54 protein-coding genes, 1 tRNA gene and 2 pseudogenes (1 of these 57 cut by a window edge) are annotated in these 56,296 nt (G+C 68.2%); 30 read left to right on the top strand and 27 right to left on the bottom strand.

All coding sequences use genetic code 11. From position 1 onward, the window contains the following. The first annotated feature begins 48 nt into the window (after positions 1-48). The 17 genes from MHO01S_RS16560 (at position 49) to der (ending at position 16,612) form a co-directional block, all read left to right on the top strand. Entirely contained in the window at positions 49-213 is a 165-nt protein-coding gene (locus tag MHO01S_RS16560; protein ID WP_157553804.1) for a hypothetical protein, read from the top strand. Next, complete coding sequence (locus tag MHO01S_RS14505; RefSeq protein WP_060960709.1) at positions 210-1,037, top strand: TlyA family RNA methyltransferase; 828 nt, start codon at positions 210-212, stop codon at positions 1,035-1,037. Before MHO01S_RS16560 ends, MHO01S_RS14505 begins: the two co-directional genes overlap by 4 nt. Continuing rightward, entirely contained in the window at positions 1,034-1,987 is a 954-nt protein-coding gene (locus MHO01S_RS14510; RefSeq protein ID WP_060960708.1) for an NAD kinase, read from the top strand. Before MHO01S_RS14505 ends, MHO01S_RS14510 begins: the two co-directional genes overlap by 4 nt. Then, a complete protein-coding gene (gene recN / locus MHO01S_RS14515) occupies positions 1,984-3,687 on the top strand; it encodes a DNA repair protein RecN (protein ID WP_061782521.1) in 1,704 nt (567 codons plus the stop codon). Before MHO01S_RS14510 ends, recN begins: the two co-directional genes overlap by 4 nt. 6 nt (positions 3,688-3,693) lie before the next feature. Further along, entirely contained in the window at positions 3,694-5,403 is a 1,710-nt protein-coding gene (gene pyrG / locus MHO01S_RS14520; protein ID WP_060960706.1) for a CTP synthase, read from the top strand. Continuing rightward, complete coding sequence (locus MHO01S_RS14525; protein WP_060960705.1) at positions 5,396-6,052, top strand: NUDIX domain-containing protein; 657 nt, start codon at positions 5,396-5,398, stop codon at positions 6,050-6,052. The genes pyrG and MHO01S_RS14525 overlap by 8 nt, the downstream gene beginning before the upstream one ends. Beyond that, the gene (gene xerD, locus MHO01S_RS14530) at positions 6,049-6,978 is read left to right on the top strand and encodes a site-specific tyrosine recombinase XerD (protein WP_061782530.1); all 930 of its coding nucleotides are present in this window, start codon (positions 6,049-6,051) and stop codon (positions 6,976-6,978) included. The genes MHO01S_RS14525 and xerD overlap by 4 nt, the downstream gene beginning before the upstream one ends. 55 nt (positions 6,979-7,033) lie before the next feature. Next, positions 7,034-7,648, top strand: a complete 615-nt coding sequence (locus tag MHO01S_RS14535) for a vitamin K epoxide reductase family protein (RefSeq protein ID WP_060960704.1) — start codon at positions 7,034-7,036, stop codon at positions 7,646-7,648. Positions 7,649-7,728: 80 nt separating this feature from the next. Further along, on the top strand, positions 7,729-8,988 hold the full coding sequence (locus tag MHO01S_RS14540) for an aminotransferase class V-fold PLP-dependent enzyme (protein ID WP_060960719.1): 1,260 nt from the start codon (positions 7,729-7,731) through the stop codon (positions 8,986-8,988). A gap of 1 nt (position 8,989) precedes the next feature. After that, positions 8,990-10,090, top strand: a complete 1,101-nt coding sequence (locus MHO01S_RS14545; protein WP_060960703.1) for a hypothetical protein — start codon at positions 8,990-8,992, stop codon at positions 10,088-10,090. A gap of 138 nt (positions 10,091-10,228) precedes the next feature. Beyond that, on the top strand, positions 10,229-11,062 hold the full coding sequence (locus MHO01S_RS14550) for a ParA family protein (protein ID WP_061782522.1): 834 nt from the start codon (positions 10,229-10,231) through the stop codon (positions 11,060-11,062). Continuing rightward, on the top strand, positions 11,046-11,900 hold the full coding sequence (locus MHO01S_RS14555) for a segregation and condensation protein A (RefSeq protein ID WP_060960701.1): 855 nt from the start codon (positions 11,046-11,048) through the stop codon (positions 11,898-11,900). Before MHO01S_RS14550 ends, MHO01S_RS14555 begins: the two co-directional genes overlap by 17 nt. Then, a complete protein-coding gene (scpB, locus tag MHO01S_RS14560; RefSeq protein WP_061782523.1) occupies positions 11,890-12,498 on the top strand; it encodes an SMC-Scp complex subunit ScpB in 609 nt (202 codons plus the stop codon). The genes MHO01S_RS14555 and scpB overlap by 11 nt, the downstream gene beginning before the upstream one ends. Beyond that, a complete protein-coding gene (locus tag MHO01S_RS14565; protein ID WP_060960699.1) occupies positions 12,495-13,268 on the top strand; it encodes a pseudouridine synthase in 774 nt (257 codons plus the stop codon). Before scpB ends, MHO01S_RS14565 begins: the two co-directional genes overlap by 4 nt. An 11-nt stretch (positions 13,269-13,279) precedes the next feature. After that, the gene (locus tag MHO01S_RS14570) at positions 13,280-14,401 is read left to right on the top strand and encodes a prephenate dehydrogenase (RefSeq protein WP_061782524.1); all 1,122 of its coding nucleotides are present in this window, start codon (positions 13,280-13,282) and stop codon (positions 14,399-14,401) included. Further along, positions 14,398-15,099, top strand: a complete 702-nt coding sequence (gene cmk / locus MHO01S_RS14575) for a (d)CMP kinase (RefSeq protein ID WP_061782525.1) — start codon at positions 14,398-14,400, stop codon at positions 15,097-15,099. The genes MHO01S_RS14570 and cmk overlap by 4 nt, the downstream gene beginning before the upstream one ends. Further along, on the top strand, positions 15,089-16,612 hold the full coding sequence (gene der / locus MHO01S_RS14580) for a ribosome biogenesis GTPase Der (RefSeq protein ID WP_060960696.1): 1,524 nt from the start codon (positions 15,089-15,091) through the stop codon (positions 16,610-16,612). Before cmk ends, der begins: the two co-directional genes overlap by 11 nt. Before the next feature lie 650 nt (positions 16,613-17,262). Here the strand turns inward: der and MHO01S_RS14585 are convergent. Together MHO01S_RS14585 and MHO01S_RS14590 are read right to left on the bottom strand one after the other, a co-directional pair. Then, positions 17,263-17,997, bottom strand: a complete 735-nt coding sequence (locus MHO01S_RS14585; RefSeq protein WP_060960695.1) for an anaerobic ribonucleoside-triphosphate reductase activating protein — start codon at positions 17,995-17,997, stop codon at positions 17,263-17,265. Next, a complete protein-coding gene (locus tag MHO01S_RS14590; RefSeq protein ID WP_060960694.1) occupies positions 17,967-19,880 on the bottom strand; it encodes a ribonucleoside triphosphate reductase in 1,914 nt (637 codons plus the stop codon). The genes MHO01S_RS14585 and MHO01S_RS14590 overlap by 31 nt, the downstream gene beginning before the upstream one ends. Before the next feature lie 167 nt (positions 19,881-20,047). Here MHO01S_RS14590 and MHO01S_RS14595 point away from each other — a divergent pair, with 167 nt between their 5' ends. Further along, positions 20,048-20,941 carry an NUDIX domain-containing protein gene (locus MHO01S_RS14595; RefSeq protein WP_060960693.1) on the top strand — a complete coding sequence of 298 codons (894 nt, stop codon included), beginning with the start codon at positions 20,048-20,050 and terminating at the stop codon, positions 20,939-20,941. Positions 20,942-20,968: 27 nt separating this feature from the next. Here MHO01S_RS14595 and MHO01S_RS14600 read toward each other — a convergent pair whose 3' ends face one another. Both MHO01S_RS14600 and MHO01S_RS14605 read right to left on the bottom strand, forming a co-directional pair. Continuing rightward, the gene (locus MHO01S_RS14600; RefSeq protein WP_061782526.1) at positions 20,969-21,364 is read right to left on the bottom strand and encodes an RNA-binding S4 domain-containing protein; all 396 of its coding nucleotides are present in this window, start codon (positions 21,362-21,364) and stop codon (positions 20,969-20,971) included. A 31-nt stretch (positions 21,365-21,395) separates the two neighbouring features. Next, the gene (locus tag MHO01S_RS14605; RefSeq protein WP_061782527.1) at positions 21,396-21,974 is read right to left on the bottom strand and encodes a GNAT family N-acetyltransferase; all 579 of its coding nucleotides are present in this window, start codon (positions 21,972-21,974) and stop codon (positions 21,396-21,398) included. A gap of 180 nt (positions 21,975-22,154) precedes the next feature. Between MHO01S_RS14605 and MHO01S_RS14610 the strand changes: the two genes are divergently transcribed. Further along, positions 22,155-22,228 (top strand) — tRNA-Pro (locus MHO01S_RS14610). Positions 22,229-22,426: 198 nt separating this feature from the next. Here the strand turns inward: MHO01S_RS14610 and MHO01S_RS16965 are convergent. After that, positions 22,427-23,086 carry a tyrosine-type recombinase/integrase gene (locus tag MHO01S_RS16965; protein WP_231735178.1) on the bottom strand — a complete coding sequence of 220 codons (660 nt, stop codon included), beginning with the start codon at positions 23,084-23,086 and terminating at the stop codon, positions 22,427-22,429. Here MHO01S_RS16965 and MHO01S_RS17035 point away from each other — a divergent pair. Both MHO01S_RS17035 and MHO01S_RS14620 read left to right on the top strand, forming a co-directional pair. Further along, positions 22,979-23,212 (top strand): hypothetical protein, encoded by a 234-nt coding sequence (locus MHO01S_RS17035; RefSeq protein ID WP_371836327.1) that lies wholly within the window; start codon positions 22,979-22,981, stop codon positions 23,210-23,212. The genes MHO01S_RS16965 and MHO01S_RS17035 overlap by 108 nt on opposite strands. After that, positions 23,194-23,625 carry an SRPBCC family protein gene (locus MHO01S_RS14620; RefSeq protein WP_231735177.1) on the top strand — a complete coding sequence of 144 codons (432 nt, stop codon included), beginning with the start codon at positions 23,194-23,196 and terminating at the stop codon, positions 23,623-23,625. The genes MHO01S_RS17035 and MHO01S_RS14620 overlap by 19 nt, the downstream gene beginning before the upstream one ends. Here MHO01S_RS14620 and MHO01S_RS17040 read toward each other — a convergent pair. The 3 genes and pseudogenes from MHO01S_RS17040 to MHO01S_RS14640 all read right to left on the bottom strand — a co-directional run bounded on the left by MHO01S_RS17040 (position 23,619) and on the right by MHO01S_RS14640 (position 27,952). Next, positions 23,619-24,499, bottom strand: a pseudogene (locus MHO01S_RS17040) (IS5 family transposase). The gene MHO01S_RS14620 and the pseudogene MHO01S_RS17040 overlap by 7 nt on opposite strands. Positions 24,500-24,571: 72 nt before the next feature. Then, on the bottom strand, positions 24,572-26,335 hold the full coding sequence (locus MHO01S_RS14635) for a hypothetical protein (RefSeq protein WP_060960688.1): 1,764 nt from the start codon (positions 26,333-26,335) through the stop codon (positions 24,572-24,574). 144 nt (positions 26,336-26,479) lie between these two features. Next, on the bottom strand, positions 26,480-27,952 hold the full coding sequence (locus MHO01S_RS14640) for an AlbA family DNA-binding domain-containing protein (RefSeq protein ID WP_167626540.1): 1,473 nt from the start codon (positions 27,950-27,952) through the stop codon (positions 26,480-26,482). A gap of 654 nt (positions 27,953-28,606) precedes the next feature. On the opposite strand from MHO01S_RS14640, the pseudogene MHO01S_RS17045 reads away from it, so the two are divergent. From MHO01S_RS17045 to MHO01S_RS14675, 8 genes and pseudogenes are all read left to right on the top strand, one after another. Beyond that, positions 28,607-28,966 (top strand): annotated as a pseudogene (locus tag MHO01S_RS17045) (dsDNA nuclease domain-containing protein); the annotation flags it as partial. A 165-nt stretch (positions 28,967-29,131) separates the two neighbouring features. Then, a complete protein-coding gene (locus MHO01S_RS14645; RefSeq protein WP_231735176.1) occupies positions 29,132-32,725 on the top strand; it encodes a hypothetical protein in 3,594 nt (1,197 codons plus the stop codon). Between the two features lie 383 nt (positions 32,726-33,108). Then, entirely contained in the window at positions 33,109-33,453 is a 345-nt protein-coding gene (locus MHO01S_RS14650) for a hypothetical protein (RefSeq protein ID WP_061782528.1), read from the top strand. Positions 33,454-33,651: 198 nt separating this feature from the next. Beyond that, positions 33,652-35,160, top strand: a complete 1,509-nt coding sequence (locus MHO01S_RS14655; RefSeq protein WP_060960684.1) for a CHAT domain-containing protein — start codon at positions 33,652-33,654, stop codon at positions 35,158-35,160. Positions 35,161-35,840: 680 nt separating this feature from the next. Then, positions 35,841-36,080 carry a helix-turn-helix transcriptional regulator gene (locus tag MHO01S_RS14660; RefSeq protein ID WP_167626542.1) on the top strand — a complete coding sequence of 80 codons (240 nt, stop codon included), beginning with the start codon at positions 35,841-35,843 and terminating at the stop codon, positions 36,078-36,080. A 4-nt stretch (positions 36,081-36,084) separates the two neighbouring features. Then, positions 36,085-37,266, top strand: a complete 1,182-nt coding sequence (locus tag MHO01S_RS14665; RefSeq protein ID WP_060960683.1) for a tyrosine-type recombinase/integrase — start codon at positions 36,085-36,087, stop codon at positions 37,264-37,266. A gap of 37 nt (positions 37,267-37,303) precedes the next feature. Then, the gene (locus MHO01S_RS14670) at positions 37,304-37,579 is read left to right on the top strand and encodes a hypothetical protein (RefSeq protein ID WP_060960682.1); all 276 of its coding nucleotides are present in this window, start codon (positions 37,304-37,306) and stop codon (positions 37,577-37,579) included. Continuing rightward, the gene (locus tag MHO01S_RS14675) at positions 37,572-38,537 is read left to right on the top strand and encodes a hypothetical protein (RefSeq protein WP_060960681.1); all 966 of its coding nucleotides are present in this window, start codon (positions 37,572-37,574) and stop codon (positions 38,535-38,537) included. The genes MHO01S_RS14670 and MHO01S_RS14675 overlap by 8 nt, the downstream gene beginning before the upstream one ends. Positions 38,538-38,546: 9 nt before the next feature. On the opposite strand, the gene MHO01S_RS14680 is transcribed toward MHO01S_RS14675, so the two are convergent. The 19 genes from MHO01S_RS14680 to MHO01S_RS16760 all read right to left on the bottom strand — a co-directional run bounded on the left by MHO01S_RS14680 (position 38,547) and on the right by MHO01S_RS16760 (position 55,722). Further along, on the bottom strand, positions 38,547-39,800 hold the full coding sequence (locus tag MHO01S_RS14680) for an AlbA family DNA-binding domain-containing protein (RefSeq protein ID WP_060960680.1): 1,254 nt from the start codon (positions 39,798-39,800) through the stop codon (positions 38,547-38,549). A 147-nt stretch (positions 39,801-39,947) separates the two neighbouring features. After that, entirely contained in the window at positions 39,948-40,517 is a 570-nt protein-coding gene (locus MHO01S_RS14685; protein ID WP_174524690.1) for a hypothetical protein, read from the bottom strand. 8 nt (positions 40,518-40,525) lie between these two features. Further along, a complete protein-coding gene (locus tag MHO01S_RS14690) occupies positions 40,526-40,954 on the bottom strand; it encodes a single-stranded DNA-binding protein (protein WP_060960679.1) in 429 nt (142 codons plus the stop codon). Positions 40,955-41,007: 53 nt separating this feature from the next. Further along, positions 41,008-42,780 carry a type IV secretory system conjugative DNA transfer family protein gene (locus MHO01S_RS14695; RefSeq protein ID WP_060960678.1) on the bottom strand — a complete coding sequence of 591 codons (1,773 nt, stop codon included), beginning with the start codon at positions 42,778-42,780 and terminating at the stop codon, positions 41,008-41,010. Then, positions 42,777-43,295, bottom strand: coding sequence for a hypothetical protein (locus tag MHO01S_RS14700; RefSeq protein ID WP_060960677.1), 519 nt, complete (start codon positions 43,293-43,295; stop codon positions 42,777-42,779). Before MHO01S_RS14700 ends, MHO01S_RS14695 begins: the two co-directional genes overlap by 4 nt. A gap of 68 nt (positions 43,296-43,363) precedes the next feature. Next, the gene (locus MHO01S_RS14705) at positions 43,364-44,857 is read right to left on the bottom strand and encodes a putative type IV secretion/conjugal transfer ATPase (protein WP_060960676.1); all 1,494 of its coding nucleotides are present in this window, start codon (positions 44,855-44,857) and stop codon (positions 43,364-43,366) included. Beyond that, positions 44,854-45,333: a hypothetical protein gene (locus tag MHO01S_RS14710; protein ID WP_060960675.1), complete on the bottom strand. Its 480-nt coding sequence runs from the start codon at positions 45,331-45,333 to the stop codon at positions 44,854-44,856. The genes MHO01S_RS14705 and MHO01S_RS14710 overlap by 4 nt, the downstream gene beginning before the upstream one ends. 53 nt (positions 45,334-45,386) lie before the next feature. Continuing rightward, a complete protein-coding gene (locus tag MHO01S_RS14715; RefSeq protein ID WP_060960674.1) occupies positions 45,387-46,850 on the bottom strand; it encodes an SCO6880 family protein in 1,464 nt (487 codons plus the stop codon). Beyond that, positions 46,847-48,238, bottom strand: a complete 1,392-nt coding sequence (locus MHO01S_RS14720; protein ID WP_082808095.1) for a conjugal transfer protein TrbL — start codon at positions 48,236-48,238, stop codon at positions 46,847-46,849. Before MHO01S_RS14720 ends, MHO01S_RS14715 begins: the two co-directional genes overlap by 4 nt. Positions 48,239-48,271: 33 nt before the next feature. Next, a complete protein-coding gene (locus MHO01S_RS14725) occupies positions 48,272-48,541 on the bottom strand; it encodes a DUF6112 family protein (RefSeq protein ID WP_060960673.1) in 270 nt (89 codons plus the stop codon). 95 nt (positions 48,542-48,636) lie between these two features. Then, the gene (locus tag MHO01S_RS14730; RefSeq protein WP_060960713.1) at positions 48,637-48,903 is read right to left on the bottom strand and encodes a DUF6112 family protein; all 267 of its coding nucleotides are present in this window, start codon (positions 48,901-48,903) and stop codon (positions 48,637-48,639) included. 10 nt (positions 48,904-48,913) lie between these two features. Beyond that, on the bottom strand, positions 48,914-50,074 hold the full coding sequence (locus MHO01S_RS14735) for a M23 family metallopeptidase (RefSeq protein ID WP_060960712.1): 1,161 nt from the start codon (positions 50,072-50,074) through the stop codon (positions 48,914-48,916). 12 nt (positions 50,075-50,086) lie between these two features. Further along, complete coding sequence (locus tag MHO01S_RS14740; protein ID WP_231735175.1) at positions 50,087-50,767, bottom strand: hypothetical protein; 681 nt, start codon at positions 50,765-50,767, stop codon at positions 50,087-50,089. Beyond that, positions 50,764-51,771 (bottom strand): ParB/RepB/Spo0J family partition protein, encoded by a 1,008-nt coding sequence (locus MHO01S_RS14745; protein WP_060960671.1) that lies wholly within the window; start codon positions 51,769-51,771, stop codon positions 50,764-50,766. The genes MHO01S_RS14740 and MHO01S_RS14745 overlap by 4 nt, the downstream gene beginning before the upstream one ends. A gap of 2 nt (positions 51,772-51,773) precedes the next feature. Further along, positions 51,774-52,673: a hypothetical protein gene (locus MHO01S_RS14750; protein ID WP_231735174.1), complete on the bottom strand. Its 900-nt coding sequence runs from the start codon at positions 52,671-52,673 to the stop codon at positions 51,774-51,776. A gap of 10 nt (positions 52,674-52,683) precedes the next feature. After that, a complete protein-coding gene (locus tag MHO01S_RS16565; protein ID WP_157553806.1) occupies positions 52,684-53,094 on the bottom strand; it encodes a hypothetical protein in 411 nt (136 codons plus the stop codon). Beyond that, on the bottom strand, positions 53,091-53,747 hold the full coding sequence (locus tag MHO01S_RS14755) for a DUF2637 domain-containing protein (RefSeq protein WP_060960670.1): 657 nt from the start codon (positions 53,745-53,747) through the stop codon (positions 53,091-53,093). The genes MHO01S_RS16565 and MHO01S_RS14755 overlap by 4 nt, the downstream gene beginning before the upstream one ends. Further along, positions 53,744-54,634 carry a bifunctional DNA primase/polymerase gene (locus MHO01S_RS14760; RefSeq protein ID WP_060960669.1) on the bottom strand — a complete coding sequence of 297 codons (891 nt, stop codon included), beginning with the start codon at positions 54,632-54,634 and terminating at the stop codon, positions 53,744-53,746. Before MHO01S_RS14760 ends, MHO01S_RS14755 begins: the two co-directional genes overlap by 4 nt. Then, on the bottom strand, positions 54,634-55,722 hold the full coding sequence (locus tag MHO01S_RS16760; protein ID WP_060960668.1) for an ArdC-like ssDNA-binding domain-containing protein: 1,089 nt from the start codon (positions 55,720-55,722) through the stop codon (positions 54,634-54,636). Before MHO01S_RS16760 ends, MHO01S_RS14760 begins: the two co-directional genes overlap by 1 nt. A 230-nt stretch (positions 55,723-55,952) precedes the next feature. Here MHO01S_RS16760 and MHO01S_RS14770 point away from each other — a divergent pair, with 230 nt between their 5' ends. Continuing rightward, on the top strand, positions 55,953-56,296 hold the 5' portion of the coding sequence (locus MHO01S_RS14770) for a helix-turn-helix domain-containing protein (protein WP_082734260.1). It continues 292 nt past the right edge of the window; 344 of the gene's 636 nt are visible here — the first part of the coding sequence; it begins with the start codon at positions 55,953-55,955; the stop codon falls past the right edge of the window.

Raw genomic sequence — 56,296 nt, forward strand, 5'->3', positions numbered from 1 at the left:
CGCGTCGCGTGACGCGGCCGTCGTCGTCGCGGCGACTATCGTGGAGGTATGTCGATGGATGGCGACGACCAGCAGCTGCGCCGCGAGGATCTGCTCTCCGCCCTCGAGGTGATCGAGGAGCAGCCCCTTCGCGAGCGCGCCGCCGCCTACGCCGCCCTGCACGACGAGCTGGCGCGCCGTCTCGAATCCGGCTCGCGCGACGGCGGCCAGTGACGGTGCGGTTGGATGCGGCCCTCGCCGCGCGAGGGCTGTCGCGTTCTCGCACCCAGGCCGCGCGGGACATCGAGGCCGGTCTGGTCACCGTCGACGGTGTGCCGGTCGTGAAGCCGTCGACGCCGGTCGCGGACGATGCGGTCCTGGCGGTGGCCGGTGCGGACCACTACGTGAGTCGTGCCGCGCACAAGCTCGTCGCGGCCCTCGACGCCTTCCCGATCCGCGTCGACGGACGGCGGTGCCTCGACCTGGGGGCGTCCACGGGCGGCTTCACGCAGGTGCTCCGCGAGCGCGGGGCGGCGCACGTCCTCGCCGTCGACGTCGGACACGGGCAGCTCGCGGCCTCCGTCGCGGCCGACCCCGGCGTGACGGTCGTCGAGGGCTTCAACGTCCGGTACATGACGCCGGCAGCGCTGGCCGCCGCATCCGGCGACGATCGTGTGCCCGAGGTGGTCGTGGCCGATCTCTCGTTCATCTCGCTGGGGCTCGTCCTCCCGGCGATCGCGACGCTGGTCAGCGCCGCCACCGACATCGTGCTGTTGATCAAGCCGCAGTTCGAGGTCGGTCGGACGGGGGTGCGTGAGGGACTGGTCACCGACCCGGCCGCCCGCGCCGACGCCGTCGCGGGCGTGCTGTGGGCGGCGTGGGACCTGGGGCTCGGCACCGCCGGCCTCATCGCCTCGCCGCTGGCGGGCACGCACGGCAACCGGGAGTACCTCGTGCACCTCCGGCCGATCGCCGCCGACTCTGTCGACCGCCCGGCGACGGCCGGCAATCCGACAGAATGGCTGAGGACGATCGATGAGCTGACGGGAGCGGTATGACCGACGCGACACGTACGCGCGACATCCTGGTGGTCGCCCACGCCCGGCGAGACGACACCGTCGCGGCCGCTCGTCGCGTCATCGCCGCGCTGACCTCGGCCGGTGCGCGGCCGGTGCTCGCCGTGGACGATCCCGAGCTGGTCGCGGCCCTGACCGATCTCGGTCCGCTGGCGGCCCTGGGCACGGATGTGCACGTCGCCGACGTCGAGCTCGCCATCGTGCTGGGCGGTGACGGCACCATCCTGCGCGCGGCCGAACTGGTGCGCGACGGCACGGCGCCGATCCTCGGCATCAACATGGGCCATGTCGGCTTCCTCGCCGAGATCGAGCCGGACGACATCGACGACGCCATGCGCCGCATCATCGCGCGCGACTATCAGGTCGAGGAGCGGATGACCCTCGCCGTGCGCGTGAAGGATGCCGACGGCGCCGTGATCTACGACACGTGGGCGCTCAACGAGGCCACCGTCGAGAAGGCCGCGCGCGAGCGCATGATGGAGGTCGTCATCGAGATCGACCGCCGCCCGCTGTCGAGCTTCGGCTGCGACGGCGTGGTCATCGCGACTCCCACGGGCTCGACGGCGTACAACTTCTCCGCCGGAGGGCCGGTGATCTGGCCCACCGTCGAGGCGATCGCGGTGGTCCCGCTCTCGGCGCACGCTCTGTTCGCGCGCCCCCTGGTCGTCGGCCCCGAAGCGACGGTGGCGATCGAGGTCCTCGCTCGCACCGACGGCACCGGCATCCTCTGGTGCGACGGACGGCGGTCCCACGACCTGCCGCCGGGCGCACGCGTGGTGGTGAGCCGATCCGCTCAGCCGGTGCGGCTGGCGCGTCTGCACCCGGCACCGTTCACCGATCGGCTGGTGCGCAAGTTCCAGCTCCCCGTGACCGGCTGGCGGGGCCCCACCGAAGGGTCGGCGGTCGTTGCGGCGGGGGAGGGCTCGACGTGATCGAGCAGATGACGTTGCGCGATCTGGGCGTGATCGCTCAGGCGACCCTCCCGATGGGGCCGGGGTTCACCGCGATCACCGGTGAGACCGGTGCGGGCAAGACCATGGTGGTGACCGGACTCGGGCTGCTCCTCGGCGCCCGCTCGGACTCGGGCGTCGTGCGCGCGGGGGCCGCTCAGGCGGCCGTGGAGGGCGTGTGGGTCGTGCCGGATGCCGGTGCGGTGGCCGACCGCGTCGCGGAGGCCGGCGGCGAGGTGGAGCCGATCGGCGACGGCCTCGCCGAGCTCTACCTGGCGCGCACCGTGACGGCGGAGGGTCGCAGCCGCGCCAGCGTCGGCGGGCGTACGGCGCCGGCGGGCGTGCTCGCCGACCTCGCCGAGCAGCTCGTCGTGGTGCACGGCCAATCCGATCAGCTGCGTCTGCGCTCCGGCGCCGCCCAGCGCGACGCCCTCGACCGCTTCGGCGCCGCGGAGATCCTCCCCGCGTGGGAGGCATACCGCGAGGCATACACCGCGTTGCGCGAGCTGTCGGCGCAGATCGCGGACATCACCGGCCACGCGGCGGAGCGCGCCGCGGAGGCCGAACGGTTGCGCGCGGAACTCACGGAGATCGAGCAGGTCGATCCGCAGCCCGGCGAAGACCTCGAGCTGGCGCAGCGCGCCGAGAGACTGGCCAACGTCGAAGAGTTGCGACAGGCGGCCGCGATCGCCCACGATGCCCTCTCCGGCGGCGGTGAGGCGCCGGATGTCACGCTGCTCGTCACGGAGGCGCGGCGCGCACTCGACCGGGCCGCGCGCAGCGACACGATCCTCGCGGGTCACGCGGCGAGCCTCGACGACATCTCGTACCGCGTGGCCGACCTCGCCACCGAGCTGAGCGCGTACCTCGCCGACCTCGACGACTCGGGGCCGCACGAGCTCGCCGCGGTCGAGGAGCGCCGGGCCGCCGTCACCGCCCTGGTGCGCGCGCACGGCACCCTCGACGCCGCGCTCGAGCTGGCGCGCACCGGTGCGTTCCGTCTCGCCGAGCTCGACGACGACGGTGAGCGCATCGCCCGCCTGCGGGAGGAGGAGGCCGAGGCCGCCGCCGCCCTCGATGCCCTCGCGTCCCGCCTCACCGCCGCGCGCCGCGCCGCGGCCGTGCGCCTGGCCGACGCGGTCACGGAGGAGCTGCACGCGCTCGCCCTTCCCGACGCGCGCGTCGTCGTCGCCGTCGAGGAAGCGGCACCCACGGCATCCGGCCGCGACGACGTCACGATCCTGCTCGCGCCGCATCCGGGCGCGGAGCCCCGTCCCGTCGCCAAGACCGCCTCGGGCGGCGAGCTCAGTCGCGTCATGCTGGCGATCGAGGTCGTCATCGCGGGCTCCGGCGGGGTTCCGACGTTCGTGTTCGACGAGATCGATGCGGGCATCGGCGGCGCGGCGGCGATCGAGGTCGGTCGACGCCTCGCGCGGCTCGCCGAGACGAGCCAGGTGATCGTCGTGACCCACCTCGCGCAGGTCGCCGCGTTCGCCTCCAACCACCTGAGCGTCGTGAAGTCCGGCGACGGCTCGGTGACGGCGTCGAGCGTGCGTGCGCTCGTGGGCGCCGATCGGGAGGCCGAGATGGCGCGCCTGCTGTCCGGCCTGTCGGATTCGACCACCGCTCTCGACCACGCCCGGGAGCTTCTGAGCCTCGCCCACTCCGGGCTGATAGGATGAAAGCCCGTGACGGACACTCATTCAGCAGGTAAGACGGCGGGCAAGACTTCGAACGACACCACCAAGCACATCTTCGTGACGGGCGGTGTCGTTTCGTCGTTGGGGAAGGGCCTGACCGCCGCCTCCCTCGGGAATCTGCTGACGGCGCGCGGACTGCGCGTGGTGATGCAGAAGCTCGACCCGTATCTCAACGTCGATCCCGGGACGATGAACCCGTTCCAGCACGGTGAGGTCTTCGTCACCGACGACGGCGCGGAGACCGACCTCGACATCGGCCACTACGAGCGCTTCCTCGACATCGAGCTGAGCCAGGCGGCCAACGTCACGACGGGCCAGATCTACTCCCAGGTCATCGCGCGCGAGCGCCGCGGCGAGTACCTGGGCGACACGGTTCAGGTCATTCCCCACATCACCGATGAGATCAAGCGTCGGATGCGCCTGCAGGCCGACGAGACGCCGAAGCCCGACGTGATCATCACCGAGATCGGCGGCACCGTGGGCGACATCGAGTCGCAGCCGTTCATCGAGTCGGCGCGCCAGATCCGCCACGAGCTCGGACGCAAGAACGTCTTCTTCGTGCACGTCTCCCTCGTGCCGTTCATGGGCGCCTCGGGCGAGCAGAAGACCAAGCCCACGCAGCACTCCGTGGCGGCCCTGCGCTCCATCGGCATCCAGCCGGACGCCCTCGTGCTGCGCAGCGACCGTCCCGTCACCGAGTCGAACAAGCGCAAGATCGCGCTCATGTGCGACGTCGACGAGGATGCCGTCGTCAACGCGGTCGACGTGCCCTCGATCTACGACATCCCCACCATGCTCAACGAGCAGGGACTCGACAGTTACATCGTCGACGCGCTGGGGCTGTCGGGCAAGGCCGCCGAGGTGGACTGGACGCGCTGGAGCAAGGTGCTCGACGCCGTCCACAACCCCAAGCACGAGGTGACGATCGGCCTCGTCGGCAAGTACATCGACCTGCCCGACGCCTACCTGTCGGTCACGGAGGCGCTCAAGGCCGGAGGCTTCGCACAGGAGACGAAGGTCCAGGTGAAGTGGATCGCGTCCGACCTCTGCGAGACGCCGGAGGGCGCCGAGAAGGCGCTGGGCGCCCTCGACGGCATCGTCGTGCCCGGCGGTTTCGGCATCCGCGGCATCGAGGGCAAGCTCGGTGCGCTGCGTTTCGCGCGCGAGCAGGGCATCCCCACGCTCGGCATCTGCCTGGGCCTGCAGTGCATGGTGATCGAGTACGCGCGCCACGTCGCCGGCATCGAGGGCGCCTCCTCGAGCGAGTTCGACCCCGACACCACGCACCCCGTCATCGCCACGATGGCCGAACAGGTCGACATCATCGACCGGGGCGACCTGGGCGGCACGATGCGGCTCGGCCTGTACGAGGCCGAGCTCGCCGAGGGGTCGCTGGCCGCCGAGGTCTACGGCGCGGGCCGCGCGAGCGAGCGCCACCGGCACCGCTACGAGGTCAACAACCGCTACCGCGACCAGATCGCCGAGGCGGGCATGTGGTTCTCGGGGCTGTCGCCCGACCACGGGCTCGTCGAGTACGTCGAGCTGCCGCGCGACGTGCACCCGTACTACATCGCGACCCAGGCCCACCCGGAGCTGCGCTCGCGCCCGACCGAGGCCAACCCGCTGTTCCGCGGCCTCATCGCCGCGGCGCTGGAGCGGCACCGCGCCAGTGAGCTGTTCGAGGTCGAGCGTGACTGACGCCTCACCGCTCGCGGACGACCCGGTCGAGGCCGCGGTCGTCCGCACCGAGACGCCGTTCGTCGGACGGGTGTGGAACATCCGCCGCGACGAGGTCTCCTACAACGGCGAGTCCATCGTGCGCGAGTACATGGACCACACCGGGGCCGTCGCGGTGCTCGCGCTGGACGATGAGGACCGCGTGCTGCTGATCAAGCAGTACCGGCATCCGGTACGCCTGCGCGACTGGGAGATCCCGGCGGGCCTGCTCGACATCGCGGAGGAGTCGCCGCTCGTCGCGGCGCAGCGTGAGCTGGCCGAGGAGGCGGACCTCGTGGCGGCATCCTGGCACGTGCTCGGGGAGTTCATGACCTCGCCCGGCGGCAGCGACGAGGCCATCCGCATCTACCTCGCACGCGACCTGCGCGCGGCCGACGAGACGTTCGCCCGGGAGGCCGAGGAGGCCGACATCGAGGTGCGCTGGGTCGCCCTCGACGAGGTCGTGGACGCCGTCCTCGACCGGCGCGTGCAGAACCCGTCGCTCATCGTGGCTGCCCTCGCGGCGCAGGCGTCGCGCGCGCGGGCGTGGTCGACGCTGGCGGCGGGAGACGCTCCGTGGCCGCGGCGCCCGCGGGCCATCGGCGAGAGCGGACCCGCGGTCTCGCGGTGAAGGTCGACCGCGCGATCGACGCCTACCTGAGGCACATCACGATCGAGCGCGGCCTGTCGGAGCATACCGTCGCGGCGTACCGCCGCGACCTGTCCGGCTACCGCGCGTGGCTGTCCGCGCAGGGCGTCGAGGAGACGGCGGAGGTGACGCCGGCGCTCGTGGCGGCCTTCGCCGCGGAGCGCGCGTCGGCCGTGCCCCCGCCCGCGGCGACGTCGCTGGCGAGGCTGCAGTCGTCGGTGCGTGGGCTGCACCGCTTCCTGGTGCGCGAGGGGATCGAGCAGGCCGACCCGAGCGATCGGCTGCGGCCGCCGAAGACGCCGCAGCGACTGCCGAAGGCACTGTCCATCGACCAGATCGAGGCGCTGCTGGATGCCGCGGGCCCCGCGCCCGGAGCCACCGGCGACACCGACATCATCCGACTGCGCGACCGGGCCTTGCTGGAGCTGCTGTACGCGACCGGCGCGCGCGTCTCGGAGGTCATGCAGCTCGACGTCGACGACGTCGCGGGCTCGGGCGGCGAGGTGATCCGTGTGCGCGGCAAGGGGCGCAAGGAGCGGATCGTGCCGGTCGGCTCGTACGCGCGGGCGGCCCTCGACGCGTATCTCGCCCGCGCCCGCCCGGAGCTGTCGCGGCGGGGTCGCGCGACCGCGCGCCTGTTCCTCGGTGCGCGCGGCGCGCCGCTGTCGCGGCAGGGGGCGTGGCTGATCATCCAGGACGCGGCGGGGCGCGCCGGTCTCACGGCGCACGTGTCGCCGCACACCTTCCGGCACTCGTTCGCGACGCACCTGCTGCAGGGCGGTGCCGACGTGCGGGTCGTCCAGGAACTCCTCGGCCATGCGTCGGTCGCCACGACCCAGATCTACACCCACGTCACGGTCGACGCACTGCGCGACGAGTATCTCACCTCCCACCCCCGCGCCCGCTGATTTTCTCCGGCGCATCGGGCGGTTCCCGCCGCGGACGGCGAGGGACGATGGCGGGATGAACCGCGAGAGCATCCCCGCCGTGCACCGTCCCGGACGCGCGCTGTCCGTCTGGTGGATCGTGGCCGGTGCGACCGGCGGCATCGTGGCGTTCCTGCTCTACCTGGAGTACATCGGCCAGCTGACGGGGGCCACGCCCCTGATCAGCTGCAGCATCAGCCCGATCGTCACGTGCGGCCCCAACCTGCTCTCGCCCGGCGGCAACCTGCTGGGGTTCAGCAACTCGATCATCGGCATCATGCTCTTCTTCGGCCCCATCTACGCGGGTGCCGCAGCGTTCGCCGCTCCGGCGGGTCTGCGGTCGTGGTTCTGGCGCGTGTACGGGCTGTTCGTGGCGGGCGCCTTCGTGTTCGTGCACGTCCTGGCGTACCGGAGCGTCTTCGAGTACGGCTCGCTGTGCCCCTGGTGCATGGTGATCTGGCTCGTCACGATCCCGCTCTTCTGGACCGTCGCCGGCTGGACGCTCCGCGACGGGGTGTGGGGGAGCGGGCCCGGTGTGCGACGCGTCGGGGCGGCGGTGCTGTCGTGGCTGCCGCTGATCGTGGTGGCGGACTACCTGGTGATCGCCGTCGCCGCCCAGCTGCGGCTGGACGTCATCGGCAGCCTCTTCTGAGGCCGGAGCCGGGTCGGCGCTCGATCTTTCACGGCGGAAGAGGCGGCGCACGGCCGGGTGGTCCGACCACAATGGGCCGCATGGATGCCGCCGGTCGCCCCGAACGCAAGGGCCTGTTCGGCAGACGCGGTCGCGGCGCCGACGCGCAGCGAGACGCCGCCGCCGAGGCCCGACCCGGGTTCGCCTATCTTCCCGAGGGCGAGGTCTACCTCGATTCCGCGTGTCAGACGCTGCGGCCGCAACCGGTCATCGACGCCGTGCAGGACTACTACCTGCACAGCAACGCGTGCGGCGGGCGCGTGCGGTACGACGCCGGCCGGCGGGTGGATGCCGAGGTGGCGCGCACGCGCGAGCGGACCCTGGCCGCCCTCGGGCTCACGTCGCGGCGGCACGCCTGCGCCTTCACGCTCAACACGACGTACGGTCTCGGGCTGCTCCTGGCGAGTCTGCCCGCGGGAGGGCACGCCCGGATCGTCACGACGGCCACCGAGCACAACGCCGTGTTCCTGTCGACCATCGCGGCCGCGCGTCGCCGCGGCATCCCGCGCATCGTCCTGGAGCGCGACGACGAGGGCCGCGTGCTCACCGACGAGGAGGGCCTTCGGGACGCGATCGTCGTCGTGTCGGCGATGGATAACGTCGCGGGCGTCGTCACCCCGGACCTGCCGGAGCTGATCGCGTCGGCGCATCGCGTCGGCGGCATCGTCATCGTCGACGCCGCCCAGGCGGCCGCCCATGCCCTCGAGACCCTCCGCGGTCTCGACGCCGACGCGGTCTGCTTCTCGGCGCACAAGATGTACGGTCCCTCGCTCGGCGTCGTCGTCGCCACGCGGGAGCTGCTCACCGCGTTGGATCCCGTCATCGTCGGCGGCGGCCAGGTGAGCGCCGTCTCGGCCGACGACTTCACCCTGCTGCCCGATCCGCACACCCGCCTCGAGCCCGGCCTGCAGGCGTGGGCCGAGATCATCGGTTTCGGCGCCGCCCTCGATTGGCTGGCCGGGTTCCGCAGCGCCGCCGGCGAGTCGCTCGAGGTGCACGAGCAGCGTCTCGCGACGCGCCTGTACGACGGGCTCGCCGCCCTGCCGCGGCTGCGCATGATCGGCGACGCGCCGACGCCGGTGATCTCGATCCTGCCGGAGCGGGTCGACGGACACCGGCTGGCCGCGTTCCTGGCGCACGCCGGCATCTCCGTGCGCAGCGGGTCGTTCTGCGCCCACCACTGGTTGATCGAGCGGCGGGGGTTCGGACCCCTCGTGCGCTTCAGCCTCGGGGCGCACAACACCGACGCCGACGTCGATCGCACGCTCGAGGTCATGACCGCGATGATGGCGGGGTTGTGACGTGGTCTGCATCGTCGCCTTCATCGTCGTCCTGGTGCTGTCCGCGGTCTCCGCGAAGTACCGCCGGCTGCTCGGTAAGGCATGGGGGTGCGCGTGGCGCCGGGTGACGCTGCGCCCCTGCGACACCACGTTCCGCGATGACGTCAAGAACTCGCTGCTGGCTCCTCTGGCGGTGCGCGCGCCGCGGCTCGTGCGCCCGGCGAGCATCACCATCGAGGTCGTCGCCTGGATCATGGTCCTGAGCCTCATCGTCAGCCTCTATCTGCTCGGCCGCAGCGGTCTCAACCTCTTCGTCTACGGGACGTGCGACAAGCAGAACGCCCAGGCGTGCACGCTCGCCGCGCAGGCCTGCTCGATCGACGCCGTCGAGCCGGGCTTCTGGGAGTCGATCGGCACCGGCGACGTCCTCGGCGCGTTCGGCCGCGAGTTCGCCTCGGTCGGCGACACGATCGCCACCGTCCCGAGCCGGCTGCGGACGTGGGATGCCGAGGACTTCGCGTCGCCCGACGCCACCTACCTCGGTGGTCGCGTCGACGGACGGCCGACGGCGCTCGACGTCCTCGACCCCGGATGCCGCTTCTGCGCCGAGCTCTTCCGCAACATGCGGGAGGCGGGCTTCGACGAGACGCACAACGTGACCTACCTCGTCTATCCGATCCGCGGCGGCTTCGGTGACAAGTTCGCCAACTCGCACCTCATCGCGACCTACCTCACGGCCGTGCGCGCCTTCGAGGCGCAGCGGACGGCGGCGGACGCCGCGGCCGACACGGCGGGGGCGGAGACGGGCGACTGGTTCATCCTCGAGCAGCTGTTCACGACCGAGACCGCCGACGGTCAGCCGACGCAGGAGTGGATGAACGCCGCGTCCGCGGAGGCGGCGACCGCCCGCCTGCACGAATGGCTCGGCCTCGACGGCTACACCCCGGCACAGATCGAGCAGATCACGGAGCTCACCACCTCGCCCGAGGTCGCGGCATCCCTCGCGCACACCCGCGCCGTCGTCGAGGATCAGATCCGCACCGTCTCGATCCCGTCGCTGATCGCGGGAGGCGGCTTGCACGCGGGCCTCATGGACGTCGACACCCTGCGGGGCCTCGGCTGAGCCGACCCCACCCTGTGCGAGAATCGAGGAGCACGGCGGCGCACGTCCGCCAGGCCCTGGGAAGGGCATCACGGAGCAGGAGTGTCGGTGGCGGATAAGACGCGGGGGACGAAGAAGGCCCTCTCGGAGGACGTTCCGATGGGACCGACCGGTCGGCCGTACCACGGCTTCCCGACCCCGCCCGCGCTCACCGGTCACGGCCCCGCCCGCATCATCGCGCTGTGCAACCAGAAGGGCGGCGTCGGCAAGACGACGACGACCATCAACCTGGCCGCCTCCCTCGCGCAGTATGGGCGCAAGGTGCTCGCGATCGACTTCGACCCGCAGGGTGCGCTGTCGGCCGGTCTCGGCATCGCCACCCACGACATCCCGACGATCTACGACCTGCTGCTGGACACCAAGCGCGACCCGCACGAGACGATCGTGCACACGTCGGTGGACGGTCTCGACGTCATCCCCGCCAACATCGACCTGTCGGCCGCCGAGGTGCACCTCGTCAACGAGGTCGCCCGCGAGACGATCCTGGCGCGCGTGCTGCGCAAGGTCGCGGGGGAGTACGACGTCATCCTCATCGACTGCCAGCCCTCGCTCGGCCTGCTCACGGTCAACGCCCTGACGGCGAGCCACGGCGTGCTCATCCCGCTGGAGTGCGAGTTCTTCGCGCTGCGCGGAGTGGCGCTGCTCATCGAGACGATCGACAAGGTGCGCGACCGCCTCAACCCCTCGATCGAGCTGGACGGCGTGCTCGCCACGATGTACGACCCGCGCACGCTCCACTCGCGCGAGGTGCTCGAGCGTGTCGTCGAGGCGTTCGGCGACGACGTCCTGGAGACGGTGATCGGGCGCACGGTGAAGTTCCCCGACGCGTCGGTGTCGGGCGTTCCGATCACGACGTTCGCCCCCGAGCACGCCGCCGCCCAGGCCTACCTGCGCCTCGCGCGGGAGCTGGTGGCTCGTGGCGCCGTCGCCTGACGAGCCGGACGTCGCGGCGGCCGCGCCGGTCGCAGACGCGGCCGCGGAGGCCGACGACACCGGATTCCGCGTCTCGCTCAGCAACTTCGACGGTCCGTTCGACCTGCTGCTGACGCTGCTCGGCAAGCACGAGCTCGACATCACGGAGATCTCGCTCAGCAAGGTCACCGACGAGTTCATCGCGTACCTGAAGGGCCTCGACTCCGACGACGATCTCGATCAGGCCTCCGAGTTCCTGGTCGTCGCCGCGACGCTGCTGGACATGAAGGTCGCGGGGCTCCTCCCGCAGGGCGAGCTGGTGGATGCCGAGTCGGTCGCGCTCCTCGAGGCACGCGATCTGCTGTTCGCCCGTCTGCTGCAGTACCGCGCGTTCAAAGAGGTCTCGGCCTGGTTCGAGCGCAGCCTCCGGCGCGAGGACCGGCGCCACGTGCGCGCCGTGCGCCTCGACGAGAAGTACCGCCGCGCGGTGCCGGAACTGGTCTGGACGCTGTCGAAGGAGGACTTCGCGGCGCTCGCGATGCTCGCCTTCGCGCCCAAGGAGATCCCGCACGTCGGGCTCGACCATCTGCATGCGCCGCTGGTGTCCATCCGCGAGCAGGCCGCGATCGTCGTCACCCTGCTGCGCGACGCGGGAACCCTCAACTTCCGGGAGCTCGTCGCCGGGGTCGCCCAGACCGGCGTCGTCGTCGCCCGCTTCCTCGCGGTGCTGGAGCTGTACCGCCACGCCGCCCTCTCGTTCGAGCAGCTGGAACCGCTCGGCGAGCTCACCCTGCGCTGGACCGCCGAACGCTGGTCCGAAGAGAACCTCGCCACCCTGGGAGCCGATTATGACCGCTGACACCGAGACCGACACGAACGCGCCGCCGCGCTCGCAGGAGCCCGCCGACGTCGCGCGCCGGATCGAGGCGATCCTGCTGATCGTCGACGAGCCGCAGAGCCTCGTCGCGCTCGCCGCCGCCGTGGGAGCGCCCGTGCCCGCCGTCCGGCAGGCGGTGGCGGGCCTGGTCGCCGACTACGACGGCGAGACCGGCGGTCCGCGTCGCGGCTTCGAGCTGCGCGAGGTCGGCGGCGGCTGGCGCCTGTACGTGCGCGACGAGCACGACGACCTGATCGCGGACTTCGTCGGCGGACAGGCCCCGTCGCGCCTGTCGCAGGCGGCGCTGGAGACCCTCGCGGTCATCGCCTACAAGCAGCCGGTCACCCGCAGCCAGGTCGCCTCGATCCGCGCGGTGAACGTCGACTCGGTCGTGCGCACCCTGCTGGCACGAGGGCTGATCACCGAGCTGTTCACCGATCCGGAGACCGGTGCCATCAATTACGGGACGACCGAGGCGTTCCTCGTGAACCTCGGCATCAACGGGCTCGACGAGCTGCCGCACATCTCGCCGCTGCTCGACGACGGATCCGACGGCTTCGACGCGGAGGTGCTCCGATGACGACGAACACCCCGGATGCCGAGGGCGTGCGGCTGCAGAAGGTGCTCGCGAACGCGGGCGTGGCCTCCCGCCGCGTCTGCGAGCAGTACATCGTCGAGGGGCGCATCCGCGTCAACGGCGAAGTGGTCACCGAGCTCGGGCGGCGCATCGACCCGGCATCCGATCTGGTCGACGTCGACGGCACCGCCATCCAGCTCGACACCACGAAGCGCTACGTGATGCTCAACAAGCCCACCGGTGTCGTGTCGTCGATGAAGGACGAGCAGGGCCGCCCCGACCTCCGCCGCTTCACGAAGGACTGGGACGAGCGGCTCTACAACGTCGGGCGACTGGATGCCGAGACGTCGGGGCTGCTGGTGCTGACCAACGACGGCGAGCTCGCGCACGTGCTCGCCCACCCGTCGTTCGGCGTCACCAAGGTGTACATCGCCAAGGTGACCGGTCGCGTGACCCCGCAGACCATCGCGCGGCTGACGAAGGGCGTCGAGCTCGACGACGGCCCGATCGCCGCCGACAAGGCGCGTCTGCTCGACACCTCGGGCGACACGTCGCTGGTCGAGCTGACGCTGCACTCGGGCCGCAACCGCATCGTGCGGCGCATGATGGCCGCCGTCGGTCACCCCGTCGTCGAGCTCGTGCGCCGACAGTTCGGACCGCTCCACCTGGGAACCCTCCCGGCGGGGCGGGCGCGGGAGTTGACTACAGTGGAACGCGGCGCGCTGCTCACGGTGGCGCGTCAGGCGGCGCCCACGCCGTCCGGGGACAGCTGAGGCGGAGAACAGTGACCGAACAGGCCGTTGCCGATGCACGCGCGCGTGCGGCTCGCACCTCCGGCACGGTCCGGATCGTCGGTGCCGGGCTGCTCGGCGCCAGCATCGGCCATGCGTTGCGCGCGCTCGGCGTAGACGTCGCGCTCGCCGATGCGTCGCCGGCGCAGCTGCGGCTCGCCGTCGACTACGGCGCGGGTCGCGCGGCCGCCGACGGTGACCGCCCGCTGCTCGTGGTGGTCGCGGTTCCGCCCGACGTCGTCGCCGACGTCGTCGAGCGCGAGCTCGCCGCGTTCCCGGATGCCGTCGTCACCGATGTCGCGAGCGTGAAGCTCGACCCGCTCCGCGAACTGCGTCGACGCGGCGTCGACCTCACGCACTACATCGGCTCGCATCCGATGGCCGGGCGCGAGCGGGGCGGCGCCATCTCGGCGCGCGCCGACATCTTCGTAGGCCGCCCCTGGGTCGTGTGCCGTGACGAGGAGACCCCGGCATCCGATCTCGCGCTCGTCGAAGGGCTCGCGCTCGACCTCGGCGCGACGCCCATCGAGATGACTCCCGACGAGCACGACCGCGCGGTCGCGCTCGTGTCGCACGTGCCCCAGCTGGTGGCGTCGCTGCTCGCGGGCCGGTTCGTCGACGCGCCCGACGGCTCGCTGCGGCTGGCCGGACAGGGCGTGCGCGACACGACCCGCATCGCGGCCTCGGCACCGGAGCTGTGGGTGCAGATCCTCGGTGCGAACTCCGCACCCGTCGTCGACGTGCTCGACGCTCTCTCCGACGACCTGCGCGCCGTCGCGGACGCCCTGCGCGCCCCCGAGGCCCCCGGCGCGCGGCGTGCCCTCGCCGACACCATCCGCCGCGGCAACGACGGCGTGGAGCGCCTGCCCGGCAAGCACGGCCAGAACCGGCGTTTCGAGAGCCTCGTCGTCATGGTCGACGACACCCCGGGCCAGCTCGGCCGCCTGTTCGGAGAGCTAGGGGAGCTCGGCGTCAACGTCGAGGACCTGCGGCTGGAGCACTCGCCGGGCGCCCAGTTCGGTCTCGCCGAGATCAGTGTCGACCCGACGATCGTGCGCCAGGCCGAGGAGGGCCTCGTGGCGCGCGGCTGGAAGATTGCGAGCCTGCCCTCATGACCGTCACGATCGCCATCGACGGGCCCGCCGGCTCCGGCAAGTCGAGCGTCTCCAAGCAGGCCGCGCGCGCGCTCGGCTACGGCTACCTCGACACCGGGGCGGCCTACCGCGCCCTCGCGTGGCACGTGCTGGCGCGCGGCACCGGGGCGGCCCAGGACACCGCCGACGAGACGGCCGTCGTGGCCGCCGCATCCGACTTCCCCTACGCGATCTCGCTCGACCCCGACGACTACTGGGTGCGTGTGGGCGACGCCGACGTGACCGCCGCGATCCGCGAGCCGCGGGTGACCGACGCCGTGAGCGGCGTCGCGCGCGTGCCCGCCGTGCGGGAACAGGTCAACGCGCTGTTCCGCCGCCTCGTGCGCGAGTCGGGTCGGCCGGGCGTCGTGGTCGAGGGCCGCGACATCACCACGGTCGTCGCGCCCGACGCTCCGGTGCGCATCCTCCTCACCGCCGCGCCCGAGGTGCGCGCCGCGCGCCGCAGCGCGGAGCTGAGCGCGCACGACGCCGACGCGGTCGCCGCGGCGCTGCACCGACGGGATGCCGCCGACAGCACCGTGGTCGACTTCCTCACCGCCGCAGACGGGGTGACGGTCGTCGACTCCACCGAACTCGATTTCACGCAGACCGTGGAGGCCGTCCTCGACGTGATCTCCGCGGTCGCCCTCACTGCACAGGAGAATCCCGATGGCCGCTGAAGACGACTACGAGGCCGGACCCGACCAGATCGAGGAGAAGCTCGCGAACCTCGATGAGGAGCTCGCCGAGCAGCGGGCCGCGGCGCTGCGCGCCTCCCTGTCCGACTACGAGCTCGACGACGAGGACGATGAGCTGCTCGCGGGCTTCACCGCCGGCGGCGAGGTCGTCGAGATGCTGCCGGCGCTGCCGGTCGTCGCGATCGTAGGACGGCCCAACGTCGGCAAGTCCGCGCTGGTCAACCGCATCCTGGGCCGTCGCGAGGCCGTCGTGGAGGACACCCCCGGTGTCACGCGCGACCGCGTGACGTACAAGGCCGAGTGGATGGACCGCCGCTTCAGCCTCGTCGACACCGGCGGGTGGGAGCCCGACGCGCGCGGCATCGACCGCTCCGTCGCGGCGCAGGCCGAGGTCGCGATCGAGCTGTGCGACGTCGTGCTGTTCGTCGTCGACGCGATGGTCGGCGCGACCGCGACCGACGAGGCCGTCGTCAAGCTCCTGCGCACGACGAAGAAGCCGGTCTTCCTCGTCGCGAACAAGATCGACGACGCCCGGCAGGAGCCTGAGGCCGCGGCCCTGTGGAACCTCGGTCTCGGCGAGCCGCACCCCGTCTCCGCGATCCACGGCCGCGGTGTCGCCGACCTGCTCGACGAGGTCATGAAGGTGCTGCCGGAGGTCTCGGCGGTCGCCAAGGGCGAGCTCGGCGGGCCGCGTCGCGTCGCGATCCTCGGTCGCCCCAACGTCGGCAAGTCGTCGCTGCTGAACAAGGCCGCCGGCGAGGAGCGCGTGGTCGTCAACGAGCTCGCGGGCACGACCCGCGACCCCGTCGACGAGATCGTCGAGCTCGGCGGCAAGCTGTGGCGCTTCGTCGACACCGCCGGCATCCGTCGCCGCGTGCACCTGCAGCAGGGCGCCGACTTCTACGCGTCGCTGCGCACCTCCGCCGCGCTGGAGAAAGCGGAGGTCGCCGTCGTCGTGCTCGACGTGTCGCAGTCGATCAGCGTGCAGGACCTCAACATCATCGACCTGGTGCTCGAGTCGGGCCGTGCGCTCGTGCTGGCGTTCAACAAGTGGGATCGTCTCAACGACGACGACATGGAGAACGCCGACCGTCGCCGTTACCTCGAGCGTGAGATCGAGCAGGACCTCGCCCACGTCACGTGGGCGCCGCGCGTCAACATCTCGGCGCGCACCGGTCGTCACCTCGACAAGCTCGTGCCGGCGCTGGAGACGGCGCTCGAGTCGTGGGATCAGCGCATCCCGACCGGCAAGTTCAACGCGTTCCTGGCCGAGCTGGTGGCCGAGCACCCGCATCCGCTGCGCGGCGGCAAGCAGCCGCGCATCCTGTTCGGCACGCAGGCCGGCACCCGGCCGCCGACGTTCGTGCTGTTCACGACCGGCTTCCTCGACCCTGGGTACCGGCGCTTCATCCAGCGCCGTCTGCGCGAGATCTTCGGCTTCGAGGGCACGCCGATCGTCACCAACATGCGGGTGCGCGAGCGTCGCCAGCGCTGAGCCGCGGCGCGGCTGCGAGCCCGGGCCGCTGACCGAACTGCAAGGCCTCTGCGCCGACACGCGGTGTGGGGTGCGGATGCCACGGCGTGTCGCCCCGCATCCCTTGCAGTTCGGGAGGGTGGGCGGACGAGCCGCGCCCCGAGCGGGCTCGGCCCAGCCGGCTGGCCTGTCGGCGGTGGTGGCGGCGTGTGCTGCTGACCGAACTGCAAGGCCTCTGCGCCGACACGCGGTGTGCGGCGCGGATGCCGCGGCGTGTCGCCCCGCATCCCTTGCATTTCGGGCGGGTGGGCGGGCGGACGAGCCGCGCGCCGAGCGGACTCGGCCGAGCCGGCTCGGCCTGTCTGCGGTCGGGCGGGCTGCTGACCGAACTGCAAGGCCTCTGTGTCGACACGCGGTGTGCGGCGCGGATGCCGCGGCGTGTCGCCCCGCATCCCTTGCAGTTCGGGAGGGTGGGCGGACAGGCGCGCGGGAGGACAGGCAGCCGGGCGGAGGTCAGGCAGTTCGGGCGGGCGGCGCTGACCCGGTACGCCGGCCCGCGCCCGCGCCCCCGCCCCGGCCCGCGCCCGGCCAGCGCGACGGCGCCACGCGCGCTCGACCCCGGTCCCGGTCGTTGAGCGAGCGGCGCAGCCGCGAGTCGAAACGCGGCCCCGTCAGCGGATGACCAGCGAGCGGAACCGCTCCGTCGGCAGGTCGTCGAGCCGGAGCGCCGGTGCCTCGGCATCCGCCACGCGGGGGAGCGGCTGTCGGGCCCCCGTCTCGCGGAACCGCTGCACGGCCCAGTGGTCGACGCCCGCGTCGGCGAGCCGGCATCCGAGCTCGCGCAGCCCCGCGTCGTCGATCGCCGCGGGGTGCACCGTGGTGCGCACCTCGTAGTCGAGCGGGTGGTCGGAGCCGGCCCGCAGCAGCCGATTGCCCAGCACCAGCTCGAGCGAACGCCACGCGTGGCCGCCGCTGGGGCCGCGACCGGTGACGGCGGCGTAGTCCTCTCGCGAAGCCTTGATGTCCAGGCCCACCCAGTCCACGAACGGCAGCGCCTGCGCGAGCAGCCCGGGATACGCCCCCGCCGTGTGCAGCCCCACCCGGAATCCGAGCGCGCGCACCATCCGCATCGCCGGGACGAGGGCGCGCTGCAGCGTCGGCTCGCCGCCGGAGAACACGACGCCGTCGAGCAGCCCGATGCGTTCGCATAGCAGGTCGGTGACGTCGGCCCAGGTGACGGCGCCCTCGGCGCGCGGGTCGATGAGGGCGGGGTTGTGGCAGTAGAAGCAGTTCCACGGGCAGCCCTGCAGGAACACGGTCGCGGTCATCGTGTCGGGCCAGTCGACGGTGGAGAACGCCGTGACCCCGGCGATGTTCAGCTCATTGGCTGCAGCGGTGCGGACCATGACTCCTCCTGCGGTGTCGCGGATGCCGTCGCCGGGCCGTCGTGGGGCGCGACGAAGTACGTCCTCTCCTGAGCTTCGCCCTTCTTGCCGATGTTGAACCCGGCGATCGGCCGGAAGTAACCCATGACGCGCGTCCACACCTCGCACACGGCGCCGCAGTCGGGGCAGGTCTCGTGCTCGCCGGAGCGGTAGCCGTGGCGCGGGCAGATCGAAAAGGTCGGGGTGATCGTCAGATACGGCAGGCGGAAGCGCTCCAGCGAGCGGCGCACCAGGTCACGGCAGGCGGATGCCGAGGGCAGCGCCTCGCCGAGGTAGAGGTGCTGCACCGTGCCGCCGGTGTATTTCTGCTGCAGCGGCTCCTGCATCGCCATCGCGAGGAACGGGTCGCTCGTGTAGCCGACGGGCAGCTGCGAGGAGTTCGTGTAGTACGGGTTCGCCCGGGTCCCGGCGTGCCGGATGCCGGGGTCGGTGCCGTCCGCGCTCGTCGCGGCATCCTGGGCGGAGCCGAAGCGGGCGATGTCCTCCTTGGCGAAGCGGTACGTGGCACCCTCGGCGGGGCTCGCCTCCAGGTTGTACATGTGGCCGGTCTCCTGCTGGAACGCGGTGATGCGCGCGCGCACGTGGTCGAGCAGACGCGTGGCGAGGGCGGCCCCGGCATCCGTCGTGATGTCGTGCGCATCGCGCGTGAGGTTGCGGACGTACTCGTTCACGCCGTTGACGCCGATGGTGGAGAAGTGATTCTCGAGTGTGCCGAGGTAGCGCTGCGTGTAGGGGAAGAGTCCGCCGGCGAGGTGATGGCCGATCACCTCGCGCTTGGCCTCGAGGCTGTCGCGGGCGATGTCGAGCAGTTCGTCGAGGCGGGCGAGCGCCGCGGTGTCGTCGCCGGTGCCGGTGGAGTGCAGGAAGCCGAGGCGTGCGCAGTTGATCGTGACGACGCCGATGGAGCCGGTCTGCTCCGCCGAGCCGAAGAGGCCGTTGCCGCGCTTGAGGAGCTCGGTGAGGTCGAGCTGCAGGCGGCAGCACATGGAACGGATCATGTGCGGGTCGAGGTCGGAGTTGAGGAAGTTCTGGAAGTAGGGGAGGCCGTACTTCGCGGTCATCGCGAACAGGGCCTCGACGTTCTCACCCTCCCAGTCGAAGTCGCGGGTGATGTTGTAGGTGGGGATGGGGAAGGTGAAGGCGCGGCCGTCGGCGTCGCCCGTGGTCATGACGTCGATGAACGCGCGATTGATCATCGCCATCTCCGGCGCCAGCTCGCCGTACGTGAACTCCTGCACGCGGCCGCCGAGGAGAGGATGCTGCTCGCGCAGGTCGTCGGGGCACACCCAGTCGAACGTGAGGTTGGTGAAGGGGGTCTGGGTGCCCCAGCGAGAGGGGACGTTGAGGTTGAAGACGAACTCCTGCATCGCCTGGTGCACATCGTCGTAGCTCAGCGCGTCGACGCGCACGTACGGGGCGAGGTAGGTGTCGAACGAGCTGAACGCCTGCGCGCCGGCCCACTCGTTCTGGAGCGTGCCGAGGAAGTTGACGAGCTGGCCGAGCGCGCTGGAGAAGTGCTTCGGCGGGGTGCTGGAGATCTTGCCCGCGACACCGTTGAAGCCCTGTTCCAGCACCATCCGCAGCGACCAGCCGGCGCAGTAGCCGGCGAAGACGTCGAGGTCGTGGATGTGCAGGTCGCCCTCGCGGTGGGCCGTGCCGGCGGCGGGGTCGTAGACCTCGTCGAGCCAGTAGTTCGCGACGAGCTTTCCGGCGGAGTTGAGGATCATGCCGCCCAGCGAGTAGCCCTGGTTGGCGTTCGCGTTGATGCGCCAGTCGGAGCGGGCGAGATACTCGTCGATCGTGGCGCGGGCCGAGACGACGGTGTCGCTGGGGGAGGAGGACATGGTGATCCTGCTTTCGATATCTCGTGGGGTGGGCTTGGTCTGACCACAATATGTGGGGTCTGCGGGGCCTGTCGCGCCCAGATGTGGGCGTGTCGGAGAGTGATGCACCGTGCAAAATCTCGTCACGCGGAGGCGGCGGGATGCCGGGGGTGTGACAGGCTGAACGGGTGACGATCGTGCCCCCTGCTCCCGGCGAGCCGCGCCGACCCGACGGGCCGCGCGATCCCGGCGACGCCTGGGTCGTCGCCGACGACGGCGCCCGGTACTGGGGCCGGTTCGGGGCCGCGGGTCTGCTCGCGGTCGACGCCGAGCGAGGGGTGTTGCTGCAGCACCGGGTCGCCTGGAGCCACTTCGGCGACACCTGGGGGCTACCGGGAGGGGCGCGGCACGAGGGCGAGTCGGCGTGCGACGGGGCGTTGCGGGAGTCGGCGGAGGAAGCCGGGGTTCCCGCGTCGGCCGTGCGGCCGCGGTTGATCAGCGTGTACGACGTGGGCGTGTGGACGTACGCGACGGTGGTCGCCGACGTCGTCGAGCCGTTCACGCCGGTGATCAGCGATCCCGAGAGCCGCGAGCTCGCGTGGGTGCCGGTGCAGGCCGTGGACTCGTATCCGCTGCACCCCGGCTTCGCCGCGTCGTGGCCGATGCTGCGCGGACTGCTCGACGTGCGTCCGGCTGTGGTGGTGGATGCCGCGAACGTGGTGGGATCCGTGCCCGACGGCTGGTGGAAGGATCGTGCGGCGGCGACGGGGCGACTGCTCGAACGGTTGCGTCCGCTGGTCGTGGAGGGCATGGCTGCCGCTCGGCTGGAGCTGCCCGGGGATGTCTGGTTCCCCGAGGTGCGCGTCGTGGTCGAGGGGCAGGCGCGGGCCGTCGACGACGTTCCCGGCATCGCGGTCGTGCGCGCGGTCGGAGAGGGCGACGACGCGATCGTCGCCGAGGCGGCGGCGCTCGCCGCGGCGGGGCGGTCGGTCGTCGTGGTCACGAGCGACCGTGAGCTGCGCGAGCGTGTCGCCGTCCACGGCGCGATCAGTCGGGGAACGTCGTGGCTGGACGCCGTCTGACCGGGCTCCGTCTGACGCGCGCTGCGGTCAGGAGTCGCTCTCGTCGCCGGGGCCGCTGAGCGCATCGCGCCCGCGGAGGCGATCGATCTCGCGCCGTTCGCGCTTGGTGGGACGGCCGGCACCGCGATCGCGGACGGCGAGCTGGGCGACGGGCTCGCGCGGCGGTGTGCGGTCTTCGGCGGCGAGTGCCGCGACGGGCGCGCCGACGCGCTTGGTGAGCAGCTGGCGCACCACGAGGATGCGGTCGAATCCCGCGATCCGCACCCGCAGCTCGTCTCCGACGCGCACGGCTTGCGCGGCTTTGGCCTTCTCGCCGCCGATGCGGACGTGGCCGGCGCGGCAGGCGGTCGTCGCGGCGGAGCGGGTCTTGTAGACGCGGACCGCCCAGAGCCACGAGTCCACGCGGACGGACGGTTCGCTCACCTCTCGATTCTGCCCTGCCGAAGCCGCGAGGTCACGCCACCGTCAGCGAGACGATCGGGCGCGCCGGTTTCGGGCGGGCGACCTCGACGAATCCGGCATCCACGAAGCTCGAGAGGGCGCCGTGGAAGAGGTTGTTCGACGACGTCTTGCCGGCATCGGTGTCGACGGGGTAGCCCTCGATGACGCGCGCGCCGTGTGCGCGGGCGTGGTCGACGGCCGCGTCGAGCAGGCGGTTCGCGAGGCCGTCGCCGCGGAACTCCCGGCGGACGACGAAGCAGGTCACCGCCCACACCGACGCATCGTCGAAGGGCTCCGGCGACTGCTGGAACGCGCGCGTCGTGGCGAGGCGGGGCTGCGCCGGCCGCGGCGACACCTTGACCCAGCCGGCCGCCTCGCCGTCGACGTAGGCGATGAGCGCGGAGACGGGCGTGGCGGCGAGGTCGCCGCGGAGCAGCTCGCGCCGCTCGGCGGGCGTCGCGGACTGGAAGTCCTTGTTGCGCAGCATCCACCACTGGCACCAGCAGGAGGCGCCGTCGCCTCCGCCGGTGAGGGCGTGCTCCACATCGGCGAAGCGATCGGCGGATGCCGGGACGATCTCGATCTGGCTCATGACCAGACCGTACTCCCGGTCACGGACACGCGTTCGCGAGCACTCCCGGAAACCGGTAGGATAGGGGAGTTGTCCGCGAGCGGACGGTAGACCGGGATGTGGCGCAGCTTGGTAGCGCACTTGACTGGGGGATAAGGGGTTTACCTCCTGTCGGCCCGAAATAACTGAAAATCGATGCCACGGGATGTGGCGCAGCTTGGTAGCGCACCTGACTGGGGGTCAGGGGGTCGCAGGTTCAAATCCTGTCATCCCGACAGAAAAACCCTGATGAAAAGCCATTTTCATCAGGGTTTTGTCATGTCCGTCGACGGGTTTTTGTTGGTCCCCTCGTGGTCCCCCTGGTCGATCAGCAGGAGCGGCCGATCGCCCACCGGCATCCCTTCGGCGGCCCAAGCTGTGGATAAGGGGACCAAAAGGGGACCAGAACGCTCTGCGAGCTGTGCGGCGCATCGCTACAAGGTCCTCGATGCGCCTCGGCGAGACGGCCCGGTGGCCTTGGCTGAGCGGGCGAGGAAGGCGTTGGCCTGCTCGGCAGCGGAGGCCAGGTGCCGGTCGTCGGGGTGGAGGTAGCCGCGGGTGGTCTCGACCGAGGCGCGGCCGAGGATGTTCTGGAGCACGTGCAGCGGGATGCCGGCGTCAGCGAGCCAGGTCGCGCCGGTGTGGCGCAGGCCGTGGCGGGTGAGGTCGGGCAGGCCGATGTCTTTGACGATCTGGTCCCAGTTCGTCGCGTCCCGCACCGTCGCGGTCGTGAGCGCACCGCCTTTCGGCCCGACCAGCAGTCGATCCTCAGGCTTGTGGTCGGAACATGGACCGCGACCGGATCGGCGGTGCTGGGAGCCCTCCTGCAACTTGCTGCGATCGTCATCGGTGCTGTGGTCCTGTTGCTGATGCGTATCCGCGTGCTCGCCGTCCGGGCCCGTCTCGCGGACCTTCAGGCGGCGACAGCGCGGGGGCGGGCGCGGATCGCCGAGGGGATGCACGATGCGATCGGGCATCAGCTCGCCCTGGTTTCGCTCCGTGTCGCCGCGCTGGAAGTGCAAACCCAGGGAGAGGCACGTGTGACTGCTGCTCTGATCCGGTCCGACGTTGCCGCATCTGTCGAGCGCTTGCACGACGTGCTGGATGTACTCCGACGCCCGGATGTCGACGCCATAACCCGAGTCGAAGCAGCCCTAGGCCGTGTTGCTAAAGGCTTCGGTCCGAGCGATAGCTTGGTCATGTGCTTCGTGACTCGGTGACGGTGGTGGCGGACATTGATGCCTCCGTCGAGGTTGTCTGGCGATACCTAACGGCGGGGCGAGGCGCATGGTGGCCTGAGATGCGCTTCGAGGCCGCCGTCGGCTCGCCGCTCGTTGAAACCTGGGTCGAGGGAGACCGTCAGGTAAGCGCGGCGGGGAGTGTCACACGATGCGACGCGCCGCATGTTCTCGGATTCAGTTGGACCGAGCAGAGCTGGGATCATCCTCTCGAGGTCGTGATCGAGCTCGAAGCGCGCCTGCAGGGGACCTTGGTCACGCTCACCGAGTCAGGATTCTCCCGCGCTCGGACTCCGTCTTCGTTGCCTGCGGAACACGACGAGGGGTGGCGATACCACTTGGCGCGCTTGAAGCGTACGAGCGAGGGCGAAGCAGTCGACGTCGATGTTCAGTGAACGCTGCTGGCGAGCCAGTGGAGTGTGGCAGCGAGGCAGAGACCGGAGTGGTAGTTCCGTGCGGTCTTGTCTGAGCGCATCGCGATACCACGCCATTGCTTGAGCTTGTTGAAGCACCGCTCGACGACGTTGCGGCCGCGGTAGCGGACCCGCTGCTGGTGCCCGAAGTCGATCGGTCGCCCTCGGCGCTTGCGGCGGTGAGCGATCTGATCGTCACGCTCGGGGATCGTCGCGGCGATCCCGCGCTCGCGCAGCCAGGCACGGTTCGCTCTTGACGGGTAGCCCTTGTCCGCGAGCACCCGGTCCGGTCGCGACCGTGGCCTGCCTCTCGCGCCCGGGACGCGGATCTCGCTCAGCGTCGCGGTCAGCATGCTGGTGTCTGCCGCTTGTCCGGGTGTGAGGATGAACGCGAGGGCACGTCCCTTCCCGTCGCAGACCAGGTGACTCTTCGTTGTCAGCCCGCCGCGAGCGGCCGATCGCATGATCAGGCGGCTCGTCACCGAACTTCTTGTAGTTCGACAAAGCCCCCTGTGGTGCGCGGAAGCGTCGCACCGTGCTGGTGTACACGCACGATCGTGGAGTCGATCGATGCGACCCAGTCCAGATCGGCAGACTGCTGCGCAAGCGACTGCGTCTTCTCCAGCACCCGCGCCCACACGCCCTCTTCGGACCAACGGTTGAAGTTCTTATAGATCGTGTTCCAGGTCCCGAAACGCTCCGGCACATCCCGCCAAGGAGCGCCCGTGCGGAACCGCCACGCCGTCGCTTCGACCACCGTACGTCGGTCGACAGGGGGCCGCCCCGTCGACTTGACAGTCGGGAACAGCGGACCGATCACAGCCCACGCTTCATCCGAGATCACGTCACGAGACACGCATCAAGACTCACCCACGAGGCACCCGAACGTGTTTAGCAACACGGCCTAGGAGAGAACGATGTCGCAGGCCTACGAAGGAAAATCTTGGCGCAGACGTCCGCGGGTCGTCGCGGCGGGAATGAGACGAGCGGCCTTCCGAGTTTGCGCGTGGACGCCGCTCGGTTCGTCAGGCACGAGTTCAATGTCACCGGTGATCTCGAGACTGAACGCGAACTCGAAATCGTTGCCGAGCAGGGGAAAGGGAATCGCCCAGGGAACCATGAGCTTGCCGGCTTCGGCGCGTGCCATCAGATTGTCGAGCGCTGCGGGGTCATCTTCGTACCAGAGAACGAGCTCGCCGATGCCAACCTCGGGCTCTAGCCCGGCGACCGTGTCAGCGATGATGCGTAGGCCTACGCCCTTCTGATCTGCCAGAGCCTCCATGTTTTCGGGCAGCGCGATGGGCCGCTTAGTTGCGGTGCTGATGCGGGCCAGGTCCTCGACGGCTGCGACCAGGTCAGGTGGGATCGGTGCTTCACCACTGAGCGCGAGGGTGTGCTCGGCGACTCGGAGACCGAACTCGTCTTGTGGGCGCAGCCTGTTGTCGTTGCCCCAGGCTGCGCAGAAGCGTAGCGCGGGCAGGACACGTTGCACGGGCTCGCCCACCCAGAGGTCGCCGCGCATATCGAGCTTCACCTTCATGGATATCCCGTTCGGGGTGTTGAGCATCACGAAAAGATCGACGCCGATGTATTCCTCGGCGTCGGTGCCGTGGAGATGTTCGCCGCCTGCAATGCCGCGTCCTGTGCGGCGCAGCGAGAAGAGCCGCTCGGCCAGGCGTTTGCCGTCGGTGTCCTCGATGACCCAGAGGGACCGGGCCGTTGGTTCGTCGTCGAACTCACCGACAGCCGGGCCGATTCGCAGCAGGTTGTCACTGGCGGGCAGGTCACCGCCCAGCCCTCCGGGGAGGTCAATAGTGAGTTTGTCGACGACATCACCATCGAGGGTGACGGGCGTGCCGTAGTCCCGCCATTGCTCCCATGCCTCGCGCTGCTCGGGGGTCATCCGCTCGGGATACACGGTGTAGCTGCCCGGGATGGGACGGTCTTCCAGGGCGCTGTCGTACTTGGTGGAGACATGCCAGGTCACGTGTGGCGCCTCGGGGCTCGTCCGTGCGATCACGCTGGCGACGAGTCCGACCCAGGGCGTGATGACGGGCAGGTCCGCCGTTACCTGGAAGTCGTAGTTGAAGTGCGGGTCCGCCGCGTTTATCTGCCGGTGAAGTTCCGCCAAGGGGGCCGACGCGTCACCAGGTTCGATCTTTGTCGGATCCATCGTGAGGTTGTGGAGCCCGGCGAGGCTGCTCATCTGGTTCAGGATCTCGCGAACCTTCTCCATGCCGTCGCCGAGGTAGTACTCGCGGATGTTAGGCGATTCGAGCAGCAGATCCTCGATCTGCGTGAGTCCGAAGACTTCAACGGGGAACGGTGCGTTGAGCTCTGTAGCAAGGTTTGCGAGCCATGTCTCCTGCTCGCGGGTGAGATCCATCGGTAGCGTCAGATACCACCTTGCGATGGTGTAGCGAGAAGTCGTGTCTTGGTGGGACGCGATCGCGGTCTTCAGAGACTTCTTGATCTGGCTCTTCCGCGAGTCGTCGAGTCCGTCCGCGAACTTCTTGACCTGGTAGTCCTCGACGTGGAACTGCGACTGCCCTGCGGGTACCAGGACGTCTAATCCACCGTCGCCCTGGGAGGGTCTGATGCGTCGCGCATGCTGGTGTCGGCGACACAGTCCGACCGCGATCATCCGCTCGATCGTGTCAGGGTCTACGACGGTCCACGGAATCGCGGTCATCGGGGCGCCTCCTTCCTGCTCCTGGGGATCACTCGAATGTCATCCTCGCATCGGAGGTCATGGGAGGTGAGCGGTCTGCCACGACGTTTGTGGTGCTTGGGTTGCTCGGCTCAGGTTCATTGGCCCCTGGGGTCGGGCGACGTACTAGTCTTCGGCTGTCCCCGCGAAGGATACAAGACGTGGATTCTCGAAGCCGTCCCAGCCGTTGTAGGCGAAGGCTTCACGTGCTGCCGCACTGTTCATGTGCCGGTACACGGCCGCCAGCTGCGCGTCGGTACCGTCAAAGAGTGCGGCGCGCGCGACGGGGTCGTCGAGCAGGGTGAGGAACGCAGGCTCGGCCCTTGCCGAGTAGTAGAGAGCGAAGTTGGTGTATGCGCCGAGCTTGTCGTTTTCGTCTTTGCCGGCGTTCGCGACGCCTCGGTAGACGTCGAACTCAACCAGCAGATTTGTGAGATCTCGCGGTTGACCGTCGCCGAGCAAGTCGAAGAGGTGAGCGGCTACGGGTTTGGCGGCCTCGATGACGCCGCTTCGCGTGCCTTCTTCGTCCTTCAGTAGCTCGGCTCGGGCGACCATGACTTCGGCCTTTCGGAGCAGCGATTTCCAGTAGCCACCGTGCGTACTGATGGGAGTGAGGCGGACCAGGGCCGCCAGGCTCTCCCACTGCTTCTCCTGCACGAGAACGACGCCGAGGGCATAGAGATGCATGAGCACTTCCTTGTGGCCGAGCGGGAACCGGCGCGGCTGGCTGACGAAGTCTTCATCGACCGATTCGTAGATGGCTCGGTAACCCTCGATTGCTCGGGAGAAGGCCGTGCCTGCTGAGTAGCGCGCGGAGAGCGCAGCGATGATGTCGAGCCGGTCGAGCTGATCACCTAGTTCAGCCGCGACAGCCCTCGCGTCCTTGCCCGTGGCGGCATCGACGACGGTGACGGCGTCGCTGATCGTCTTCCGCAGGAGGAGATCGAGGCCGACTTCGTCGCCGCGGCGGATCAGCTCGGTGACTGCTGCGCCGAACGACTCAGCTGGCATTTCGACGTTCACGTTCACGAACCCGCCCGGCTCGAAGGCTGGGGTTGCGACGCGGATCGTCTCGAAGATGTCTCGTCGCCATTCTTCCTTGCGGGCCGCGATGACTCGCTCGATGATGCCGCGTGCTTCGTGCTGATTCCATCGAACGCTAGAGGTGCCGCGACGCACGAACACATCTCCGGCGCGCCAGACTGTCTTGTTCTCGTACTCGCCGTCTTTCGACATGATCCGCATACCGTCCCGGTTCGGGCCGACGCCGATCAAGAGGAAGTCGTTGGACTCGATGCGATGGAGGGCGGCGCTGAGGTCGATGGGCTCGCCGAGTACCGCGGCGACCCTGGATCGGATTTTCTGCTCATCGAAATCGCGGGCGGCTTCAGGCGCAAACAAGCCGCTCGGTGACCCGTGATCGTCAGCACCTACGACGATGTAACCACCGTCAGGGAGGGACTCCATCGCGGCGATGTCTTTGCACAGCTCGATGAGGTCAGGCTTCTGGCGAGGGTTCCATGTCGCCTTGAAATCGAGATCATCCGACTCGGCGCCGCGCGCGAGCAGCCCGCGCAGGCGATCCAGGTCGACGCTCATCGGCATAACGGGAGACTACAACGGCGAATCGGTCGTCGGATTGGCTGCGAGCCAGGATTACGACCTGCGGCGACGCTGCTGGCGCCGCCACGTACCTTGGTTGAGTGAGCGGGGCAAGCTGCGGATTTCGGCATTCGGGTTGTCGACTCGAGCCCGGTGTGCCCGCCAAGCGCCGGGACCTGCTCGGGACCATATGCATGCAATTCATGTAAGTCATGACGTGAAATGGTGCCGTCTGAGGGGCAGAGATGCCCGGAAAATCAAGGAATCGGGTCGAACCGGGTACCTGGGGGTCAGGGGGTCGCAGGTTAAAATCCTGTCATCCCGACGGAAAAGCCCTGATGAGAAGCTATTCTCATCGGGGCTTGGTCCTACTTGGCTACGGGTTTAGGCGTCCTGCGTGGTTGCTCCAACAGGTTCTAGCGTCATCGCCTCCGCGCGAGCGAACCGTTGCTGCCCTTGCGAATCAAATTCAAGTGACGTGGAGGCTCGCTTCGCTCCATCCAAAATGCTGATTCGTTCGTTCCGTGGCGAGCGTGAGATCGGTGGTGTCGGTTTGCAAGTACGCCCACCGTCAGAGATGCAAGCAGGGACACAAGCTAGTACCATGCACGCAGCGGTCATGCGTCGCTGATCGTCGATACCATCAAATACATGACCCGTCGAAGCTCCGAGCGCGCGATAGCCGAAGCGCGCCGACGAGGTGCCGCGCAGGAGCGCCGCGGTCAGAAACGAGAGATCTTGTCTCCTGCTAGGCCAGCGTCAACTAGCGTGCCAAGCGACTCACAGGCTGCATTGTGGGTCGCTTCCCGAGCCGGTGCGCGTGCCGGGCGCGGCTTTCGTTTTCAGGATCTGGTCGCGACGCTCGTCGTATTGCGTCTGTGGAGCGAAGGCGACGCGACCGCGTTAGTGACGCCGGAAGGGTACGACGACATTTCGGTGCAGTCGTCCAGCGGGGCATTCTTCATCCAGGTCAAGTCGCGACGCGATAGTGCGGGCGATTTCGCGGCGACGGACCTACGCAAGGACTTGCGTTCCGTCGCAAAGGCTTGGGTGAAGCGTAGGGACGCCGGACTCCCAGCCACGACGACCCTCTTGCTCGAGCGCCCGGTCGCTCGAATCCCAGTACCCGAGTGGGGGAGTGAGGCTGCACAACCTGGCTCGAGTCCCCCGAGTGAATTGGCCAAGGAACTTGACGCTCTGTCGTTCGAAAACGATCAGGATTCGGTTGCCTTTGCGGCCTCCGCCTCAGTTGTAGTCTGTCCTGACCCGCACGCGCGGGCGATCAGCATCATTACCGGAACTCGCGATTTTCCGGATGGTCTTGCGGAGATCATTGTGGCTGCCGTCTGCACCCTAGTGGGTCAGGCTAGCGACGCGAACGCGGACCCGGATATCGCGAAGCGCGCGACCGTGGAAATCGCAGGCATCGATGTCCTCATAGACCAGGTCCTGGCGACCGTCGACCTCGAGTTACTCGATGAGGCAAGGTCGTTGGGGATCTGCGAGGCAATCGACTGGAGATCATCTGCTGATGGTTCGGACCTACGGCAGGGCGTGCACGTGGGAGCTTCTCACGTCGTTGCCGGGTTGCTCGTGCCTCGTGTTGAACTCACACAGCAAGTAGTCGAAGTCGCGGTGACCCGCCGGTTGGCAGTCATCGCCGGACCGAGCGGCAGCGGCAAGAGCGCACTCGCGTACGCAGCCGCGTACGAAACCCGGAGGCTATATCGCTGGCAGCATGTCCACTCGTTGACACCAACGGGGCGCACAGGGCGCGATGCTGTCGCACTTCTTTCCGCGCGCATTGAGGCTTTGCGGCCGAGTGCGTATGCGCCTGTGGGAGTCCTCATCGACGACGCTGGTCGCCACGACCCAGATCTCCTCGATCGACTACTTAGACGGCTCGCGGACCTGTCGAACGTGATCGCCATTGTTTCGATTCGAGAGGAAGACCGCTTCCCTGTCCCGCTGTTGTCGGCCATCGCCACGATAACGCCCATGCTTGACGACAGCTTTGCAGAGCAGCTTTGGCGCGACTACCAGGCGGACAATCTCACTGAATGGGCCGGATGGCGGGAACCAGCCGAGCGAGCAGGCGGTCTTCTACTGGAGTACGTCACGCTGCTCACCGAGGGTGTGAATCTCACCACTGTCGTCAGCGCGCAAGTCGCCGCACGCGAATCAGACCCGAGTCGACATCTTGAGCTTGAGATCCTCCGGCTCGCATCGTGTGCCAACCAATACGGCGTCGCCGTCCCTGCCCATGCGATCCAATCCGCTCTGGATGCCGACCACGGCGCATTCGTCGCTGCCAGCCGCCGCCTCATAGACGAGCACCTTATCGTTGAGGACTCGGGCAACCTCATGCGGCCGCTGCACGAAATCCGATCCGCAGCACTCGCCCGGGCAGCTCACCCCTTTGGGCAGCAGGAGACTCTCCAGCGCATTGTCCCTCTAGTGACCAGCGCCGAGCTCGCGCGATTCCTCCGACGAGCACTCGAGTCCGGGGCTGACCAAGCCGTGATGATCCAGGCCGCAACCGAGCGCATCACACGCGATCGCACTCTCCAGACGCTCGTCGCAGTCGCATCCGCTTTCCGTGCTGATGGACTTCGAAGGCGGGCCGACGACTGGAAGCTCATCCTCGATGAATGTGACGTTGATGCTGGCAACGCTGTAAATGCGTTTACGATGTCCCGCACCAAGCCGCGCCCCGACACAGAACATCTCTTCAAGCCCGAGATTGTGGCAGCCATTGAGAGGCTCCGCAGCGTCCCGACCGATCCAGATCTGCAACCCTTGTGGCGAAAGATCGACGCGACGCTGGTCGAAGAACTCACGACCGCTGCGGTCCTCGATGACGAGGCACCCCAACTCCTGTTGCAGGCCATCACCGTACTTCGCGGTTTCGACGTCACAGCTCTGGAGGCCACGGCGGGTGCAATCGGTGCACGCCTGACGGGATGGCCGCTGCACGACGCGGCCGACATGACGGAGGCGTTACGTCGCGCGGCACCTGAGCTTGCGGAACACGCTGTCATCACAGCCGGCGGCGAGCAGCTCCTCTTGCGCAGGATCGCGACAGAAACACCGTGGCTAGCGTCGCTGGAACGCGTAGCCGACGGGGTGGATGGCAGATGGATCTTCATCGACGAGGAGCTACAGCCGAACCAGAACGACGCTGTCGTTGAGGTCTGCCGACTGGCCCTCGCTCTTGCGCCGACAGCGTTGATCGCCCGGGTGGGTGCGGTGGATGCCCTTGGGCGCTTGGCCAAGCTCGGCGACTACCCGCTCGCTGACAAAGCGATTCCCCGAGAGAATCTGCCCCATGCCCTCGAAGTCTCCGATAACAGAGCCCAGGCTCGAGCCTTGTCGCGAAAGTACGGCGCGGGCACGTTGACCTCCAAGCTTGCGGTCGAGGCGAAAGCACTCGGGGCGCTCCTCGATCTGCTCCCAGAGATCGCGCTCGCCCACCTAGGCAATCGAACTGTGACTCGAACGATCGTTCGCCGGCTCGAATCGGTCACCGCGCTGCTTTCCGAGATGGACTCTCCGGCAGACGAGGGCTACACGGACGAAGTGCCCGGCGCTCTCGGTGACTATCCCGTCGAGAGCGACGCCGCCACCGTCGTGCGAATGCTGCTCCAGCAAGTCATTCCAAGTCTTGCGCGGGCAGATGTAGCCGAGCGGCGCCCCATCCTGACTGTCGGAACGCTCGACAGTCTCATCCAGAAGGTCGGTGCACTGATCGAACTCGACCGATACCGCTACCTCCCCGACCCGCCCGACTGCGCTCAGCTACTCGACTCTCTCCGCCAATTGCGAATAATCGCGTCCGCCAGCGCAGGATCGGACTCATCAGTCCGCCTATCCATGCGGGCCGCTGCTGGGCGACACACGGGAACCGCTCGGATCGCCGCAGCAGCTACCGTTGCGACCGAGCGCTCTTCCGCAGCCTTGCAGAAAGAGGCTGATCGAATGCAACTTGCGCTCTCAGACGCGGGGTACGCGGTCGCCGTAGTGCCGAGCCTCTCCGATCACACGATGATGAGTTGGCCGCCCGGAGACCTAGCGATCATCGTGGAAGGAGAGAGCCTCCTCGCCCATCTAAATGCTCTCGCATCTCTCACGGATGCTGCGAGAACTGCTGTCGAACATCCAGACCGGCGTATATGGATTGGACTGCGCTCAGCTAACGGTTACTTGACTGCCTCGATCTTCCAGGTTGCGCATCACGGGGTGATCCCACTTGGCGATCGTGGAGCGCCGTCCGCATTCGCAGGCTCGATCGCTGCGACCCCAATCTCTGATCCCTATGCGGCTTACCTCAAGCAAGCTCGTCGTCTCTCATCGATCGCAGCCGTCATCGCGATCCGCGGGAGCACTCTGATTCCCGACGAGGAAGGACGGGCGCTTGACGAATCCTGGGACCGTCTCGTCGGCCTCAAAGCGCAGATCGATGAACTCACCTCCGCTCACGCCGGGACCGAGTACGTGTCCGCGCTCAGCAACATCTTGACGGTCATCGGCGCAGCGATCACTGATGACCTGTCCACCGCAAAGGACTCGGCAGAAGGAGGCCGATCTGGATGGGACGAGATCGCGAGCTTGCAAAGCCTGCTGTTGCTAGACGCGGAGCAAGCGGCGGTACCGGGCGCCGACGCTGCAGTCGTCTACGGCACAGCCGTCGTCATCGCGGACATCGAAGACAGTTTTGAGAATGCGGACTACCGGGTTGCGCGCATGCAGGAGGCGGTCTCGGCACCCTAGCCGGGCAATTCGTCCGTCTATAAGCTGGCCCGAGCCGACACGCCGATGCGGGTGCCACCGTGCCCGCTAACCTAGACCCGTACCCGCACCCGCACCCGCACCCGCACCCGCACCCGCACCCGCACCCGCACCGAAGCGCGGCAAGGCTAACGACGACGAACAGGTATCCACATGCGACGGACCCTCACCGTGCTCCAGCGTCCGCACGCCGCCGTACGTCCAGACCGCCGTCTCGTTGCGGCCGCGCAATGAGTGACGACTTCCAGTCAGAGGCCGGCAGCACCCGCGTGAATCATCCGCGACCTATCTATCTCGTTGTGTGCCCTGTCAGCAGTACCGAGGACGAGGCGTATAAACCCATCGCACACACACTTCCGTCCGGAGTGGACGACCCCGCGGTCAGCTTCGATCCCGAACTTGTGCCAATCCTGCCCGCGGTCTGGTACGCCCTCCACCTGCCCTCGACCCGATTCGACACCGTCGATATCCCCTACATGTCCGCTATTCGCGACCAACTCCGCGAAAAGCGCCGACACCTCATCTTTCCCGTGCCGGCATGCGCGGTCCAGAACCCGATGATGCTCGCCGGGCTCACTCGACTCGGGGAACCCATGCTGATCATCAGCGATGACGACAACTTCACCGCCGCAACCGCCGCATCCAGAGACGGCGGATTCGCGCTCCCACCGGTTCGCGTCAGAGACCTGAACGCCGCGATGCTGAAATGACATTGGCAGACAATCAGCGACCTCTGGAAGCCTGACTTCCCCCACGGGGTTTCGCTCGATCCGCGCCCGCCCGAGTGGTCCCCAACCATCGCCCCAAACGGTTCCGCGCTCGCGCTTCGTCGGCTCCTGAAAGCCATCGAAAGAACCGGAGTACCCACGTGGACACGCGAGGCAAGTTTCTACGATGGAGCGATCGACTTGCTGAATTGGCGCGCCTTCCTCGACACGATGGCCAACTTGGAAGATGACGGTCACTCGATCGCCGACGCCGGAGAAGTGGTGGACGTCGAACTCGCCCAAGCCGCACGCAACCTCAACGTGCCATTGACCCTCGGCATGCCCGGCGTCGCTCCTCGCTATCGGCGTCTCGTCGGCCGCCTCGCGCAAGAGACACGAACAGCATCTCCCACGCTCGCTACACAGCCCACCGCGACCCCAGCGGGCACCGCGCCCGGCGACCCGCCGGATGTCCTCCGCCTGCTTGTCGCGCATAACACTGCCGGGGACAACTCCGTCGGCGTCATCACTGACCCCATCCCCGACGCGGCGTTCCTCGCACTCGCCGACCTCGAACGCTACTGGATCGATAGCGCACGGTCGAAGCGCGGAATAACGCCCGCCAAGGAAGCACGCCTTCGCGCCAAGCTCGACGAAGCAATGCGGCCCTTCTTCACCAATAGGTTCAACAACATCCTGCGCACCGCGTCCCGTATCGACGCGTTCACGAACTTCCCGATCGGGCTCGTACGCCTGCCCGGCCACTCCACTCCGCTCGCCGCACTCGTCCCGATCGCCTACCGTCCTATCAACCCGCTCACCCGAGCCTTCCAAATCGAGTTCATCCCGGACCACCCCGTCGACCTCAGCGAGGGAATGCGTATCCTCGTCGTCGAATGCATCCCCGCCACCGACCCGGTCGGTGTCGCCTCCCGGCAAGCCTGGACTTCCGCGGCCGCGCACCTCACCGACCCGGCTCGCTCCATCTCTGTCGACATCGTTGATGCGTCCACTCCGGCAGATGTTGCAAACGCGATTGCCGCTCACCGCCCTGAGGTCCTCGTCCTCAGCGCGCACGGTGTCTACGATGCCGACGCCAACATGGCGGGCCTCGCCATCGGCGAAGATCACAGCACCGGCGACGACCTCGGACCCATGCCACCACTCGTGATTCTGAGCGCATGCCACTCCGGTCCCCGCGGAGCAGGGCCCGTCGCCGTCGCCGACCTCCTCGTCCGAGCCGGCGCACGAGCCGTGCTCAGCACCCTTGTTCCCGTCGGCGTTCACCACAATTCCGTCTTCATGACACGCCTGCTGGCAAATATGAGCGAGGCGATTGAGGGAACGATCCCGCAGACCACGTTCATGGACGTCTGGCGTCGCGTGCAGACCAACAACGTGATCACGGACATCATCTACGGGAACGGGAAACTTATGGAATGGGCCGCCAGTGCCTCCACAGGAACACCACCCATCGAGGAGTTCATGGGTCGACGGTCGGCCGGACGGCTTCGCTCCACACACCTCTATGAAGATGCCGAGGCGATCCTCCTCGAAATCGCGGACGAACGAGGACAGAAAGCGCGTGTCCAAGGCTGGCTGCGCACACCCGGATACGTTCCCGAATCCATGATGTACACCATCGTAGGAGACCCCTCCAGTATCCGCTTCCAACCATCCACGGTCGTTGCCATACACCGGGGGAGTTGACACACCGCCACGCTCCCGCCCGCACTTCGTCAAGGCGCAGGATCGGACATCTGCTGTGCGCCAGGTGCGGACGACCCGGATGACCGGGACCAGCTCGCGCGCGTGTCCGCGATCACCTCGCTGATGTGGTTCGCTTTCTTCACGATCCGGGCGATACCACCCTGAATCAGCCCACCTCCGAAACGCGCTGTGCCGGTTCGCACCCGTGAACATTCTCAGCGACGCCACCATCGGCTGCCATCATGCCTGGCATCCCGCGTCGTGGAGAGCAGCGAAGCGCTTATGGAGCGCCGCGAGCGACTTGTCCGCCTGCGCCAGGATCTCGGAGGCGCAGAGAGTGCAATACGTGGTCTGGCTCTGCGGTCCGTCGCGGACGACGAGGCATGGATCACCCTTCAGGATCACATGCGTCTTGTTCCGGTAGCACTTTCGGCTTCGACGACGCCGTCCACGCGCCTGGGGGTCAAGGGGTCGCAGGTTCAAATCCTGTCATCCCGACCGGAGAGTCCCGGGAACCTAAGGGTTCCCGGGACTTCTTAGTTGGTGAAACATGACCCTGTCACCGAATTCCTACCTAATTGACCGTCTTCGGCGCCTCGGCAATCAGTCGGCATCGGCACGCGCGAGTTCGCGGCGGTTGTCTCCGATTGATCGTGCGACGCCCGGCGCACCTATCTGGTATGAACGCAGACGACAGCCTCTCCCTCGAGATGTGGGGCTTGGAGCAGCTTCTCGACATCAACGAGCTCGCCGCCTATCTTCGCGTTCCCGTCTCGACGATCTACGAGTGGCGGATGAAGGGTCGTGCACCGCGAGCTCACCGATACGGCAAGCATCTGACGTTCGCTGTCTCGGACGTGCGTGCTTGGGTCGACGCTCAGCGAGAGCCCGAAGCGTCGCCACTCGCCGATCGGCGGTGACCCGATGAGCCGGCAGCGGCTTGCGATCGGTACATTCGGTGAGATCGGATTTCTGCCGGCCGCCGGGGGCCGCGTGGTCGCGCGGGCTCGCTACCGCGACTGGGACGGCCGCACGAGGCAGGTCCAGGTCACTGCCGCGACGGCTGCTCTCGCCGAACGCACGCTGAAGGTGAAGTTCTCAACGAGAAGCTTCTTCCAGCCCTCTACTTCCGTGCTCACGCCCGACAGCCTGTTCTCACAACTCGTCGACTACTGGCTTGACGACGTGGATCAGGAGGGCCGGGTGTCGACGACCACACGGCAGTTGTACGAGCGCAACATGCGAACCCTCGTCATGCCGGCGATCGGCAACCTGACGCTGCGCGAGATCGGCGTCGCACGTTGCGATCAACTCCTCAAGCAGCTGAACAAGCGAAGCTACAGCCGAGCGAAGCACGCGCGCGTCGTGCTTCGCCTGGCGTTCGGCCTGGCGGTGCGACATGAGGTCCTGCCGCGCAATCCAATGGACCACGTCGCTCGACTGACTCGGCAGACAAGCACGCCCGATGCGCTGACCCCTGTCGAAGTGACTGCCATCCGCACGGCGATCGCCGTGTGGGAGGCTGGCCGCGCGATATCCGGACCAAAGCCCGACGGGCAGCTCAGCGCAATCGTCGAGGTCATGCTCGGAACGTCCGCGCGCATCGGCGAGGTGCTCGCCATTCGACGCCGCGACGTCGACATCACGAGCGCGGTGCCCTCAGTTCGCATCGCTGGCACGATCGTCAGCAACAAGGGTGAGCCCACCCAACGGCAGGACCACCCGAAGACCGCGAAGTCTCGGCGCACAGTCGCGATTCCGACGTTCACGGCCGAGGCCGTCCGTCGACGTCTGGCCCGACTCAGCGATGCGTCGCTCGACGCGCTGCTGTTCTGTACCCGAGAGGGCACGCCCCTCACGACGAACAACGTGCGACGCCAGCTTCGACGGGTCATGGAGCTCGCCGGCATCACCGGGGTCACGCCGCACGCATTCCGCCGCACGGTCGCGACGGCGATCAATGAGCGGGCCGGCGTGGAGCTTGCGGCGGAGCTACTGGGCCACACAGATCCAAAGATCACCGTCCAGCACTACATCCGGCGCAACGAGATGGTGAACCCGGCGACGGCTGAACTTCTGGAACGTGCGTTCTCGAAAGAGGCTTGATCGCCGCAGGGTGGGAGTGGTTCGCGCACCTACAGGTATGACCGATCGAGAGCATGTCGACGCCGTCCTCGAGCACGTTGCGGTGCTCGCCTTCCTCTACTACCCGGACATCGAGGTCGACGACCCCACGTACCATCTGGGCGAAGACATTGAGTGGTGCATGGCGCGACTCGGCGATGTGTCTGACGTCGAGCGGGCGCGGATGCGGGTGTTGGTCGCGCGCGCGATCATCGACCCGACGGCGACGCGCGAAGAACTGTTCACCGCCCTCGCTGAACTCAGCGGCGTACTTGCGGTGGGCCACGATGAGTGACCCGCTCGATCCAGACGAGCGCTCGGCCCGGCTGGCCGCGCAGAGGAGGGCATGGAACGACGCTCACCCGACCTACTACGCCGACTACCGGGAGCGAAACCGTGAGTACATCCGCAAGACGAACCGCGAGCGCGAGCGTCGGCGCGCGCAACGCGAGCGAGATGAGAAGGAGCGGCGGCAGAAGGGCATCGAGCGGGCAAAGGAATGGGCACGACAGCATCCGGAGGAACGTCAGCAGGCACGCGAGCGCTATAAGCAGAAGCATCCAGAGGCGTACAAGCAGGCGCAGCGCGAGTACTACTACCGAAACCGTGAAGCGATCGCCGAGCGGCGGCGGGAGCGAGAGGCCGCGGATCCCGAGAAGGCTAACGAGGCCCGTCGGCGCTCGGTCGCTCGGGCGCGCGCAGCCGGGCGCGCAACCGAGTGGTCACCCAGTCCCTCCCAGCAGGAGTCGTATCGACAGCGTGAGAACGAGGCCAGGCGTCTGCAGCGTCGTCGCGCTCGTGCCGGACTGCCAGACCGACGGCTCCACCGCGTCCTGGCAGCGGAGCGGCGCCACAACGACAGCGCCGCAGATGCGTTCTTCGCCCGCAGGCGCACCGGGGACGAGATGGCGCGGATCAGGGATCAGGACGTGCCTACTCCACGAGAGTTGGTGCACGCACTACAGCAACACTCAGAGGCGCGCCGGGTGGCCCGTGAGATTCTGGCCATCGCCGACGTGTACTTCGCAGATCACGAGCTTGAGCTGCGGGCGCGAGTCGCCGAGGTTTCGCGGGCGCGCTTTCGGGCGGGGCTGCTCCCTCTCGACGTGTATACCGAGCCGCGCCGCCGCGCCCTTGAGGTAGCGAATGCCCATTATCGCGGCGGCGTCGTTTCTTCGCTCACCTCATCGCTCCCCATGTTCCAGTGGATGACGGCGGACTTGGCCAAGCGCGACCACGACATCCAGCTCTGACGGAGCCGACTATGCAGGCTCGTCGCGAGAAGGTGGCTGGATCATGAGCACGTTCGTGATGCCGCCCTGATTGACGCAATCCTGGGCGAAGTCGTGCACGTGCCAATAGAAGTCCGTTGGCGGCTCGAGGACATTCACGGTCGTTTCGACCCGGGTGTAGCGGTGCAGTGGCACCGACACGCCCTCATAGGTGAAACCCATGTTGTCCGTCGTCAGGATCGTCAACGGTTGACCACCCGTCCACTGGATCCCGAGACGCAAGTCGTACTCGTCGTTGTCGATCGTCTCGGCTGTGGTCCGCGTGAGGGCCATGAGGTCGGCGATGGCGCACTCAATGGCGGCAGATTGCACCTGCCAGCCCTCGAAGTAGGCGTCGCTGCTCATACGATGCCCGCCGACCGCCGCGGCGATCGTCACGGAACCATCGTGGTGAATGCTCACCCAAGCTTCTTTCCAGAGAGAGCGTTCATCGCTTGCCTTGTTCATGGCGACCCAGCGGCGCAATCCGGGACGCGGGTTGTCGAGGTCGACGTTTTCCAGAGGGTGGACGCCTCCGCGCCCGGCGTAGATGAGGGCCAACCCTACGGTCTTTGTTAACACCGCTCGTGCTTCCTCGCGCGTGAGTCGGTCGCGGAAGCGAGGGATACGTGGGTGAGCCACCGCGATTAGCCATGCGCGGTTGTCGGTATCCCGTCCTGTTGCGGCCTCGTCGAACAGCGCGTCCAACGCCTCAGTGGCGTGTCGGCGTTCCTCGAAGCGAGCCCGGTACATCGCTTCTATCTGGCGTTCCTTCATCCACACGGTGTCAGAATCGTTCCGGACTGGGGCTGCGAAGTAGTCGTTCTTGAAAATCAGGTGTGGCCCGTCGATGCTCGCGGGCACTTCCACCACCACGGCGCGATTGCCTTCCACGCCGAGGCGATGGACGTTGAGTCCGAAGACAGGGGGCGAGATGGCGGTGATCGCCGCGCTCCGTATGGAACGCTCGTATGCCTCGTCGAGCTCTCCTACATCGACTCGCTCGGTAGCAGCTTTCTGCGACTCGCGCACGCCGAACACGATCACCCCGCCGCCGCTGTTCGCCATCGCCGCAACGTCCTTCGGAAAGTCCGTCTGCGGCAGGCCTTTCGCCGGCGGTAGCTCCGACTTCCAATCGAGATCGTTCGCTTCGGCGACCCCCGCCGCGATCGCACCATCGAGGATTTCGTCGGTCAGCGGGCACGGCGTGAGGCCGAGCGCCCGGTGCAGCGCGGTGAACGTCATGCTCCCAGCGTAGGGACGAGCGCCGACGCTTCTCAGACTTCGAATGCGTGAGCGACTCGCCCTCCTGCGCCGCCACCCGCCGCATCACGAGAAGCGTCGCATGCCACTTCCCGTTGATACGCCGGAATGGCGAGGAGGCCTCGGAAACTACTCTGGACGGTGGGTCTCAGCCGCGATGAATGCGTCCTCAACTGCGCGCCGACGCGCGACGTCTTCGACGACGAATCGGCGGAAGTCGGCTGCCCGGTCGTCGATCGTGATCTCTTCCACCGACGGCGTTGGATCCTCGCCTGGCCACGCCGTCTGACGTGTCGCCCGATCGCGATCGAGGCGGGAGCCGCAGGCGGCGACCCAGTCGTGCAGGCGATCGCGAGCCTCGCTGAAGTCACGGTGCCAGCCGAGAGGGGCGGAACCGTGCTGCTCTTCGTCGTAGGCGCACAGCCAGTGCAGGTGCAGGGCGGACAGCTCCCAGACGAGTTCTGCGTGGCGATGCCACAGCGGCGGGATGATCGATGGTCCGATGCCGTACGTGCGGCGCAGCCAGTTCACCCAGCGGTCGAGCTCGACCCACTCGAATGCGGCTTGGTCGGAGGTGAGTAGATTCCAGTTCACCGGGCGGGGGACGTTCGGCAGGCCCTCGGGCTCAGCGTCGGGGCCGTCTGGCAGCGGTGGCTCGAACTCGTACCCGGGGAAGCTGAGAGGCTCGTCGACGGTCATCGGGTGTCTCAGCGGGCGAGCGGTTGGACAGCTGGCCTTGCGGGCGCAGGCGCGGCTGCCGCCACGGGCGGAAGCGTGTTGCGGCGGCGCTGCAGGGTGTAGTTCGTGCGGGCGGAGTCGTGTCCGAGGCGCTTCGCGACGAACTCCTCGGATTCGACCGTGGTGCCGTCCACTTCCCGGGTCGACGTGTGCGTGTAGCCCTCGGCGATGAAGGCATCGCCCTTGTTGAACATCGCGTAAGCCCGTTCCGCGTTTCGCCGGAACATGACGAGGTCGTGGTAGGTGGTCTCGGTCTGGGTGAACGTGCCGTCGTCGTTGCGTTCGAAGTGCTCCTGGCCGATGCGCGCCCAGAAGCGTGCTTCGCCTTTCGCGTTGAACGCGAGCTGCGGTTCCGACGCGAGGAACCCGGAGAGTGATTGCTGGGTGTGGATGGTCATCGGATGCTCCTACGAGAGGCGGCTGGTCGGCGTTTAGCGGGAAGGTGCGTCGGCTATCCCCGCTGAAGTTGTTCTTCGACTTGCGCCCGTTCGGTGCGCAGTGATGTCGCGTCGGGGCGCGCGGTCCACTCGCGCATGCGCGTGACGATCGGTGGTGCCGACCTCAGCAGCAGCAACGCCGTGCCGTATGGCAGCGTGCGGATGACGTCCGGCGGCATGATGGGCACCCGGCGTGTCGAGCGCTGGTTGGAGCGCATGCCACGTTCGCCGACGGTGATCGAGTCGGTGATCTCGTCGCGGTCACCGATCAGGGTGGCGATGTCTTGGAGATCTCGCGATCCCGACGCTCCGCCGAGCACGACCTTGGCGATACTGGCATCCCAGATCGCGGTAGCGGCGTTGTCACCCCACCGTTGCCGTGCCTGGGCGAGGGACTGGAGCACGGGCATCGTGGTGATGCCGGTGCCTCCACCTTCCGCCATTAGCACGGGGAGTGAGGGCAGGGGCGCGAGGTTGCCGACCTCGTCGAGCGCGAGCAGCAGTGGGGGGTCGAGGCGCGCGCCCGGTGATCGTGCGGCGACTCGGCGGGCTGTTTCGACGAGGTCTTCGACGAGCGCGGCAACGAGGGACGAGGAGGCCCCGGCGCCAGCTCCCGTTGCGAGGAGGTACAGGGTCCCGTTGTGGCGGAGGAAGCTCTCCGGATCGAACTGTTCGTCTTCGCTCGGGCTGACGGCGTCGAGGACGCGTGGGTCGGCCAGCGCACCCAACGCCAACGACACGCCTTGCCAGATCGAGTCTCGGGTTCGTGGGTCTGCGTCGATCATCGCCGCGAGCGACTCGGCCCATCCCGTCGCGGCTGCCGGGTGGGAGGTCAGGACAGCGACGGCATCCTTCGCCGCGGCCGGGTCGAGCGTCCAGCGGAACAGTTCTGCGGGTGAGCGCCCGTCGAGCGCCGCGGCATGCAGGAGCGCCTGCAGGGCGGTGCGAGTCTTGCCTTCCCAGAACCCGCCGTTCTCCACACCGGCGCCCGACAGGCCTGTACCGGCGGCAAGGCCGGAAGCGCGGATCATCGCGGTGAGGGGGAGTTCGCAGCCGCGCACTGGCGACCACCGTAGGCCTGCTGGTACGCCCGGCGCGAGGTGTTGCGGGTCGAACACCGCGACCGGGCCGCGTCTCATCCGTGCGCGAATGGTGGTCGTGAGGTTGTCGGGCCTGGTGGAGGTCGTGACGACCGCGCCGGGTGAGTCGAGGATCGAGTTAATCACGATGTGGGCGCCCTTGCCCGAGCGGGGCGGGCCGATCACGAGGATGGAGTCCTCCACCGATGTCCACACCTTCGTTCCCCGCGCGGTGCCGACGAGGTAGCCGACGTCTTCGGGCCGTGGCGTTGCGACAGATGCCCGGAGGTGCGCGGCCCTCGACAGGAGAGAGTGATCGGAGGCAGCGCGGCGAATCTCGGCCGCGGAGGCGATGCCGGCGATGTGGTTGGGGTCGGGCCCGGTGTGCCGCATGTGATTTCGGATGCCGCGCCACGCCCACCATCCCACGGCGGAGATCAGCGTCACGAGAACCGCCACGACGGCCCAGTAGGCCGCGGCATTGAGTCCGGGGGAGCCGAGCGCAACTCCCGGATCAGCGGCGGAGCCGAAGACACCCAGCCCGGCGGCAAGGCCCCCGGTCGGCTGCGCGGCACCTGAGAGGAACGCGGCGATGTTGCCCGCGACACGCAACACGCCGGCGACGGCGACGACCCCGACGAGGGCGAGGAGCGCGAGGTTTGTCAGGCCGTCGCGGCCAGAGATATTGACACCGCCACTGCCGGTCATGTGATGCTTCCGAACACGCACGTGCCGGAGATGCGCCCGGCCAGGACGACCTCGCCAGTGGCGCTCGCCCGGCAGAGGTCCGGTTCCAGCAGTGCGCGTGCGGATCCGTCTGCGGATGCCTTGACGTGCCGCACGATGATCGCGACGGCAACCTCTTCGCCGGCGAGGAAGCCCTCATTGCCCTGCACGACGCGAGGCGGCGCGATCAACGGCGCCGCCTCGATGAGCGGTTCGGGAGCGCAGACGAGCTCGCCCGTTGCTCTTCGCGCATCGCCCCGAGAACGCGGCGGTGCGCTCGACGTGATCGAGCCCCGCAGCGGCCGGGTGATGAGGTCGGTGAAGACCGCGCCATCCGTCTCGTAGATGACGACGCGCACCGGCGACCCGTGCGCCCGCAGCACCGTGTCGATGATCTCCGCGAAGGACGCGCGGTTCCAGGATGGTCCGAAGCGCGGCGGTTCGAACGGTGTCCCGTCGACGGCGACGGTCATCGTGCCGTCCGGCGCGATCGTCATCTTGATGACCGGAAGAGCCGCGGGGGCGCGGATGACGTCCGATCGATCTCGTACTGCGTGTGCTGTGCTCATCTCACGCCCTCCGTCATGCGGCTCGTTGTGTCGAACGCGGCGAGCTCTGCGGGATGCATCTGGTGCTGCACCACGAAGCTGCGGTCCTTTATCCGCCAGAGACCCTGACCGGTAGCCAGGCCCGGCAGCAGGCCCTGCTCGGTGCTCGTCAGGCCGAGCGCGGTCGCTGTCGCCCCGAGCTGATCCGCTTCCTGCCGATAGATGATTCGGGTCTCCGCGTTGGCGAGAAGCGATGAGGCGATGGCGCGCATCGCGGAGCCCTGGTCGCCGACGTTGTCGAGATCGGAGAGCTTGTGGAACACGAGGAGGTTCGCGATCCCGTAATGGCGGGCGAGGCGCCATTGCGCATCCATACGGCGCAGCAGCGCGGGATGTGACATGAGTCGCCAGGCTTCGTCGTAGACAACCCACCGCTGCCCGCCGTGCGGGTCGAGGAGAGCGGATTCCATCCACGCGGAGGAGCAGGTCATGAGCACCGAGACGAGCGTCGCGTTCTCTGCGACGCGCGAGAGGTCGAGCGAGATCATCGGAAGGCTGGGATCGAAAGTGACTGTGCTGGGCCCGTCGAACAGCCCGGCCAGGTCGCCAGCAACAAGCCGACGCAGCGCGTGCCCGACGACCCGGCCGTCCTCGACGAGCCGATGGTCGGCGCGTTGGGAGGCGTCAGGAGAGAGGATGCGTTCGACGACCATCGGCAGGATCGGTGTGTCGCACGAGCGGACGGTCTCGGCGAGAGCGAGGTCGATCGCCGTGTGCTCGAGTGGGCTGAGTGGTCGATCGAGCACTGTTTCGGTGAGCGCGCCGATGAGGTCGCGGCGACGCGCGGCGACTTGCCCGGCCCAGCTCTCGTCGGACAGGCCAGCTGGGCGATGCCCTTCATCGAGAGGGTTGAGCCGGGTCGCCATGCCGTGCCCGAGCACGATCGCCTGTCCGCCGACGGCTTCCGCCACGGCGGTGTGTTCGCCTTTCGGGTCCCCCGGCACGTAGACCCGGCGACCGAAGGGGATAGAGCGCGTGTACAGGCTCTTCACGAGCGACGACTTGCCTGAGCCGACGATCCCGGCCAGCACGATGTTCGGCGCGGTGATGATCCCGAGTGAGTAGAGCACCCACGGGTCGTAGACGAACGAGGCACCCGAGTAGAGGTCTTGGCCGACGAAGACGCCCCGCGACCCGAGGCCACCTTCGGCCAGGAACGGGTAGGCGCCCGCCAACGTGGCGCTGGTGTCTTGATGGCGTGGCAGACGTAGGTGCCCAGGAGTTCGAAGCGCTGCGGGCCGCGCCTCGCCGGATTCGGGAAGGTAAGTGGTTGCGCGCTGCTCCGCGCGTAATGCGTCCGCTTCGGCACGGCCCTCGGCGGTTGTGGCGGCGCGTGCGGTGGCGTTGAGGCGTCGGGATGCCTTGCGCCGGGCGTGACGCTCCTTTCGGCGTTCGCCCGCGGGATCCACGAGCACGGTCGTGTGGACGCGTTCGCCTTCGTGCGCGTTCATAGCGTCATCCCGTCGCGACGGTGCGGTCTCGGAACGGAGTGGTGGGTACCGAACAGGCCGGTGGGCTGGAACGAGTCGGCGGCGTTGACGCGCGGCACGAGTGACTCCGAGACCGGCTCGGGGGTCGAGAGGGAGTCCCACGCGATGCGGCCGGAGTGCTGCGATGCCCGGTCGAGGGCAAGGCCGGCTCTCGCGACCAGAGTGGATGCGCGGCGTAGCGCGAGGGCGGCGGCGTGGGCTTCCTCGACCCCTGCCCAGTGGTCGCCGTCGTCGGTGCGGGCGATCGCGTCGGCGTTGGTGTGCGCCAAAGCGAGCTGATCGAGCACCTGTTCGAGCGATCTGAGTCCGCCCAGCAGGTCGCCGACCACCTCGTACGTCTGTGCCGGGTTGTCGAAGGTGCGTGTGGCGTGGGCGAGGGCGCGCAGGGCCGTGCACGCTTCTGCGCCGTCGCTGACGGGGTCTTGGAATGAAGGCATTGCGTCCCCTTGCGAGAGAGTCGTCAGTCAGGTACTTCGTGCGTCCCCGCGCGTCACACGGATCGGCAGAGAGGCAGGGCGGCGGCGGCGAACGCTTGCGCCTGCTGCCCGACGAGCCGTCGCGTCTCGCAGGCGGCTTGCACGGCCGCTTGCTCGATGGCCGCGACCGCCGCATCGAGTTCGTCGACGGTCGGCGCCGACACGGCGATGAGCCCGGTGAATCGCAGCACGCCGTGTCCGGCCGTCAGATCGGACTCCTGCTGCAGCACGTCGTTGTACTCGGCGGTGCGCGCGGCATCCTCAATCTGGCCGATCTTCGCGCGCTGCGCGGCGTCCGAGAGCAGGCCCACCTTCTTCTTGCGGATGTCCCGGGCGGCAAGATCGGCACGGACCGGTGTGCACGTCAAGGTGAATGTGCGTTGGATGCCTGAGGTGAGCAGCAGCGGAGACAGGAAGCCGGGGTAGACCTGCGACCGCGGCCACTCCGAGATCCACAGCACCGCGTGATGGGCCGAGTCGCTGTGCAGCCGGTCCCAGGTTTCGGAGACCGCGAGGGGACCGGCGGTCGCGAGGGACCGGCCGATGTCACCGTGTCGCTCGAGCGCGGGAGCGGCTGCGGGATCGTATGCGGAACGCAGCACGACTGCGACCTCACCGGGTGTGAGCCAACCGGTGGGTGTCAGGTCTGCCGCGCGAAGGGCCGCGGCAAACGTCGTCATCTCCTGGCGGAGCACGCTCGCCGCACCCTTCATGCCGCCCCCGGCGGCGCGGATCTGCCGTGCGGCGGCCCTCATGTCGAGCGCGAGGGACACTGTCGTCGCGTGCCGTTCACCTGCCGGCCCGGCACGTTCGATGAGTTCCCTGTAAGTCACCGAGGGCCAGGATTCATCGTCGATGCCGTGCAGTGTCCACCATTCCGCCAGCCCGCTGCCAGAGCTGGGAACGGTCCGCTCCGAAACCTGGACGCGCGCGATGCGCCCCGAGCGGCACACCGTGGCGAGCACACGGCCCCAACCCGTCACGCGACGTTCCTGTTCGCCGCTGTCGAGCAGTACGAACGCCGGATGCGTGATGCCGGCGATCACCGTCAGCGTCTGAGCGTGAGGGTCTTGAATCATGGCAGCGCCCGTCTCAGGGTCGACCCACTCGCGTAGCGCCGCGGCGTCACCCGGGAGCGCGAGGGTGCCGGCAGGACGCGGCTTGACCAGGTCCGCACGGAAGTGCAGTTGCCCGCCGATGCTCCGCCACATCCATCGGACTGAGATCGGCACCCATTCGATGAGCTTGCGGCCGCCGACGGCGACAAAGGCGAGCACGACGCTGGTCACCCATATCGGGGCTGTGATGACGAAGAGGTTGCCGCCGCCCGTGTAGACGGCGCTGGTGAAGGCCACCAGTCCGATGGCGAGCGTCACGAGCTGCGCCAGCGAAAGCCCGAGCATCACGCCTCGCTTGGGGAGCCGCGAGAACTGAATCGGATGCAACTGGTTCGCCCGAGGGGCGTTGTTCGCTGTCATGCCGTCGTCCTTTCGAGCGGGGCGGGAGTCGATCGCGGAGGGGGTGTCGCGGTGCGGGGCGGCGCCGGTGTGCGCAGCTGTGCGGACGGTTGCTCAGCGACTCGCGTGCCCGACGGCAAGGGCGATGCCTGGACCGGGGCGGCGCCTTCGGCCTGGCCCATCGCTGATGCTCCGGCGGCATTGCCGAGCTTGGGGCCTGCGGCGGCTGCTTTGCCGACCACCTGGGCGCCGACGACGACCGCGGCGGCGGGGCCGGCCGCCGCCGCGGCGCCTGAGGCACCGGCGCCCGTAGCGGCACCGGATGATCCCGCACCGGTGGCCGCCCCCGACGCCCCCGCGCCGGCTCCGGACCCGGCGGCGGTGCCCCCGGCGCCGGATGCGGCGGTCGTGGACGCTCCTCCCGACTGGCCACCGCCGTCGAGGATCGACTTGGCCGACTGCGCCGTCCCGGGTGTCACCGGCACGGGCACGGGGCGGTTGAGTGCACCCTTTGCCTCTTGCTCGGTCGACATCGCGTGGTACATGTCGACGCCGACGAAGGAGATGAACTTGTAGGTCATATACGGGGCGAAGGCTGCGACGAGCATGAGCACGACGCCGGCGACCGGGTCGCTGATGGAGGCGAGGTCCAGATCGATCGGTGCGGCGGCCTGGTTGATCGCGACGAGGAACAGCACAACGAGGACGAGCTTCGAGAAGACGAGGGCGACGACGAACGCGACCCATTTGCCGAACCAACCGCGGGCAGCATCCCACGAGAATCCGGCGAGGGCGATCGGGGCGAACACGATCGCCACCAGCAGCAGAGCTTTGCGGATGAGGAGCGAGAACCACACGATCGCGGTCGCGGCGATCGCGAGCCCACCGAGGAATATGGTCATGATCGCGCCGACGCCGGGGCTTGCGATGTTGATCGCGACGAGCCCGGTCGCCATCAGAGCGATCCGGTCACCCATCCCTTCCATCGTGTTCCCCGTTGCTTGGACGATCCCGATCGCCAGCTGATCCGTGATTTCGAGCAGGGTCGCGGTGAGGGCGATCGCGACGAACGATCCGAGCACGGACTTGCCGAGGCCCACGGCAGCTCGTGACAGCGCGGTCGGGTCGCGGTGCGCGAGCCCGGTGATCAGTTGCAGGCAGAAGAACACCAGCATGACGAACAGGGCGACGCCAAAGAGCAGGTTGTAGACCTGCACGTACTGGGCTCCGGTGACGTCGACGAGGGTGGTCGTATCGAACACCGTCCAGACGGCTTGAAAGAACCACGCCGCCGTCGACGCGAGTGTGTGTGCGAGCCAGTCGAAGGGCGCGGCGACGAGAGAGGTGACCCCTGCTCCTACGGCTTGACATACCTCGGCGATTGCCGGGATGTCGCACACGCCATCCACGCGGGTCGTCCTTCCCGATCGGTCGCGCCCTGCTCAGACGGACTGGCCGACGCCCCAGAAGAAGTTCACGAGCGTGACCGACGCGCCGCAGATGATGGCCGCGCCGCACGCCACGAGAACGCCGAGCTTGCCGCGAGATGCGAGGTGCGGGTTCGAGGAGTTCGCTCCGTACCCCCACGCAACGGCGGCGATGATAAGGGCGAGGACCGCGAGGATGAGCCCGACGGTCATCACTGCGCCGACGATCACGCGGAGTTGCTCGATGCCGGGAAGTCCCGACGCGTTGGGGTCGATGTCGATCATGACGGTGCTCCTTGTCTGCGCAGAAAGAACTTGCGTACAAGGTGCGTGCGGCATCCCCGCGGTCGAGCGATCCCGCTTTCACGCGCGTGCTCGGCTCAGAGTTGTTGGCCGACCCCGAGGAGGAAGTTCATCCACCCGACACCCGCGCCGGCGAGCACTGCCGCGCCGATGGCAACGAACAGCCCCGCGCGGGCTCGCTGGGACGACTGGTAGTTCCCGCTCGCCGACGCTACCGCCCAGGTGACGGCACAGACGAGGATCGCGAGCACCGCGAACACGAGAACGTACATGAGGAGCGCGCCGACGATGGCGCGGAGCTCACCCGCACTGCCCACTGCTCCCAAGTCAGGGAAGATGTCCATTCCAATCACCTCACGCGCACACCGCAAGGCCAGAAGTGGCGGCATCCAGGCCTTCGGCGCCGTGCTGGGCGAGCCACGTGTTGGAGTCGATTGATGACTTGAATGAGCCGCCCGGGCGGATCTCGAAGTGCAGGTGCGACCCCGTGGATTTGCCGGATGATCCGACGTCGCCGATGTGCTCGCCCGCAGTGACACGTTCGCCGACTGACACGTGGATGCCGGTTGCCCACATGTGGGCGTATGCCGACGCGACCCGTTCGCCGCCGACCGTGTGTTCGATGAGGATCAGGTTTCCGTACCCGCCGTTCGGGCCGGCCCACGTGACCACCCCGTCCGCGATCGCCAGGATCGGCGTGCGGTCGGCTGCCGCGTAGTCGGTGCCCGCATGGAACGCCTGCAGGCCGGTCACCGGGTCGGTGCGCGTACCGAAACCACTCGCCCGCACCCACGTGTCACTTGGCAAGGGGAACACGACTCGGGTGGTCTCCGGCACCGAATCGAGCGGTGTGCTTCCCGTGTTCGACGATGCGGGCGGTCGGGTCAGCGCCGAGATGATCGCCTCGGCGACGGGCTGGTAACGCTGGTATCGGTCAGGGAACGCCGAGCGTTCGACGGCCTGCGCCGCTGCACCGGGATCTGCGGACTGCCAGCCCGCAATGTCGAGGAGCCCGGCGGGTGAGGGGAAGTTGGGTCCGGTTTCGCCGCCGAAGAACGCGCGCGCCTGGTACTTCGGATCCATTAGCTGGTCGACGCTGCCCCAGCCCGAGGTCGGCCGCATCTGGAACAGGCCGAGTGAGTCGTGGTCGCCCCCGACGCCGTCGTGGGGCAGGTCGAGGGATGCCGGGTGGGCGGCATTCGCCAGCATCCGCAGGGTCGACTCGGTGAGCGCGGCCATCAACGCAATGAGCACGCCCTGCCGTCCAACGCCCTCGATGCCGCTGCCTGTTGTAATGATCGTCGCGGCATGCGTGAGCTGCGTGTGGCCCAGCGTCACCGATACGCCGTCGCTGCGCACCGCGGTGAGTCTCTCCGGGACGCCTGTCACCACCAGCCCGCCACCGGCCTGACACGTTGCCAAAGCCGCAGTCGAGAAGACGAGCGGAACCGCGATCAGGCCAGCGAGCGGCAACGCAAGCACGGCGATACCGAGAAGGATCAGGAGCTTCTTCATGCTCATGCCCCGTCAAGGGAGCGGGTGGTCCACCTCAGAGAGCCGAAGCAGGCGGCACACGTCGAAGCTCGGCTCGCACGCGATGAAGAGCGTGAACGTGATCGGTCGCGACGACTCTTGCGGCTGTGTTCCCACGACGCCGGCGCGGTTTCGCGTTCCCTTGACCGTGTACGCGATCGTCCCCGGAAGCAGCTGCCCTGGTGCCGCTTGAGCTTCTGCCTCGGTCCAGGATGCCGGGACGAAGACCTCATCGATGGTGAGCCACTGCCGGGTGCTGTAGGTGCGCAGGGTCGACCAGGCCGCCGCGGTCGGCAGGTAGCTGCGAACGTCGGCAGCAAGTCCCGCGGTCTCCGTACCCGAAGGATCCCCGGCATCGACGACGACCTGCGCGTGGTCGGCCGGGGTGAAGTCGGTCGCAGTGTCCCAGTCGATGAGAGCGCGAGCGGCATCGCGTGCGAAGGACTCGGCATTCGTCGTCGATCGGATGGGGGGAAGTGTGGCGCTCGGGGATGTCGGACCCGCAACGCTGGTCGAGGGGGAAGAAGGCGTCGGATCACCGGCGGTCGCCGGCGTGGTGGGTGCCGGTGCCAGCACGAGTCCGTACAGGCCGACACCGACGAGGGCGGCCAGAACAGCGAACCCGATCGAGACGAGCACGACGAGACGCTTTCGGGGGCGATCAGTTGCGGTCATGAGGCGATCTCTTGTGTGAGCTGGGCGCGTGCCCTCCGTAGCGCCGCGAAGAACTCCACCGTCGCGGTGAGCGTCGATTCGAACCGCTCCAGCTGCTCGTCAGTCAGTCCGGTCGCCACAGCATCGACGTCGAAGTGGGTCCACCACTGATCGAGGTCCTCCCACACCCGCACGAAGGCCCGGACGGGGAAGACATGCGCGGACGCAGCACGAGCGCGGTTCGCTCGGCGACCGCGCTTGGCTTCCCTAACCCGTGCAAGTGCCGCGTTCGCCAATTGCTCGAGTTCGTCGGGAGGTTCGAAGTCGTCCGGTGCCTCGAAGTCCTCGAACTGCTGTGGCGGCTCGGGATCTATGAACTCACGGATCCGTGCGTGGGCCGCAGTGACGCTTCCGCCCTGGTCGATGAGTCGCAGCTCCTCGGCGGCCCTCTCCTTGAGCACGGGGTCGGCGACCGGGTTGGCGACAAAGCGTTGCAGTTCGGCGATGCGTTCCAGCGTCGTGTACGACGCGCGGCCCGTGACCATCTGCGCGGCTTGCGTGCGGGTCTTGCCGGGCTTGAACTGCGGTGGTGCCACGGTGGCACCACCGCCCTTTCCGCCCTGCGGATCCGGACCACCGAAGCGCGTCGCGACCTGGCGGCGAGCCGCGTCGTCGGTGATGTAGGTCTTCAACTCGGTGTACAGCGCCGCGGCCTCGGTCGGCGTGAGCGGCTTGTGCAGGACGTTCTCAGCCTGCTCGGCCAGCAGTTCTGCGAGGCGATCCGAGATCCCGGCTCGCACCCACACTTTGATCGTCTTCTCGCCCAGCCGCTTCAGGGCTTCGAGCCGTCGTGCGCCGCACACCAGCACGCCTTCGGGTGTCACCGTGATCGGCTGCAGCAGCCCGTCACGGGTGATCGACTGGGCGAGCTCATCGATATCGCCGTACTCGCTGCGGTGACGCCTCCCGACGATGATCGACTCGATCGATCGTTCGAGCTCGATGTGGCCGACGCTTGTTCCCATGGTCACCGCCTCGATCGCTCGTTAGGGGCGGTGAGACTGACCGCGAGGACGAGGTCGTCGTCTGTCAGAAGGGAACGCAGCGGTTCGCCGATCAGTAGCCGGAGCAGGATGCCGCGGCCCGCTGTGGTCCGTGCGACCTCTGGTTCCGGGTTGCCGAGGACGGCGCGCAGCAGCCCGTTCCACGATGCTGACGACAGGTCGAGGAGTGTTCGTCCGTGGACGTCGCGGCGCAGGGACTCCCACGCGGTCGCGCGGGAGGGAACTTCGCTGAGCCGGGCGCAGATGTACTCCATGGCGGTGCGGGCGGGCGTGCGCGGCCAGCCGAGGAGTGCCATGAACGCGATCGCGTTCTCGACCGCCTCAGTGATGCCGACACCGTCGGATGTGGTCCCGTCAGCCGCGGAGTCTCCGGCGGGATCCACCCGAAGCGCCGGGTGGTAGTCACTCAAGGGGTTCTCTCGGTCGCTAAATCGCTCGGGGTCGTGGAACGACGAGAACTCTGGCCTGCGCGCCTGGTACACCGAGCACAGCAGGCCGTTCGCACGTTCTTCGGCGATCAGCGTCACTTGCACCGCTCTGGTGACCACTGCCCAGGGATCTTCGGCATTGCGCACCGCGGCCGAGCGCATCGCATCGAAGGCGGCCGCGGCTGCGTCCCAGGGATCGAGCCCGTGCTTGCGGGCGAGCTTCGCGTACCGCCGGACGACGTGCCGCATGAGTGCTGCCGCTTCTGCGTCGCGGCGCCACGCGCCGTGATCTTGGTCGGCGAGGCGAGTCAGCAGGTCGCGCAGACCTTCCGAGCTTTCAAAGGCGGCTGGCGCCTCCGCCGGCTCGGAAGCGACCGCTGTAAGCGGCGGGCGCTCAGTTGCGTCGACGGCCGGCTGGGAAGTCTGGGGTGACATGGCAACCTCGCTACCGACCGATTCCCGAGCGGCGGACGGCGCGATGGACCGTGCGACTGTTGCCGAATGCCTCCGCTGGCGGGAGGTGAAGAGCCCGTTCGCGGATCGCGCGGCGAGTGCTCGCAACTCCCTGAGTGGGAAGCGAGCGCATTCTGCGAGCGAGGGAGGATTCGAGGTCGATGCCCTGACCCGCCACCCGCCCGGTGACGGCGGGAACGAGTTCCGTGGGCCGCATCCACACGACTTCGCTGCGAACTCGTTCGCTCCCGTTCAGCACGAGCGGCTGCTTCGCGAGTGACGGATCGCCGTGCCGCGCGAGCTCTGAGACTTCGTCGGAGGCCCGCTTGTTGACGAGTTCTCTCTCTGCGGTATCCACACCAAGCGGCGCGTGGGGGTGTTCGACGTGTTCGTATTCGTTCATGGCGTGGCTCCCTTCTGAACCTCAGGTGTGCGGATCGTCCCCGCGAACCATCGGCCGACTGTCGACGGGTGCACTCCGGTGGCACTCGCGATCTCCTTGTTCGACATCCCGCGCTGACGCATCACCACGGCGATGTCCTTGCGGGCACCCTGCTCCGAAACGTCCATCGGCGGGCGGAGCTGCATGATTTCCGTGGAAAGGTCTCGTGCCGCCTCACCTGTGGAGGACACGTCAAAACGGAATCGCTGAGTGAGGACAACGGTGAGGTGCGTGATCGCGAGCAGCACCAGCGGAGGGACTGCGGCGACGGATGCGGCGAGCACGGGTGGCACATCGGCATCGGCTGCGACGATCGCGTGGATCGAGTTCGCGGTGACCGACACTGCGGCACCGGCCACCAGCAGCATCCACGGATACCACGCACCCCGTTGCCCGGCGAGCGCGACGACGGCGACGGTTCCGACGACGATGATCCCGTCCACGATGAGCGGCCACGCCCAGGCTTGCGTCGGTGCGATCCCGGAGCGGCGTGCGAGATCCGCGAGAGAAGTGAAGGACAACCAGAACGCGCCGGCGGCGATGAAGACTGTGCCGATGATGGCCGTCCACACCGCAGACCGCGCCGATCGCAGGTCCGTGGTGCCGGGGATCATAGGGCTATCTCCCCGTTGAGCGCGCGGGAACCTGTGCTTCCCGCGCGGATGCGAAAGGGCGCCACCTGCCCCACCACCGTTCGGTACGCGGAGCGGATCGTCGCCACGATCTCGGCCTGGTGCAGCCCCGCGCGTTCGGCTGCCGGCCCGAGCGCGTGGCGCGCGTTCTGATCGGTGATCCCGTTCTCCGCGAGCCGGCAGGCGGCCCAGTACAGGGCACGGTTCCGCTCGCCCTCTCCACGAGTAGCCAGCCAGGACGCGATTCGTTCGACGTCGACCTCGCGTTCGGCCCCCGCAGGTGCCCGGATGGCTGGCGTCGGCCGCGGGTCCAGGAACTGTCGAAGTGCGGCGCCGTCGATAGGGGCGGCATCCCCACGTCCGGCACCGATCAGCTCACATGTCGACCTGTTGCCTTCGAACAGCACCTGCGACGGCGGCACGATGACGTAGGCGCCCTCGCCGCGGAAGCCGATGCCGGCACAGGCGGCCTGCCACGACGGCTGAACACGGTCGGGTTCCGCGGGGTAATAGGCATGCATCCCACCGGACGCCGTCTTGACCAGCGCCTGCCAGCGGTCGACGAGACCCTCCCGCCGCGCGAGCTCGAACGCGGCGAACCCCCGCACCCGACCGTGCACGTCTATGTCGACGACTTCGATACCGGAAGCCCGTCCGGTCGGCATGCCGATGTTCGCCTGGGGCCACCGCGCCCACCATCGGGCGACCTGGTCGCTGTCAGAGGTGGCGTCATGGAACCCGTGCTCGGTGAGCGGGCGCTTCTCTGCGGGCTTGCAGGGGAAGATCGGTACTCCGGCTGCAGAGAGCCTCTCCGCTCCCTCGCGCGGTGAGAGGCCGATCACTCCGGCGAACAGCGCGACGGTATCCATCAGAGATCCCGGATCGAGGCTGTCGGGCGGTCGGAGGCGTGCCGATCGTTCGCGAAGCGGGCACGGCCGAAATGTTCAGCCCGACCCGCGGCGGTCGGCAGGTGGGCACCGTGCTGCGTCGCTCTTGTCAGACCGGGCGGGTCGCCCGACCCGACCTGCACTGTCGGCAGTGCTTCCAGGATCGCGACCGCTGTCGCCCGCACGCGCTCACCCGTTGCTTGCACGACTTCCACAGGCGTCTTTCCATCGACGGACGTCGCCCATGTCGCCACGTAGGGGATGGTGTATCCCGCAGTGTCGAGACCGCGGGCTGCTCCGATCATCAATGCGACGGACTCCGCTTCGACCTCGCCGATCCCGCGATGGAGCACGGCATCCGGGTTGTCGGGGCCGTGCAGCATGACGTGGGCCAGTTCGTGAGCGAGCGTCTTCGTGCGCGCGGCCGGATCCATGTCGGCCCGTACGGCGACGCTCCGGGTGAGGTAATCAGTCATGCCGTTGGCTCCGCCGAGTTCGTGACCGCTCGCAACAGTGCGCAGCGAGTACCCATGACTGCGCACCAAGGACGCCAGCCCATCCCAGAGGCCTTCCGGGGCGTCTCCCGCGAGCAACTTCGGAGTCGGCCGGTGCGGGATCGGCGCGCCGCTCGTCTGCGAGGCATCCCACACGTATGTGGGCCGCACGCCAACAAGCCGTGAACGTACGACGTCGTTGGGCCTGGCAGACTCGCGGGGTGCGAGACGACGCCCCGACTCCGCAACCTGCGGGGTGGGCGAGGCGAACCGCGCGAGGATCGGCGCGAAGATCATGTAGCCGGTCTGGCCGCGGTCGACCGACCTCCCGAGAGCAAGCCACTGCCGAAACCCTGCGACGTGCGTCGGCGCCGGTTCCGTTACCCGCCCCTGCTCGAATGCTGTCAGGTGCTGCAGCCAGATCAGCATCGTGTTGTTGAACGAACGAGCGCGGAATCGAGCAGCGAACTCGAGAGCCCGAACCCAGTCGCCGCCCGTCACTAGCGTGGCCACGGCTTCCGCGAGTTGCGCGTGTAGCCGTTCAAGCTTCGCCTCAGTGAGGTCCTTGCGAGTCATGGTAAGGGCGCCTCCTCCGTCTCAGCCGGCTTTGGCGGCTTCGTGTGGGAGGTACGCGTCAACTCACCGTCGCGTCGGCGGCAGGCGGGGGAGTGGACATCGGGGGTATGCGTACATAGGTGCACCATACGCCTCGTGTGCTGAATTAGGTAGCAACGGGTGCGGAATGCGTATAGCGATACCCTGCTGTCGTGGGTAGAGGTTCCCAGGGTGAGGCTGGCGCATGGTCAATGGATCTCGTGCGCGCAGTGTCGACGCTTCGAGATGCCGCCGGGATGACGAACCAGGAACTGATCGACCGGGCGGGGATGTCGGCCACATACTTCTACGGGCGACTGCGGGGTGCCGCACCCTTTGATGCGAACGACATCGAGAAGCTCGCGCAGGCACTGGGGACTCACCCACACGAGATCTCGCGTGTGGCAGCATCTATCGGCGACGCTCGCGAGATCGAGCCGATCGTCGACACGGACGCCAAGGAACTGGGTCGCCGGCTAACCGCGGTATCTCGCGCGCCTCGCCTGGACGGATCCGCATTCGATATCGACGGTCTTGTCAGTGAGCTCGCCGAACG

The organism is Microbacterium hominis NBRC 15708, assembly GCF_001592125.1.
Classification (GTDB): domain Bacteria; phylum Actinomycetota; class Actinomycetes; order Actinomycetales; family Microbacteriaceae; genus Microbacterium; species Microbacterium hominis.

What these genes read in the sequence shown, in the direction of transcription:
- MHO01S_RS16560 (WP_157553804.1), top strand. Translation starts at nt 49, where the DNA reads ATGTCGATGGATGGCGACGACCAGCAGCTGCGCCGCGAGGATCTGCTC.
- MHO01S_RS14510 (WP_060960708.1), top strand. Translation starts at nt 1,034, where the DNA reads ATGACCGACGCGACACGTACGCGCGACATCCTGGTGGTCGCCCACGCC.
- MHO01S_RS14535 (WP_060960704.1), top strand. Translation starts at nt 7,034, where the DNA reads ATGAACCGCGAGAGCATCCCCGCCGTGCACCGTCCCGGACGCGCGCTG.
- MHO01S_RS14540 (WP_060960719.1), top strand. Translation starts at nt 7,729, where the DNA reads ATGGATGCCGCCGGTCGCCCCGAACGCAAGGGCCTGTTCGGCAGACGC.
- MHO01S_RS14550 (WP_061782522.1), top strand. Translation starts at nt 10,229, where the DNA reads ATGGGACCGACCGGTCGGCCGTACCACGGCTTCCCGACCCCGCCCGCG.
- scpB (WP_061782523.1), top strand. Translation starts at nt 11,890, where the DNA reads ATGACCGCTGACACCGAGACCGACACGAACGCGCCGCCGCGCTCGCAG.
- MHO01S_RS14565 (WP_060960699.1), top strand. Translation starts at nt 12,495, where the DNA reads ATGACGACGAACACCCCGGATGCCGAGGGCGTGCGGCTGCAGAAGGTG.
- cmk (WP_061782525.1), top strand. Translation starts at nt 14,398, where the DNA reads ATGACCGTCACGATCGCCATCGACGGGCCCGCCGGCTCCGGCAAGTCG.
- der (WP_060960696.1), top strand. Translation starts at nt 15,089, where the DNA reads ATGGCCGCTGAAGACGACTACGAGGCCGGACCCGACCAGATCGAGGAG.
- MHO01S_RS14585 (WP_060960695.1), bottom strand. Translation starts at nt 17,997, where the DNA reads ATGGTCCGCACCGCTGCAGCCAATGAGCTGAACATCGCCGGGGTCACG.
- MHO01S_RS14590 (WP_060960694.1), bottom strand. Translation starts at nt 19,880, where the DNA reads ATGTCCTCCTCCCCCAGCGACACCGTCGTCTCGGCCCGCGCCACGATC.
- MHO01S_RS14605 (WP_061782527.1), bottom strand. Translation starts at nt 21,974, where the DNA reads ATGAGCCAGATCGAGATCGTCCCGGCATCCGCCGATCGCTTCGCCGAT.
- MHO01S_RS14635 (WP_060960688.1), bottom strand. Translation starts at nt 26,335, where the DNA reads ATGACCGCGATTCCGTGGACCGTCGTAGACCCTGACACGATCGAGCGG.
- MHO01S_RS14640 (WP_167626540.1), bottom strand. Translation starts at nt 27,952, where the DNA reads ATGAGCGTCGACCTGGATCGCCTGCGCGGGCTGCTCGCGCGCGGCGCC.
- MHO01S_RS14660 (WP_167626542.1), top strand. Translation starts at nt 35,841, where the DNA reads ATGAACGCAGACGACAGCCTCTCCCTCGAGATGTGGGGCTTGGAGCAG.
- MHO01S_RS14665 (WP_060960683.1), top strand. Translation starts at nt 36,085, where the DNA reads ATGAGCCGGCAGCGGCTTGCGATCGGTACATTCGGTGAGATCGGATTT.
- MHO01S_RS14670 (WP_060960682.1), top strand. Translation starts at nt 37,304, where the DNA reads ATGACCGATCGAGAGCATGTCGACGCCGTCCTCGAGCACGTTGCGGTG.
- MHO01S_RS14675 (WP_060960681.1), top strand. Translation starts at nt 37,572, where the DNA reads ATGAGTGACCCGCTCGATCCAGACGAGCGCTCGGCCCGGCTGGCCGCG.
- MHO01S_RS14680 (WP_060960680.1), bottom strand. Translation starts at nt 39,800, where the DNA reads ATGACGTTCACCGCGCTGCACCGGGCGCTCGGCCTCACGCCGTGCCCG.
- MHO01S_RS14685 (WP_174524690.1), bottom strand. Translation starts at nt 40,517, where the DNA reads ATGACCGTCGACGAGCCTCTCAGCTTCCCCGGGTACGAGTTCGAGCCA.
- MHO01S_RS14690 (WP_060960679.1), bottom strand. Translation starts at nt 40,954, where the DNA reads ATGACCATCCACACCCAGCAATCACTCTCCGGGTTCCTCGCGTCGGAA.
- MHO01S_RS14695 (WP_060960678.1), bottom strand. Translation starts at nt 42,780, where the DNA reads ATGACCGGCAGTGGCGGTGTCAATATCTCTGGCCGCGACGGCCTGACA.
- MHO01S_RS14700 (WP_060960677.1), bottom strand. Translation starts at nt 43,295, where the DNA reads ATGACGATCGCGCCGGACGGCACGATGACCGTCGCCGTCGACGGGACA.
- MHO01S_RS14705 (WP_060960676.1), bottom strand. Translation starts at nt 44,857, where the DNA reads ATGAACGCGCACGAAGGCGAACGCGTCCACACGACCGTGCTCGTGGAT.
- MHO01S_RS14710 (WP_060960675.1), bottom strand. Translation starts at nt 45,333, where the DNA reads ATGCCTTCATTCCAAGACCCCGTCAGCGACGGCGCAGAAGCGTGCACG.
- MHO01S_RS14715 (WP_060960674.1), bottom strand. Translation starts at nt 46,850, where the DNA reads ATGACAGCGAACAACGCCCCTCGGGCGAACCAGTTGCATCCGATTCAG.
- MHO01S_RS14725 (WP_060960673.1), bottom strand. Translation starts at nt 48,541, where the DNA reads ATGATCGACATCGACCCCAACGCGTCGGGACTTCCCGGCATCGAGCAA.
- MHO01S_RS14730 (WP_060960713.1), bottom strand. Translation starts at nt 48,903, where the DNA reads ATGGACATCTTCCCTGACTTGGGAGCAGTGGGCAGTGCGGGTGAGCTC.
- MHO01S_RS14735 (WP_060960712.1), bottom strand. Translation starts at nt 50,074, where the DNA reads ATGAAGAAGCTCCTGATCCTTCTCGGTATCGCCGTGCTTGCGTTGCCG.
- MHO01S_RS14740 (WP_231735175.1), bottom strand. Translation starts at nt 50,767, where the DNA reads ATGACCGCAACTGATCGCCCCCGAAAGCGTCTCGTCGTGCTCGTCTCG.
- MHO01S_RS14745 (WP_060960671.1), bottom strand. Translation starts at nt 51,771, where the DNA reads ATGGGAACAAGCGTCGGCCACATCGAGCTCGAACGATCGATCGAGTCG.
- MHO01S_RS14750 (WP_231735174.1), bottom strand. Translation starts at nt 52,673, where the DNA reads ATGTCACCCCAGACTTCCCAGCCGGCCGTCGACGCAACTGAGCGCCCG.
- MHO01S_RS16565 (WP_157553806.1), bottom strand. Translation starts at nt 53,094, where the DNA reads ATGAACGAATACGAACACGTCGAACACCCCCACGCGCCGCTTGGTGTG.
- MHO01S_RS14755 (WP_060960670.1), bottom strand. Translation starts at nt 53,747, where the DNA reads ATGATCCCCGGCACCACGGACCTGCGATCGGCGCGGTCTGCGGTGTGG.
- MHO01S_RS14760 (WP_060960669.1), bottom strand. Translation starts at nt 54,634, where the DNA reads ATGGATACCGTCGCGCTGTTCGCCGGAGTGATCGGCCTCTCACCGCGC.
- MHO01S_RS16760 (WP_060960668.1), bottom strand. Translation starts at nt 55,722, where the DNA reads ATGACTCGCAAGGACCTCACTGAGGCGAAGCTTGAACGGCTACACGCG.